50 protein-coding genes and 1 other RNA gene (2 of these 51 running past the window's edge) are annotated in these 56,600 nt (G+C 68.6%); 20 read left to right on the top strand and 31 right to left on the bottom strand.

What is annotated here, in order from left to right:
- The 7 genes from RSP45_RS00785 to RSP45_RS00755 all read left to right on the top strand — a co-directional run.
- Positions 1-1,638 carry the 3' portion of a nitrate/nitrite transporter gene (locus RSP45_RS00785; RefSeq protein WP_415392859.1) on the top strand. It extends 1,086 nt beyond the left edge of the window, so 1,638 of the gene's 2,724 nt are visible here — the last part of the coding sequence; its start codon lies beyond the left edge, outside the window; the stop codon is at positions 1,636-1,638.
- 15 nt (positions 1,639-1,653) lie between these two features.
- The gene (locus RSP45_RS00780; RefSeq protein ID WP_415392858.1) at positions 1,654-5,394 is read left to right on the top strand and encodes a nitrate reductase subunit alpha; all 3,741 of its coding nucleotides are present in this window, start codon (positions 1,654-1,656) and stop codon (positions 5,392-5,394) included.
- The gene (narH, locus tag RSP45_RS00775) at positions 5,391-6,914 is read left to right on the top strand and encodes a nitrate reductase subunit beta (RefSeq protein WP_415392857.1); all 1,524 of its coding nucleotides are present in this window, start codon (positions 5,391-5,393) and stop codon (positions 6,912-6,914) included. The genes RSP45_RS00780 and narH overlap by 4 nt, the downstream gene beginning before the upstream one ends.
- Positions 6,914-7,615 (top strand): nitrate reductase molybdenum cofactor assembly chaperone, encoded by a 702-nt coding sequence (gene narJ, locus RSP45_RS00770; protein WP_415392856.1) that lies wholly within the window; start codon positions 6,914-6,916, stop codon positions 7,613-7,615. Before narH ends, narJ begins: the two co-directional genes overlap by 1 nt.
- Positions 7,616-7,628: 13 nt before the next feature.
- Positions 7,629-8,414, top strand: a complete 786-nt coding sequence (gene narI / locus RSP45_RS00765) for a respiratory nitrate reductase subunit gamma (protein WP_415392855.1) — start codon at positions 7,629-7,631, stop codon at positions 8,412-8,414.
- Positions 8,415-8,419: 5 nt separating this feature from the next.
- On the top strand, positions 8,420-9,217 hold the full coding sequence (locus RSP45_RS00760; RefSeq protein WP_415392854.1) for a peptidylprolyl isomerase: 798 nt from the start codon (positions 8,420-8,422) through the stop codon (positions 9,215-9,217).
- Positions 9,218-9,336: 119 nt separating this feature from the next.
- Complete coding sequence (locus tag RSP45_RS00755) at positions 9,337-9,954, top strand: carbonic anhydrase (protein ID WP_415392853.1); 618 nt, start codon at positions 9,337-9,339, stop codon at positions 9,952-9,954.
- A gap of 18 nt (positions 9,955-9,972) precedes the next feature.
- Here the strand turns inward: RSP45_RS00755 and RSP45_RS00750 are convergent, their stop codons facing one another.
- From RSP45_RS00750 to RSP45_RS00685, 14 genes are all read right to left on the bottom strand, one after another.
- Positions 9,973-11,628, bottom strand: coding sequence for a thiamine pyrophosphate-binding protein (locus RSP45_RS00750; protein ID WP_415392852.1), 1,656 nt, complete (start codon positions 11,626-11,628; stop codon positions 9,973-9,975).
- Positions 11,629-11,723: 95 nt separating this feature from the next.
- Positions 11,724-13,133 (bottom strand): FAD-binding oxidoreductase, encoded by a 1,410-nt coding sequence (locus RSP45_RS00745; protein ID WP_415392851.1) that lies wholly within the window; start codon positions 13,131-13,133, stop codon positions 11,724-11,726.
- A gap of 12 nt (positions 13,134-13,145) precedes the next feature.
- Positions 13,146-13,904 carry an amino acid ABC transporter ATP-binding protein gene (locus tag RSP45_RS00740; protein WP_415392850.1) on the bottom strand — a complete coding sequence of 253 codons (759 nt, stop codon included), beginning with the start codon at positions 13,902-13,904 and terminating at the stop codon, positions 13,146-13,148.
- A gap of 11 nt (positions 13,905-13,915) precedes the next feature.
- The gene (locus RSP45_RS00735) at positions 13,916-15,007 is read right to left on the bottom strand and encodes an amino acid ABC transporter permease (RefSeq protein ID WP_415392849.1); all 1,092 of its coding nucleotides are present in this window, start codon (positions 15,005-15,007) and stop codon (positions 13,916-13,918) included.
- A gap of 3 nt (positions 15,008-15,010) precedes the next feature.
- Positions 15,011-16,174, bottom strand: a complete 1,164-nt coding sequence (locus RSP45_RS00730; protein WP_415392848.1) for an amino acid ABC transporter permease — start codon at positions 16,172-16,174, stop codon at positions 15,011-15,013.
- 72 nt (positions 16,175-16,246) lie between these two features.
- Positions 16,247-17,281, bottom strand: a complete 1,035-nt coding sequence (locus RSP45_RS00725) for an amino acid ABC transporter substrate-binding protein (protein ID WP_415392847.1) — start codon at positions 17,279-17,281, stop codon at positions 16,247-16,249.
- Between the two features lie 79 nt (positions 17,282-17,360).
- A complete protein-coding gene (locus RSP45_RS00720) occupies positions 17,361-18,308 on the bottom strand; it encodes a LysR substrate-binding domain-containing protein (RefSeq protein WP_073066538.1) in 948 nt (315 codons plus the stop codon).
- Between the two features lie 36 nt (positions 18,309-18,344).
- Positions 18,345-19,094, bottom strand: a complete 750-nt coding sequence (locus RSP45_RS00715) for an SDR family NAD(P)-dependent oxidoreductase (RefSeq protein ID WP_415392846.1) — start codon at positions 19,092-19,094, stop codon at positions 18,345-18,347.
- A 4-nt stretch (positions 19,095-19,098) separates the two neighbouring features.
- A complete protein-coding gene (locus tag RSP45_RS00710) occupies positions 19,099-19,800 on the bottom strand; it encodes an SDR family oxidoreductase (RefSeq protein WP_415392845.1) in 702 nt (233 codons plus the stop codon).
- Positions 19,801-19,924: 124 nt separating this feature from the next.
- The gene (locus tag RSP45_RS00705; RefSeq protein WP_415392844.1) at positions 19,925-20,713 is read right to left on the bottom strand and encodes a FadR/GntR family transcriptional regulator; all 789 of its coding nucleotides are present in this window, start codon (positions 20,711-20,713) and stop codon (positions 19,925-19,927) included.
- Between the two features lie 28 nt (positions 20,714-20,741).
- Entirely contained in the window at positions 20,742-21,089 is a 348-nt protein-coding gene (locus tag RSP45_RS00700) for a RidA family protein (RefSeq protein WP_415392843.1), read from the bottom strand.
- Entirely contained in the window at positions 21,086-21,892 is an 807-nt protein-coding gene (locus RSP45_RS00695) for an SDR family NAD(P)-dependent oxidoreductase (protein WP_415392842.1), read from the bottom strand. The genes RSP45_RS00700 and RSP45_RS00695 overlap by 4 nt, the downstream gene beginning before the upstream one ends.
- Positions 21,885-22,697 (bottom strand): shikimate dehydrogenase family protein, encoded by an 813-nt coding sequence (locus RSP45_RS00690; protein ID WP_415392841.1) that lies wholly within the window; start codon positions 22,695-22,697, stop codon positions 21,885-21,887. Before RSP45_RS00690 ends, RSP45_RS00695 begins: the two co-directional genes overlap by 8 nt.
- Entirely contained in the window at positions 22,697-23,584 is an 888-nt protein-coding gene (locus RSP45_RS00685; RefSeq protein ID WP_415392840.1) for a 2-hydroxy-3-oxopropionate reductase, read from the bottom strand. Before RSP45_RS00685 ends, RSP45_RS00690 begins: the two co-directional genes overlap by 1 nt.
- A gap of 90 nt (positions 23,585-23,674) precedes the next feature.
- On the opposite strand from RSP45_RS00685, the gene RSP45_RS00680 reads away from it, so the two are divergent.
- Positions 23,675-24,439, top strand: coding sequence for an HpcH/HpaI aldolase family protein (locus tag RSP45_RS00680; RefSeq protein WP_415392839.1), 765 nt, complete (start codon positions 23,675-23,677; stop codon positions 24,437-24,439).
- Between the two features lie 6 nt (positions 24,440-24,445).
- Positions 24,446-25,666, top strand: a complete 1,221-nt coding sequence (locus RSP45_RS00675; protein ID WP_415392838.1) for an NAD(P)/FAD-dependent oxidoreductase — start codon at positions 24,446-24,448, stop codon at positions 25,664-25,666.
- 55 nt (positions 25,667-25,721) lie between these two features.
- Here RSP45_RS00675 and RSP45_RS00670 read toward each other — a convergent pair whose 3' ends face one another.
- Genes RSP45_RS00670 through RSP45_RS00655 form a run of 4 tightly spaced genes read right to left on the bottom strand, consistent with a single transcriptional unit; the run spans position 25,722 to position 31,466 of the window.
- The gene (locus tag RSP45_RS00670) at positions 25,722-26,537 is read right to left on the bottom strand and encodes an NAD-dependent epimerase/dehydratase family protein (protein WP_415392837.1); all 816 of its coding nucleotides are present in this window, start codon (positions 26,535-26,537) and stop codon (positions 25,722-25,724) included.
- A complete protein-coding gene (locus tag RSP45_RS00665) occupies positions 26,534-27,754 on the bottom strand; it encodes a pyridoxal phosphate-dependent aminotransferase (protein ID WP_415392836.1) in 1,221 nt (406 codons plus the stop codon). Before RSP45_RS00665 ends, RSP45_RS00670 begins: the two co-directional genes overlap by 4 nt.
- Positions 27,751-29,385: a hydantoinase B/oxoprolinase family protein gene (locus RSP45_RS00660; RefSeq protein ID WP_415392835.1), complete on the bottom strand. Its 1,635-nt coding sequence runs from the start codon at positions 29,383-29,385 to the stop codon at positions 27,751-27,753. Before RSP45_RS00660 ends, RSP45_RS00665 begins: the two co-directional genes overlap by 4 nt.
- Positions 29,382-31,466 carry a hydantoinase/oxoprolinase family protein gene (locus tag RSP45_RS00655; protein WP_415392834.1) on the bottom strand — a complete coding sequence of 695 codons (2,085 nt, stop codon included), beginning with the start codon at positions 31,464-31,466 and terminating at the stop codon, positions 29,382-29,384. Before RSP45_RS00655 ends, RSP45_RS00660 begins: the two co-directional genes overlap by 4 nt.
- A gap of 261 nt (positions 31,467-31,727) precedes the next feature.
- Here RSP45_RS00655 and RSP45_RS00650 point away from each other — a divergent pair, with 261 nt between their 5' ends.
- From RSP45_RS00650 to RSP45_RS00635, 4 genes are read left to right on the top strand one after another with little or no spacing between them, the layout of a single operon-like run.
- Positions 31,728-31,925 (top strand): hypothetical protein, encoded by a 198-nt coding sequence (locus RSP45_RS00650; protein WP_073066572.1) that lies wholly within the window; start codon positions 31,728-31,730, stop codon positions 31,923-31,925.
- Between the two features lie 11 nt (positions 31,926-31,936).
- Positions 31,937-32,188 carry a hypothetical protein gene (locus RSP45_RS00645; protein WP_073066577.1) on the top strand — a complete coding sequence of 84 codons (252 nt, stop codon included), beginning with the start codon at positions 31,937-31,939 and terminating at the stop codon, positions 32,186-32,188.
- Positions 32,189-32,216: 28 nt separating this feature from the next.
- A complete protein-coding gene (locus tag RSP45_RS00640) occupies positions 32,217-32,831 on the top strand; it encodes a cyclase (RefSeq protein ID WP_415392833.1) in 615 nt (204 codons plus the stop codon).
- Positions 32,831-34,003 carry a zinc-dependent alcohol dehydrogenase gene (locus RSP45_RS00635; protein WP_415392832.1) on the top strand — a complete coding sequence of 391 codons (1,173 nt, stop codon included), beginning with the start codon at positions 32,831-32,833 and terminating at the stop codon, positions 34,001-34,003. The genes RSP45_RS00640 and RSP45_RS00635 overlap by 1 nt, the downstream gene beginning before the upstream one ends.
- 186 nt (positions 34,004-34,189) lie before the next feature.
- On the opposite strand, the gene RSP45_RS00630 is transcribed toward RSP45_RS00635, so the two are convergent.
- The gene (locus RSP45_RS00630; protein WP_415392831.1) at positions 34,190-34,444 is read right to left on the bottom strand and encodes a hypothetical protein; all 255 of its coding nucleotides are present in this window, start codon (positions 34,442-34,444) and stop codon (positions 34,190-34,192) included.
- Between RSP45_RS00630 and RSP45_RS00625 the strand changes: the two genes are divergently transcribed.
- A complete protein-coding gene (locus RSP45_RS00625) occupies positions 34,443-34,829 on the top strand; it encodes an Hsp20 family protein (protein ID WP_415392830.1) in 387 nt (128 codons plus the stop codon). The two genes, RSP45_RS00630 and RSP45_RS00625, sit on opposite strands and share 2 nt — an antisense overlap.
- A 396-nt stretch (positions 34,830-35,225) precedes the next feature.
- On the opposite strand, the gene pcaF is transcribed toward RSP45_RS00625, so the two are convergent.
- From pcaF to RSP45_RS00610, 3 genes are read right to left on the bottom strand one after another with little or no spacing between them, the layout of a single operon-like run.
- Positions 35,226-36,425: a 3-oxoadipyl-CoA thiolase gene (gene pcaF / locus RSP45_RS00620; protein ID WP_415392829.1), complete on the bottom strand. Its 1,200-nt coding sequence runs from the start codon at positions 36,423-36,425 to the stop codon at positions 35,226-35,228.
- A gap of 2 nt (positions 36,426-36,427) precedes the next feature.
- On the bottom strand, positions 36,428-37,096 hold the full coding sequence (locus RSP45_RS00615) for a 3-oxoacid CoA-transferase subunit B (protein WP_415393965.1): 669 nt from the start codon (positions 37,094-37,096) through the stop codon (positions 36,428-36,430).
- Positions 37,096-37,830 (bottom strand): 3-oxoacid CoA-transferase subunit A, encoded by a 735-nt coding sequence (locus tag RSP45_RS00610; RefSeq protein WP_415392828.1) that lies wholly within the window; start codon positions 37,828-37,830, stop codon positions 37,096-37,098. Before RSP45_RS00610 ends, RSP45_RS00615 begins: the two co-directional genes overlap by 1 nt.
- A 121-nt stretch (positions 37,831-37,951) precedes the next feature.
- Between RSP45_RS00610 and RSP45_RS00605 the strand changes: the two genes are divergently transcribed.
- On the top strand, positions 37,952-38,710 hold the full coding sequence (locus RSP45_RS00605) for an IclR family transcriptional regulator (protein WP_415392827.1): 759 nt from the start codon (positions 37,952-37,954) through the stop codon (positions 38,708-38,710).
- A gap of 9 nt (positions 38,711-38,719) precedes the next feature.
- On the opposite strand, the gene RSP45_RS00600 is transcribed toward RSP45_RS00605, so the two are convergent.
- The 3 genes from RSP45_RS00600 to RSP45_RS00590 all read right to left on the bottom strand — a co-directional run bounded on the left by RSP45_RS00600 (position 38,720) and on the right by RSP45_RS00590 (position 40,553).
- A complete protein-coding gene (locus tag RSP45_RS00600) occupies positions 38,720-39,409 on the bottom strand; it encodes an adenosylcobinamide amidohydrolase (RefSeq protein WP_415392826.1) in 690 nt (229 codons plus the stop codon).
- 65 nt (positions 39,410-39,474) lie between these two features.
- On the bottom strand, positions 39,475-39,837 hold the full coding sequence (locus RSP45_RS00595) for a cell division protein ZapA (RefSeq protein WP_073066601.1): 363 nt from the start codon (positions 39,835-39,837) through the stop codon (positions 39,475-39,477).
- Entirely contained in the window at positions 39,837-40,553 is a 717-nt protein-coding gene (locus tag RSP45_RS00590) for a hypothetical protein (RefSeq protein WP_415392825.1), read from the bottom strand. Before RSP45_RS00590 ends, RSP45_RS00595 begins: the two co-directional genes overlap by 1 nt.
- 302 nt (positions 40,554-40,855) lie before the next feature.
- On the opposite strand from RSP45_RS00590, the gene ileS reads away from it, so the two are divergent.
- Together ileS and rpmG are read left to right on the top strand one after the other, a co-directional pair.
- The gene (gene ileS, locus RSP45_RS00585) at positions 40,856-43,780 is read left to right on the top strand and encodes an isoleucine--tRNA ligase (RefSeq protein ID WP_415392824.1); all 2,925 of its coding nucleotides are present in this window, start codon (positions 40,856-40,858) and stop codon (positions 43,778-43,780) included.
- Between the two features lie 205 nt (positions 43,781-43,985).
- On the top strand, positions 43,986-44,153 hold the full coding sequence (gene rpmG / locus RSP45_RS00580; protein WP_011750518.1) for a 50S ribosomal protein L33: 168 nt from the start codon (positions 43,986-43,988) through the stop codon (positions 44,151-44,153).
- Between the two features lie 194 nt (positions 44,154-44,347).
- Here the strand turns inward: rpmG and RSP45_RS00575 are convergent, their stop codons facing one another.
- The 3 genes from RSP45_RS00575 to RSP45_RS00565 all read right to left on the bottom strand — a co-directional run bounded on the left by RSP45_RS00575 (position 44,348) and on the right by RSP45_RS00565 (position 48,611).
- Positions 44,348-44,947: an inner membrane-spanning protein YciB gene (locus RSP45_RS00575; protein ID WP_415392823.1), complete on the bottom strand. Its 600-nt coding sequence runs from the start codon at positions 44,945-44,947 to the stop codon at positions 44,348-44,350.
- A 19-nt stretch (positions 44,948-44,966) separates the two neighbouring features.
- Positions 44,967-47,606: an ATP-dependent helicase gene (locus tag RSP45_RS00570; RefSeq protein ID WP_415392822.1), complete on the bottom strand. Its 2,640-nt coding sequence runs from the start codon at positions 47,604-47,606 to the stop codon at positions 44,967-44,969.
- 75 nt (positions 47,607-47,681) lie between these two features.
- On the bottom strand, positions 47,682-48,611 hold the full coding sequence (locus RSP45_RS00565; RefSeq protein WP_415392821.1) for a TerC/Alx family metal homeostasis membrane protein: 930 nt from the start codon (positions 48,609-48,611) through the stop codon (positions 47,682-47,684).
- 189 nt (positions 48,612-48,800) lie between these two features.
- On the opposite strand from RSP45_RS00565, the gene RSP45_RS00560 reads away from it, so the two are divergent.
- Together RSP45_RS00560 and folE2 are read left to right on the top strand one after the other, a co-directional pair.
- Complete coding sequence (locus RSP45_RS00560) at positions 48,801-49,967, top strand: aminotransferase class I/II-fold pyridoxal phosphate-dependent enzyme (RefSeq protein ID WP_415392820.1); 1,167 nt, start codon at positions 48,801-48,803, stop codon at positions 49,965-49,967.
- A gap of 84 nt (positions 49,968-50,051) precedes the next feature.
- Complete coding sequence (folE2, locus tag RSP45_RS00555) at positions 50,052-51,014, top strand: GTP cyclohydrolase FolE2 (RefSeq protein WP_415392819.1); 963 nt, start codon at positions 50,052-50,054, stop codon at positions 51,012-51,014.
- A gap of 497 nt (positions 51,015-51,511) precedes the next feature.
- Here folE2 and rnpB read toward each other — a convergent pair.
- Positions 51,512-51,895: RNase P RNA component class A (rnpB, locus tag RSP45_RS00550), an RNA gene on the bottom strand.
- Between the two features lie 55 nt (positions 51,896-51,950).
- Positions 51,951-53,045 (bottom strand): DUF1223 domain-containing protein, encoded by a 1,095-nt coding sequence (locus RSP45_RS00545; RefSeq protein ID WP_415392818.1) that lies wholly within the window; start codon positions 53,043-53,045, stop codon positions 51,951-51,953.
- 231 nt (positions 53,046-53,276) lie between these two features.
- Here RSP45_RS00545 and acnA point away from each other — a divergent pair, with 231 nt between their 5' ends.
- Positions 53,277-56,051 carry an aconitate hydratase AcnA gene (gene acnA / locus RSP45_RS00540; RefSeq protein WP_415392817.1) on the top strand — a complete coding sequence of 925 codons (2,775 nt, stop codon included), beginning with the start codon at positions 53,277-53,279 and terminating at the stop codon, positions 56,049-56,051.
- A 105-nt stretch (positions 56,052-56,156) separates the two neighbouring features.
- Here acnA and ggt read toward each other — a convergent pair whose 3' ends face one another.
- Positions 56,157-56,600 carry the end of a gamma-glutamyltransferase gene (gene ggt / locus RSP45_RS00535; protein ID WP_415392816.1) on the bottom strand. 1,368 nt of this gene lie beyond the right edge of the window, so only the last 444 of its 1,812 coding nucleotides appear in the window; its start codon lies beyond the right edge, outside the window; the stop codon is at positions 56,157-56,159.

The raw sequence follows: 56,600 nt of genomic DNA, 5'->3' as shown, positions 1-56,600 counted from the left end.
GTCGGCATGATCGGCGGGCTTGGCGGCTTCGTGCTGCCGATCGCCTTCGGCGCGCTGCTCGACCTGACCGGCATCTATACCTCGTGCTTTGCGCTGCTGTTCGTGGTCGTCGCGGTGTCGCTGGCCTGGATGCACATGTCGGTGCGCGCGATGGAGCGCAAGGCCCATGGAAGGGCGCTGGACCGCCTGCCCGCCCTGCCCGAGATGCAGGAAATCCACGACCCCGAGCGCACGGTCATGCGGCGCGTGCTGGACGACTGGCGCCCCGAGGACCCGCAGTTCTGGGCCGAAAAGGGCCGCGCCATCGCCCGGCGCAACCTGTGGATCTCGATCCCGGCGCTGCTGCTGGCGTTCGCGGTCTGGATGGTCTGGTCGATGGTGGTGGCGCGGCTGCCCGCGATCGGCTTTGCCTTCACCCCCGACCAGCTGTTCTGGCTGGCGGCGCTGCCGGCGCTGTCGGGCGCCACGCTGCGGATCTTCTACAGCTTCGTGGTGCCGATCTTCGGCGGGCGGCTGTGGACGACGCTGTCCACCGCCTCGCTGCTGCTGCCGGCCATCGGCATCGGCTATGCCGTGCAGAACCCCGACACCCCCTATTTCATCTTCCTGACCCTGGCGCTGCTGTGCGGCCTGGGCGGGGCCAACTTCGCCTCGTCGATGGCCAATATCGGCTATTTCTTCCCGCGGGCGGAAAAGGGCCATGCGCTGGCGCTGAACGCCGGCCTCGGCAACCTCGGCGTCAGCGTCATGCAGTTCCTGGTTCCGGTGGTCATCACCATGGGCGTGTTCGGCGCCATGGGCGGCGCCCCGCAGACGCTGAGCGACGGCGGCCAGCTGTGGATCCAGAACGCCGGCTTCATCTGGGTGCCCTTCATCCTGGCCGCGACGGTCGCCGCCTGGCTGGGGATGAACGACGTGGCCGACGCCAAGGCCAGCTTTGCGCAGCAGTCGGTGATCTTCAGCCGCGCGCATAACTGGGTGATGTGCGTGCTCTACATCGGCACCTTCGGCAGCTTCATCGGCTATTCGGCGGGCTTCCCGCTGCTGTCCAGGATCGCCTTCCCCGAGGTGAACGCGCTGCAATACGTGTTCCTGGGGCCGCTGGTGGGGGCGCTGTCGCGCGCCGGCACCGGCTGGGTCAGCGACCGCTTCGGCGGCGGGCGGGTCACCTTCTGGGTGTTCGTCGGCATGATCGTGTCGGTGCTGGCGGTGATCCTGGCGCTGCAGGCGGGCAGCTTTGCGGCCTTTTTCATGGGCTTCATGGCGCTGTTCTTCTTTACCGGGGTCGGCAACGCCTCGACCTTCCAGATGATCCCGGTGATCATGGGCCGCGAGATCCCCCGCCTGATGCCGCAGCTGACCGCCCCCGAGCGCGCCCGGCAGATCGCCATGGAATCGGCGGGGATCACCGCCTTTTCCAGCGCCATCGGCGCTTACGGCGGCTTTTTCATCCCCAAGGCCTATGGCTCGTCCATCGCCATGACCGGCAGCCCGATCGGCGCGCTGTGGCTGTTCCTGGGCTTCTACGTGATCTGCCTGGGCATCACCTGGCTCGCCTATACGCGGCGGGGCGGGCTTCTTCATGACATCGAGCGTGGCCGCGCGATCCCCGGCGCCCTCGCCCAGCCTGCACAATAAGGAAAGGACAGCCAGATGAGCCATCTGCTGGACAGACTGAACTTCCTCCAGTCCAAGAAGGTCGAGACCTTCTCGAACGGCCACGGCCAGGTGACGCGCGAAAGCCGCGACTGGGAGGATACCTATCGCAACCGCTGGCGGCACGACAAGATCGTGCGGTCCACCCACGGGGTGAACTGCACCGGGTCATGCAGCTGGAAGATCTACGTCAAGTCGGGGATCGTGACCTGGGAAACCCAGCAGACCGATTACCCGCGCACCCGCCCCGACCTGCCCAACCACGAACCGCGCGGCTGCGCGCGCGGCGCCTCCTACAGCTGGTATCTCTACAGCGCGAACCGGGTAAAGAACCCGCTGGTGCGCGGGCGGCTGATGAAGGTCTGGCGCGAGATGCGCCAGACCATGACCCCGATCCAGGCCTGGACCCGGATCCAGTCCGACCCGATCCTGCGGCAATCCTATGTCGAGACCCGCGGCAAGGGCGGCTTCGTGCGCGCCAGCTGGGACGAGGCGACCGAGATCGTGGCGGCGGCGAACGCCTATACCGCCCGCACCTACGGCCCCGACCGGGTGTTCGGGTTTTCGCCGATCCCGGCGATGTCGATGATCAGCTATGCCGCCGGCTCGCGCTATCTGTCGCTGATGGGCGGGGTCTGCATGTCGTTCTATGACTGGTATTGCGACCTGCCGCCGGCCTCGCCGATGACCTGGGGCGAACAGACCGACGTGCCGGAAAGCGCCGACTGGTACAATGCAGGCTACCTGCTGCTCTGGGGCTCGAACGTGCCGCAGACGCGCACGCCGGACGCGCATTTCTATACCGAGGTCCGCTACAAGGGCACCAAATCGGCGGTGATCTGCCCCGACTATTCCGAGGCGGCCAAGTTCGGCGACGTGTGGCTGAACGCCAAGCAGGGCACCGATGCGGCGTTGGCGATGGCCTTCGGCCACGTCATCCTGCGCGAGTTCCACCTGGACCGGCAGGCCGAGTATTTCGAGGAATACTGCCGCAAGTATTCCGACTTCCCGATGCTGGTCAGGCTGGACGAACAGGACGGCCGGCTGGTGCCCGGCCGGTTCCTGCGCACCGACGACCTGGACGGCAAGCTGGGGGAAAGCAACAACCCCGAATGGAAGACCGTCGCCATCGACGAACGCTCGGGCGGGCTGGTGGCGCCGAACGGCTCGATCGGCTACCGCTGGGGCGAGGCGGGGGAATGGAACCTCGAGGAAAAGGCGGCGGGCGCCGAGACCTCGCTGCGGATGTCGCTGGTCCTCGACGGCGACCATGACGAGATCGCAGGCGTCGATTTCCCCTATTTCGGCGGCGACGCGGTGGGCCAGTTCGCCACCGACGCCGACCACCCCGACGTGCTGACCCGCAACATCCCGGTCAGGACGATCCGCACCGCCTCGGGCGAGGTCAAGGTGGCGACGGTGTTCGACCTGTTCTGCGCCAACTACGGGCTCGACCGGGGCTTGGGCGGACGCTGGGTCGCCTCGAGCTATGACGACGACATCCCCGGCACCCCCGCCTGGGCCGAGCGCATCACCGGGGTGCCGCGCGACAAGATCATCCATGTCGCGCGCGAATTCGCCTCGAACGCCGAAAAGACCCGGGGCAAGTCCATGGTCATCATCGGCGCGGCGATGAACCACTGGTTCCACATGGACATGAACTACCGCGGCGTCATCAACATGCTGGTGATGTGCGGCTGCGTCGGCCAGTCGGGCGGTGGCTGGGCGCATTACGTGGGGCAGGAAAAGCTGCGCCCGCAGACCGGCTGGCAGCCGCTGGCCTTTGCGCTGGACTGGAACCGCCCGCCGCGGCACATGAACTCGACCAGTGCCTGGTATGCCCATACCGACCAGTGGCGCTACGAGACACTGACCGCGGACGACATCCTGTCGCCCACCGCGCCCAAGGGCGACTGGGACGTCAGCCTGATCGACTACAACATCCGGGCCGAGCGGATGGGCTGGCTGCCCTCGGCTCCGCAGCTCAAGACCAACCCGCTCGAGGTGGCCCGCGCCGCCAAGGAATCCGGCAAGGAGATCGCGGCCTATGTCGCCGAAGAGCTGAAGTCCGGGCGGCTGGAAATGTCCTGCGAGGACCCCGACGATCCCGCCAACTGGCCGCGCAACCTGTTCGTCTGGCGCTCCAACCTGCTGGGCTCGTCCGGCAAGGGGCATGAATATTTCCTCAAGCACCTGCTGGGCACCGACCACGGCGTGCTGGGCCGCGACCTGGGCGAGGAAGGCCGCCAGCTGCCGAAAGAGGCCCGCTGGCACCAGGAGGGCCCGCGCGGCAAGCTGGACCTGCTGGTGACCATCGACTTCCGCATGTCCACGACCTGCGTCTATTCCGACATCGTGCTGCCCACGGCCAGCTGGTACGAAAAGGACGACCTCAACACCTCGGACATGCATCCGTTCATCCACCCGCTGCAGGCGGCGGTGGACCCGGCCTATGAATCGAAGTCCGACTGGGAGATCTTCAAGGCGATCGCCAAGAAGTTCTCCGAGGTCGCCCCCGAGATCCTGGGGGTCGAGACCGACATCGTGGCGCTGCCCACGCTGCACGACACGCCGGCCGAGCTGGCGCAGGACCAGGTGCGGGACTGGAAGAAGGGCGAATGCGACCTGATCCCCGGCAAGACCGCGCCGGCCTTCATCGCCGTCGAACGCGACTTCCCGGCGCTTTACGACCGCTTCACCGCGCTGGGGCCGCTGCTCGACAAGCTGGGGAACGGCGGCAAGGGCATCTCGTGGAACACCCAGATCGAGATCGACAACCTCAAGGACCTGAACGGGGTGCGACTTGACGGCCCCGCCAAGGGGCGGCCGGTCATCGACACCGCCATCGACGCGGCCGAGGTGATCCTGATGCTGGCCCCGGAGACCAACGGCGAGGTCGCCGTCAAGGCTTGGGAGGCGCTGGAGAAGGCCACCGGCCGCCACCACGCCCACCTGGCCGAGGGCGAGCATCACAACAAGATCCGCTTCCGCGACATCGCCGCGCAGCCGCGCAAGATCATCTCGTCACCCACCTGGTCGGGGATCGAAAGCGAGAAGGTCAGCTATAACGCCGGCTACACCAACGTCCACGAGCTGATCCCGTGGCGCACGCTGACGGGACGCCAGCAGCTCTATCAGGACCACCTGTGGATGCGGGCCTTTGGCGAGGGCTTCATGTCCTACCGCCCGCCGGTGGACCTGAAGACCGTCACCGCCGAGATCAACCACGAGGCGCGCGACGGCGAACCGCATGTGGTGTTGAACTTCATCACCCCCCACCAGAAATGGGGTATCCACTCGACCTATTCCGACAACCTGCTGATGCTGACGCTGAACCGCGGCGGCCCGGTGATCTGGATCTCGGAAAACGACGCCAGGACCGCGGGCATCGTCGATAACGACTGGGTGGAGCTTTACAACGTCAACGGCGCCCTGACCGCGCGGGCAGTGGTCAGCCAGCGGATGAAGGACGGCACCACCTTCATGTATCACGCGCAGGAAAAGATCGTGAACACGCCCGGTTCCGAAAAGACCGGCAAGCGCGGCGGCATCCACAACTCGGTCACCCGCACGGTGCTGAAACCCACCCACATGATCGGCGGCTACGCCCAGCAGTCCTACGGCTTCAACTACTACGGAACCGTGGGCGCGAACCGGGACGAGTTCGTGATCGTCAGGAAGATGAAGAAGGTCGACTGGCTCGACCGGCCAGCTACCCGGAAGGAGGCAGCGGAATGAGAATTCGTGCGCAAATCGGCATGGTGCTGAACCTCGACAAATGCATCGGGTGCCACACCTGCTCGGTCACCTGCAAGAACGTCTGGACCTCGCGCGAGGGGGTCGAATACGCTTGGTTCAACAACGTCGAGACCAAGCCCGGCACCGGCTATCCGACCGACTGGGAAAACCAGAACCGCTGGAACGGCGGCTGGGAACGGACCGGATCGGGCAAGCTGCGGCCGAAGCAGGGCAGCAAGTGGCGGATCCTGGCGAACATGTTCGCCAACCCCGACCTGCCCGAGATCGACGACTATTACGAGCCCTTCGACTTCGACCACGACCACCTGAAATCCGCCCCCGAGATGCAGGCGTTCCCCACCGCGCGCCCCTATTCCAAGATCACCGGCGAGCGGATCGAGAAGATCGAGAAGGGCCCGAACTGGGAAGAGATCCTGGGCGGCGAGTTCGCGAAACGCAGCGAGGACTATAACTTCGAAGGGGTGCAGAAGCAGATCTACGGGGAATACGAGAACACCTTCATGATGTATCTCCCCCGGCTGTGCGAGCACTGCCTCAACCCGGCCTGCGCGGCGTCCTGCCCCAGTGGCGCGATCTACAAGCGCGAAGAGGACGGCATCGTCCTGATCGACCAGGAAAAATGCCGCGGTTGGCGGATGTGCGTCTCGGGCTGTCCCTACAAGAAGGTCTATTACAACTGGTCGACCGGCAAATCCGAGAAATGCACGCTCTGCTATCCGCGGATCGAAAGCGGCAACCCGACGGTCTGTTCGGAAACCTGCGTCGGGCGCATCCGCTATCTGGGGGTGATGCTCTATGACGCCGACAAGATCGAACAGGCCGCCAGCGTCGAACGGACCACCGACCTTTACGACGCCCAGCTGGACGTGTTCCTGGACCCCCACGACCCGGTGGTGATCGAGACCGCGCGCGCCGACGGCATCCCCGACGACTGGATCAAGGCCGCGCAGGAAAGCCCGATCTGGAAGATGGCGATGGAGTGGAAGGTCGCCTTCCCGCTGCACCCCGAATACCGGACGCTGCCGATGGTGTGGTATATCCCGCCGCTGTCGCCGATCCAGAACGCGGCCGCAGCCGGCAAGATCGGGGTCGACGGCGAAATGCCCGACGTGCGCAGCCTGCGCATCCCGCTGAAATACCTGGCCAACATGCTGACCGCGGGCGACGAGGCGCCGGTGGCCCATGCGCTGGAACGGATGCTGGCGATGCGCGCCTATATGCGCGCCAAGACCGTGGACGGCGTCAACGACGAGGGCATCGCCGCCCGCGTCGGCCTGTCGGGACGGGTGATCGAGGACATGTACAAGATCATGGCGCTGGCCGATTACGAGGACCGTTTCGTCATCCCGACCACGCATCGCGAACAGGTCGAGGTCGCCTATGACCTCAAGGGCGGCTGCGGCTTCACCGACAGCAACGGCTGTTCCACCGGCACCTCGAAAGCCTCGCTTTTCGGCGGCGCCAAACGCCCGCTCAACATGCCGGAGGCGATGTCGTGATGGACCGCACCCTCAAGGCCCTGTCGCTGATCCTCAGCTATCCCACCCGCGAGCTGCAGTCGGCCATGCCGGAAATCGCGGGCGTCCTGGCCGCCGATTCGCGGCTGACCGCCGCGGCCCGGCGCGCGCTGCGCCCGCTGCTGGACGGGCTGCGCGACGGCGACATCTACGATCTGGAAGAGCGTTACGTCGCGCTGTTCGACCGCTCGCGCACGCTCTCGCTCAACCTGTTCGAGCATGTCCACGGCGAAAGCCGCGACCGGGGCGGCGCGATGGTCAGCCTGGTCGAGATGTACCGCGATGCCGGGTTCGACCCGGTGACCACGGAACTGCCCGACCACCTGCCGGTGCTGCTGGAGTTTCTGGCCACCCGCCCGGCGCCCGAGGCGCGCGAGACGCTGGCGGATGCGGCGCATATCTTCGCCGCCCTGCAGGAACGGCTGAACCGGCGCGAATCGGATTACGCCGCCGCCTTTGCCGCATTGGCGCAGCTGGCGGGCGCGGTCGATCAGGCGGCGCTGTCCGAGATGCTGGCCGCGCCCGACGACGATCCGACCGATCTTCAGGCGCTGGATGCGGTCTGGCAGGAAAGCGAGGTGCTTTTCGGCCCTGACCCGAATGCCGGCTGCCCGGTAACGCGCGACCTGCTGGCGCGCATGGACAATCCCATCAGGCCCGGCCCCGCCGCGGCGGCCGAATGACGGAGGCTCTCAGATGAACAACTTCCTCTTCGGGATCTATCCCTATATCGCGCTGGGGGTCGGCATCATGGGCTCGATCGCCCGCTACGACCGCGACCCCTTCACCTGGAAAAGCTCGTCCTCGCAGCTTCTGCGGCGCCGGCAGCTGATCCTCGGCTCGATCCTGTTCCATGTGGGCGTGCTGGTGATCTTCGTGGGTCACTTCGTGGGGCTGCTGACCCCGATCTGGGTGTTCGACGCGCTTGGCATCAGCCACTCGGCCAAGCAGGTCCTGGCGGTCGCGGTCGGCGGCATCGCCGGGGTGATGGCGCTGGCGGGCGCGCTGATGCTGTTCCATCGCCGCTGGACCGACCCGCGCATCCGCGGCACCTCGAGCTTCTGGGACACGGCGATCCTGGCGATGCTGATCGCGCAGCTGATGCTGGGGCTGCTGACGGTGCTGGTCTCGCTGCGCCATCTGGACGGGCACGAGATGACCACCTTCATGGCCTGGGCGCAGAGCATCTTCACCTTCGACTCGGGTGCGGCCGGCTACATCGCCAATGCGCATTGGCTGTTCAAGGCGCATATCGTGCTGGGGCTGACCATCATCCTGGTGTTCCCCTTTACCCGGCTGGTGCACCTGATCTCGGGGATCGCGGCACCGTTCCGCTATCTTCTGGGGCGCAGCGGCTACCAGATCGTGCGCTCGCGCCGGCGGCAGCCGCTGGCGCCCGCGCCGCAGGTCGTGGCGGCGGCGCGCGAACGGGTCACCGCCCGGGCAAAGCCGGCGGCGGCCCGGCAAAGCCCGGCGGAGTAGCGCCGATGAATGCCGCGCTGTTCCCCGATCTGATCGTCAACGGCGAGCTGGTGCCCCATGCGCTGATCGCCGCCGAGGCCCAGAACCACCACGCCCCCCGCGGCAAGCCCGGCATCGCCTGGCGCAAGGCGGCGAACGCCATCGCCATCCGCACGCTGCTTCTGCAAGAGGCGCGGCGGCGCGGGGTGGAAGCCCGGCCGGCCGAGCTTGGCCCGGGGCGCTTCGAGACCGAGGAGGAAGCCCTGATCCGGGGCCTTCTCGACACCGCCGTCGCGGTCGAGCCCCCCACCGAGGCCGAGATCCACGCCGAATGGGCGCGCGACCCGTCCCGGTTCCGCAGCCCGCCGCTGTGGGAGGTGTCGCATATCCTGATCGCCTGCGATCCGCGCGAGGCCGAGACCGCCCGGGCGGCACGCGAGAGGGCCGCCGACCTGGCCGCCCGCGCCGCCGCCGATCCGCACAGCTTTGCCCGGCTTGCCGCCGCGCACAGCGATTGCGGCTCGAAATCGTCGGGGGGCGCGCTTGGCCAGATCCGGCCCGGCGATACCGTGCCCGAGTTCGAGGCCGCGCTGCGCGGGCTGGGCGAAGGCATGGTGACGCCCGAACCGGTGCCGACCCGGCACGGCTGGCATGTCATCCGCATGGATGCGGTGGCGGAAGGCACCCCGCTTCCCTATGCCGCGGCCCGCCGGAGGATCGCCGAGGCGCTGGAAAAGGCGGCGTGGTCGCGCGCCGCAAAGGCGCTGGTGCGGCAGCTGGCGGCAGTGGCAGAGATCTCGGGCGCCGACCTCGAACCCGTCTAGGGCGCGGCGGACGGCTGCCGCCCGATGCCTCCCCCTGGCGCGCGGCAGACGGCTGCCGCCCGATGCCACCTCCTGGCGCGCGGCACCCCTCCCCGCGCGGCCATCCCGAAGGATACGAGATGCTGAACGATCTTCTGGCCCGGAACCGCGCCTGGTCGCAGGCGCGGCAATCCGAAGACCCCGATCACTTCGCCCGGCTCGCGGCCCTGCAGGCGCCGGATTACTTCTGGATCGGCTGCTCGGACAGCCGGGTGCCGGCGAATGTGATCTCGGGCCTGCATCCGGGCGAGGTCTTCGTCCACCGCAACGTCGCCAATGTCGTGCATTCGTCGGACATGAACCTGCTCGCCTCGCTCGAGTTCGCGGTCGAGGCGCTGAAGGTGCGCGAGATCATCGTCTGCGGCCATCACGGCTGCGGCGGGGTCAAGGCCGCGACCGAGGAGATTCCGCACGGCCTGACCAAGCACTGGATCGAGCCGATCCGCCGCCTTGCCCGCAGTTACGCCGTCGACCTGGCGCGCGAGCCGGGACCCGAGGCGCGGCTGGACCGCTTGGCCGAACTGAACGTCGCCGAAGGCGTCCGCCGGGTCTGCGAGACGCCGATCCTGCAGCGCGCCTGGCGCCGCGGCGCCCCGATCCGCGTGCACGGGCTGATCTACGGCCTGAAGGACGGCCGCCTGCGCAACCTCGATTGCAGCATGGGTCCGGGGCATTTCCAGTGCGACGAGGCGAGCTGACCCGCCTGCGCAGCCCCGCTACCGCTTCGCCTCTGCCGCCGCGCGCATCTGGCTGAGGGTCTGGCGCGGGGTCAGCGCCTCGGGCGAGATGTCCAGATCCAGCACCGCCCCGCTGTCCGAGGCGAGCGCGCGGGCAAAGGCGGCAGGAAAATCCTCGGTCCGCGCCACCCGTTCGGCGTGATAGCCATAGGCTTGGGCAAGCTGCACGAAATCGGGGTTCTCCATCGTCGTGCCCGAAACGCGGCCCGGATAGTTGCGCTCCTGATGCGCGCGGATGGTGCCGTAGATGCCGTTGTTCAGCAGCAGCACGATCGGCTGCGCCCCGGCCTGCATGGCGGTGCCAAGCTCCTGGCAGTTCATCTGGAAATCGCCGTCGCCGGCAAAGCAGACCACGGTGCGGCCGGGGAACGCCACCCTGGCGGCGATGGCGGCGGGCAGGCCGTAGCCCATCGCCCCCGACTGCGGCGCCAGCAGCCGCGCCTGCGGGCCGAACTGGTAGAACTTGTTCGGCCAGACGGTAAAATTGCCCGCGCCATTGGTCAGGATCGCGTCCTCGGGCAGCAGCTCGCGCAGATGCGCCATGACCTGCGCCATGTCGACGGGCGAGGGTTGCGGCGGCGCACTCAGGCTGTCCTCGAACCCCTGCCGGGCGCAGGCGCGCCATTCGGCCCAGTTGCCGCGGACCGGGGCCAGCGCGGCGGCGAACTCGTTCGGTCCGGCGTGGATTCCGAGGGTCGGCTGATAGACCTTGCCGATTTCACGGTCCGAGCCGTGGACATGGATCAGCCGTTGCGCCGGCACCGGCACGTCAAGCAGCGTATAGCCGTCGGTGGTCATCTCGCCGAAGCGCAGGTTCACCGCCAGGATCACGTCGGCCTCGGTCACCAGCGCGCGGACATGGACGGGCATCCCCACCCCGGCCTCGCCCGCGTAGCAGGGCGAGAAATTGTCGAAACTGTCCTGATAGCGGAAGGCCGCCACCACGGGGATGTCGCTGGCCTCGGCGAAATCCTGCAGCGCGCGGCGGCCGGCGTCGGTCCAGTTGCAGCCGCCGACCATCAAGAGCGGCCGCGCGGCGCTTTCCAGCAGCGCCTGCGCCTCGGCCATCGCCGCGGCCGCGGCCGCGGGTTCGACGATGCGCGGGGGGGCAGTCAGCGGCGGGGTGGCGGTCGTCTCGGCCAGCATGTCCTCGGGCAGGGCGATCACCACCGGGCCGGGGCGGCCGGTGGTGGCGGTGACCCAGGCGCGGGCGAGGATTTCCGGGATGCGCTCGACCGAGTCGATTTCCACCGCCCATTTCGCCATGGTGCCGTAGACGGCGCGATAGTCGAGTTCCTGGAACGCCTCGCGCCCCTTCATGTCGGTGCCGACCTGCCCGACGAACAGCAGCATCGGCGCGGAATCCTGCATCGCCGTATGCACCCCGATCGAGGCATTGGTGGCGCCCGGGCCGCGGGTGACGAAGCACAGCCCCGCCTGCCCGGTCAGCTTGCCCCAGGCCGCGGCCATGAAGGCGGCGCCGCCCTCGTTCCGGCACAGCACGAAATCCAGCCGCCCGCGTGTATCGTGCAGCGCGTCGAGCACCGCCAGATAGCTTTCGCCCGGCACCCCGAACCCTACCCGCGCGCCCAGCGCCATCAGGCTTTCGACCAGAATCCGCCCACCGTTCATCATTCCCGCGCCCCCCATACAGATGGAAACGATCCTGACCCCGATACGATCCCGGGGAAACCAACTTCAACGGGCGACCGGCAAGTTTTCCTTGGCGGTCAGCCCTGCACCAGCACCCCGGGGTTCAGGCCACCGTCCGGGTCCAGCGCCTGTTTCAGCGCCCACATCAGCCGCCGTTCCTCGGACGGGCGCAGCGCGTCGGCCAGCGCGATCTTGGTGCGGCCCAGCCCGTGCTCGGCGGCGAAGCTGCCGCCCATCGCGGTCGCCAGCCGCGCCAGTTCTAGCCCCAGCGCGGCATCGGCGCCGGCGAAACCGCCCGCGCCCTCGGGCGGGCTGAGGTTATAGTGGATGTTGCCGTCGCCCAGATGGCCGAAGGGGTTGATCCGCACCCCCGGCAGAAGCCCCTGACAGAGCGGCGCCGCCCGGGCCACGAACTCGGCGATCCGTCCCGGCGGCACCGCGATGTCGTGCTTGAGCTGCGGGCCGTCCAGCCGCTGGCCCTCGGGCTGTTCCTCGCGCAGCCGCCAGAACCCCGCGCGCTGCGCCTCGGACGCGGCCAGCGCGCCGTCCCGCACCAGCCCCTGCCCCATCCCCCATTCCAGCACGCCCGCCAGAATGTCGTCGAGCGGCACCAGACCCGAGCCGCTGGCGACCTCGACCAGTACATAGGCGCCGCCCCGCGTGGCCAGCGGATAGGAAAGGCCCGGCAGATGTTTCAGCGCCAGTCCCAGCCCGAGGTCCGAGAAGAACTCGAGCCCCGTCAGGAACTCGCCCGCCTCGGCCCGCAGCCTGGTGCCCAGCGCGACTGCCGCCGCCAGGTCGGGCAGCGCCAGAAAGGCCGTCGCCCGCTGCCGGGGCGCGGGAAACAGCCGCAGCACCGCGCGGGTGACGATGCCCAGCGTACCCTCGGCCCCCGCGAACAGCCGGCGCAGCTGATAGCCGGCATTGTCCTTTTGCACCGCGCGCAGCCCGTTCCAGATGCTGCCGTCGGGCAGCACCACCTCAACCCCCAGCAGCAGGTCGCCCATCATCCCGAAGCGAAAGGCGTGGCTGCCGCCGGCGTTGGTGCCGATCAGCCCGCCGATCTGGGCCGAGCCCTCGGCGCCCAGATGCAGCGGGAACATCAGCCCGGTGCCGTCCAGCGCCTGATGCAGCGCCGCCAGCACCACCCCGGCCCCGACCTCGATCGCGGCGCTGGAGGGGTCGGGCGGGCCGATCCCGGCCATGCGCGCCAGCGACAGGATCACCGCGCCCGGCCGCGCCGCGACCGCCGCGGCGCAAAGCCCGGTGTTGCCGCCCTGCGGCACCAGCGCCACCCCGGCGGCGCGGCAGGCCCGCACCACCGCCGCCACCTCGGCCGTGGAACCGGGGCGTGCCACGCCCAGCGGCGGCGCGCCGTGGCGGTCCAGCCAGTCGCGCTGCCAGGGCGCGGCCTCGACCCCCGCAATCCAGCCGCGCGGGCCAAGCAGGTCGGCAAGCTGCCGCGCCAGATCGGCGGGATCGGGCATCCGCGTCATCGCCTAGTGACCCAGCACCTGCGACAGGAACTGCCTGGTGCGGTCGCTCGACGGCGACTGGAAGAAGGTCTCGGGGTCGGCCTCCTCGACGATCTCGCCCGCGTCCATGAAGATCACCCGGTCGGCGACGCGGCGGGCAAAGCCCATCTCGTGGGTGACGCAGATCATCGTCCGCCCCTCGGAGGCGAGATGCACCATCACGTCCAGCACCTCGGAAATCATCTCGGGGTCCAGCGCCGAGGTGGGCTCGTCGAACAGCAGGATTTCCGGCTCCATGCACAGCGAGCGGGCGATGGCCACGCGCTGCTGCTGGCCGCCCGACAGCTGACCGGGGTATTTCAGCGCCTGTTCCGGGATGCGGACCTTTTCCAGATAGCGCATCGCCGCCGCCTCGGCCTGCGCGCGCGGGGTCTTGCGCACCAGCATCGGCGCCAGCACGCAGTTTTCCAGCACGGTCATGTGCGGGAACAGGTTGAAATGCTGGAACACCATCCCGACCTCGCGCCGGATCCCGTCGATGCTGGCCACGTCGTCGTTCAGTTCGGTGCCCAGCACGGTGATCTGGCCCGAGTTGTGTTCCTCCAGCCGGTTGATGCAGCGGATCATCGTGGATTTCCCCGACCCGGACGGGCCGCAGACCACCACCTTTTCGCCGCGATGCACGGTCAGGTTGATGTTCTTCAGCGCGTGGAAATGCCCGTAGAACTTGTTCATGCCGTTAATCTGGACCGCGGGAACATGCGCCGGATGCGTGTCTGCCATAGCTGTGTTCCTTATCGAGAGCCGATCGCCATGCGCCGTTCCAGATAGGCGCCATAGCGGGACAGGCTGTAGGTGAAGACGAAATAGATCAGGGCGATGAAGGCGTAGACCTCGCGATAGGCAAAGGTCCATTCGCCGGTGCCATAGGCGGCGTTCCCCGAGGCGAGGATTTCAAAGAACCCGACCACGATCACCAGCGAGGTCTCCTTGAACCCGATCACGAACTGGTTGATCGTCGCGGGCAGCGCGTTGCGCATCGCCTGCGGCAGCAGGATCTTGCCCACCCGGTGCCAGTAGCCGATGCCCAGCGCCATCGCGGCCTCTTCCTGGCCGCGGGGGACGCCTTGCAGGCCGCCGCGGATGATCTCGGCCTGATAGGCGGCAAAGAACAGCGCCGCCCCGAAGATCACCCGGTAAAGCTTGCCCGCCTGCAGCCAGCCCGGCAGCATGAACGGCACCACCACCGCAAAGGCGAACAGGATCGACAGCAGCGGCAGCGAGCGGACCGCGTCGATGAACAGCCCGGTGCCGCGGGCGATCACCGGCAGGTTCGACCGGCGCAGCAACGCCAGCACGATCGACAGCGGAAACCCGATCAGGCAGGTGGCGACGAAGATGAACAGGGTCAGCGCCAGCCCGCCCCATTGTTCCTCGCCCACGTAGCGCAGGCCCAGGATGCCGCCCTTCATCAGCAGGTAATAGACCGCGGTGCCGATGATCCAGACCGCCGCCAGCCGCCGCGCCCGCCAGAACGAGGGGACGCAGCTGAGCACGATCATCGCCACCACCGTCACGCAGGCCAGCGCCGAGCGCCACTGCTCGGCATAAGGGTAAAGCCCGAAGAAGATGATCCGCCAGCGGTTGGCGATCACCGACCAGCAGGCCCCGCCTGCCGCCCGGCATTCGGCCGGGCCGTGCTCGGCGCCGAACACCGCCGACAGGAACGCCCAGTCCAGCAGCTTCCACAGGATCAGCAGCAGCAGCGCCAGCGATGCGGCCGAGACCAGCCCTTGCAGCGGCGTCGGGAAATAGCGCTTGCGCAGCATCTGCGACCAGTTGGGCCGCGCAGCGGCGGCAGCGGAATGGGCAAGGAACATGTTCATCCATCAGCTCCGCAGTTGATTGCCCTTGAGCGCGATGGCCCGGTTGATCCGGTTGAAGACCGCCGCGATGCTGAGATTGATCACCAGGAACCCGCCCATCAGGATCGCGATCGCTTCCAGCGTCTGGCCGGACTGGTTGATGGTGACGGCGACGATCATGAAGAAATCGGTGAAGCCGACGGCGATCCCCAGGGTGGTGGCCTTGATCAGCCAGACATACTGGTTCGCCAGGATCGGCAGCATCGCGCGCAGCGCCAGCGGCAGGCGGATGCGGCTGAAGGTCTGCCACGGCGACAGGCCCAGCGAATGCGCGGCCTCGGTCTGGCCCTTGCCCACCGCCTTGAAGCCGCCGCGCACGATCTCGCCGATATAAGCGCCGCCGTAGATGCCGATGGCGACCAGCAGCGCCGAGAACTCGGGCGAGACCCGCAGCCCGCCGCGCAGGTTCAGCCCCTGCAACAGCGGCGCGTCGATCAGCGGGCTGTCCGGCGTGCGCCCCAGCAGCAGGATCGCCGCCGCCAGCAGCAGCCCGCCCGCCAGCACCCCCCAGACCAGCGCGCCGCGCTGCTCGGGCGGGGTCGCCAGCCGGCGGGTGGTGCGCAGCCACAGGGGCACCGCCAGCGCCGCAAGGGCCGCCACGGCGGCGGCGAACACATGCCAGCCGCCGACATTCAGCGCCGGCATGTAGACGCCGCGGTTCGACAGCACCAGCGGGCCAAAGTCGATGGCGTTGCGCGGCGAGGGCAGGTTGGTCACCAGCGCATACCAGAAGAACACCTGCAGGATCAGCGGGATGTTACGGAAGAAATCGACATAGAGCCGCCCCAGCAGCTGCAGCAGCTCGTTCGACGAGGTGCGCGCGATCCCGACCAGCCCGCCGATCAGGGTCGCCAGCACCAGCCCCAGCGTGCCCAGAAACAGCGTGTTCACGATGCCGATCACGAAGAACCACCAGTAGGGATCGTGCGGCGAGGCCGGCAGCAGCGAGAAATTGACGTCCCAGCCGGTGGATTTCTGCAGGAAGCCGAAACCCGACACGACATTCTGCGACGACAGCGCCTGCTGGGCGTTGCGCCAGCCGCCGATGACGACGACCAGCACCACCGCCACGAACAGCGCCTGCAACAGGATGTTGCGGACCTTCTGGTGTCGCAGGATTCGGATCATGGGCCCGACCTTTCCCCGGAAAACATGGGCGCCCCGCCACGACCGGCGGGCGGGGCGCAGCCGATCAGTCGATCAGTCGATCAGATAGGGGTAGAGCACGCCCCCGTCCTTCCACAGCGCGGTCATTTCCCGGTCCATCTTGTAGGGCGAGCCCTGGCCCAGGTTGCGGTCAAAGATCTCCGCGTAATTGCCCATCTGCTTGATGACGTCATAGGCCCAGTCGTCGGTCAGCCCCAGCGGCGTGCCCATGCCGGGGTTCACGCCCAGGAACTTGGCGACCTCGGGGCTGGGCGGGTCGGCCTTGATCTCGTCGACGTTCTGCGAGGTGATCCCCTCTTGTTCCGCGAACCACAGCGCCGACAGGGTCCAGTTGGCGATGTCGACCCAGTTGTCGTCGCCCGGGCGCATCACGATCACCTCGGGCTCAAGCGCCAGCACGTCGGGCAGGATGTCGTGTTCGTCGACATTGCCCTTGGCGGCGCGGGCGATGGCCAGCACCGGGCCCCATTGCGTGTAGAGATCGCAGCGCCCCGAGAAATAGGCCTGTTCCAGTTCCTCGGTCTTTTCGATCAGCACCGGCTCGAGCTTCACCCCCAGCTTTTCCGAGTAGGAGGCGATCTGCTGCTGCTGCGTGGTGCCCGCGGGGATGCAGATGGTGCCGCCGTCGGCGTCGGCCAGCGAGGTCAGCCCCAGCGACTTGTGCGCCATGATCTTGGTGGTGCCCAGGTAATAGGACAGCGAGAATTGCAGCCCCAGCTCGGCATCGCGGCTGAGCGTCGCGCCCGAGGCCTTGACCACCAGGTCGACCTCGCCCGATTGCAGGGCGGGCCAGCGCTGCGCCCAGCTGATCGGGATGATCGTGGCCTTGGCCGGATCGCCCAGCACCGCGGTGGCGACCGCCCGGCACAGGTCGATGTCGAGCCCCGTCCAGGCGCCCTTGTCGTCCACCTCGGCAAAGCCGAGATACGAGCCGTCATGGCCGGTGCACAGCAGCGTGCCGCGGTCCTTGACCGTTTTAAGCGTCGGCCCGCCCTGCTGCGCATTGGCCGCACCGGCGGCGATCAGCGCGATGGCTGCCGCACCAAGACCATATCTGACGTGTTTCATCTGGTTCTCCTCCCATTGTTTTTCGGTGTTCAGATGTTGTGGCGGGGCCGCCTCCACCCTGCGGCCCGCGTGCTGGGGGTCAGCGCCCCGAGACCACCCGCAGGTGGGATTTCGGGGCAGGCCCGCTTTTCCAGTCCTGGCCGACCAGCCAGCGATGCAGCGCCGCCACCGGCCGCAGCCGCAGATGCCCGCGCGGCACCACCAGGTAGAAGCCGGGCACATCCTCGGGGGGCATTCCTTCCAGCGCGTCCATGCCCAGCGGCGCGACCAGGGCGCCGCTTTGCAGGTCGGCTTCGGCATCGGGGACCGAAACCAGCCCGACGCCGATCCCCTGCAGGGTCGCGCGGCGCATCGAGGCGGCGTCGTCAAAGCCGATGCTGCCGTCGCGCCCGGCATTGTCCACGCCCAGATGGCGCAGGATGTCGTTCCAGAACCGCTTGGATTTCACCGTGTCCAGCAACGTGAAGCGGATCAGGTCCTGCGGGCTGCGGATCTGCGCGCCCAGCTCGGGGGTGCAGCAGATGATCTTGGGGTCGGTGACCAGCAGCTCGGACTGGTAGTCGCCCCAGCTGCCGTAGCCCCACTGGATCGCCATGTCGATGTCGTCGCGGGCGAAATCGGGCATATCGACCATGGTGGTCAGCCGCAGGTCGGCGCCGGCCAGCACCTCGCGCACATTGGCCAGGCGCTGCACCAGATAGTTGGTGGCGAACCACGGGCTGGTGTTCAGCTTGACCACCTCGCGATAGGGCCCGCCGGTCACCCGCATCACCCCCTCGGCCAGCTCGCGGAACCCGGCCTCGACATGCTCGGCCAGCACCAGCGCGGATTCGGTCGGCTCGATGGCGCGGCCCTTGCGCTCGAACAGGGTGATCTGCAGGCATTCCTCCAGCAGCTTGATCTGCTGGCCTACCGCCTGCGGCGACACCAGCAGCTCCTCGGCGGCGCGGCGCAGGCTTTTGTGGCGCGCGACCGCGTGGAACGCCTTGAGCGCATTCAGCGGGGGAAGTCGCAGTTTTCCGTTCATCTTCGCGGCCTCCTTTCGCGGTCGGCCCTGGTTGGGTCAGGCGTAGATATAGCCGCCGGACACGATCACGTTTTCGCCGGTCATGTAGCTGTTGCGCGGACCGCCGGTCATCAGCACCCATTCCGCGATCTCGGCCGGCTGCGCGCCGCGGCCCAGCGGGCTGGCCTTGGCGAGTTCGTCAAGGAAGCCCAGCTGCCTTGCGCGTTCGGTCGCCATCCCGGCGGGCGCGACCGAGTTCACCAGGATCCCGTCCGGCGCGACGTGATGCGCGAAGGACCGGGTCAGGCTGACCACCGCCGCCTTGGTGGCGGCATAATGGGCGTTCTGCGGATGCGCCTTGAACGCATCGACCGAGGTCAGGTTGACGATCCGGCCCCGCACCTCGCCCTTGGGCTCCTGCTCGCGCATGTGGCGCACGGCGGCGACCATCATGTGATAGGTACCCTTGACGTTCACCGCGTTCGAAGCGTCCCATTCCTCGTCGGTAATCTCGAGGATCGGGCGGCGCGGATAGATCGCGGCGCAGTTGATCAGCGTGTCGACGCGGCCGAGCTGCCCCGCGATCTCGTCAAAGGCGGCATGGCATTGGGGCCCGTGGCGGATGTCGGCCGCCGCCGCCGCCACCGGCAGCCCGCGATCGCGGGCCGGTTGCAGCGCCGCGTCGGCCGCATCGCGGTCCAGGTCGATGATGCCCAGGGCAGAGGCGCCAGCGTCCACCGCCATCCGGGCCAGCAGCGCGCCAAGCCCGGCGGCGCCACCGACGATCACCACGGAAAGGTCCTTCATGTTCTCACCTGCTGACTGGAGTTGCGGGCCGCGTCGGCATGATGTCGAAGCGGGTGACGTCGGCCCATTCGGGCAGTTCCACGACCGCGCGCACCATCCGGGCCACGTCCTCGGGCTGCACCGCCTTGGACGCATACATCGCGGCCCGGGCCTCGGGGTCGAGGATATGCTGGTAAAGCGCAGTCTCGACCCGGCCGGGAACGATCTCGGTCACCCTTATGCTGTGCGGCGCCAGATCGGCGCGCAGCGCCGCGGCAAAGCCGGAAATCCCGGCCTTGGTGGCGGAATAGACCGCCATGTTCGGGAAGGCGGCGTGGCCGGCGGCCGAGCCGGTGAAGATCACATGCCCGCTCCCGCATTCGCGCATCTGCGGAACCACCAGCCGGGTCAGCGCCACCACCGCCGACAGGTTGACCGCGATGGCGGCGTCGATGTCGGCCAGCTCGGCGTCGGCGAAGTTCGCCAGCGGCGGCATGATCCCGGCGTTGTTCACCAGCAGGTCGATACGCAACCCCGACAGCGCCTGCCGCACCGCGTTACGGTCGGTCACGTCCAGCACCAGCGGGGTGATGCCGTCCGCGGCCAGCGTCTGCAGCGCCGCGGCCGAGCGCCCGGCGGCGACCACCTCGTAGCCCGCCCGGGAAAGTTCCAGCGCGATGGCGCGGCCGATGCCGCTTGTTGCACCCGTAACGAAGGCTGTCTTCATGCCCCGGCGCCTCCTTGACGCCCTCGGTCAGTTTCCGGCCATCGGGCCTGCCGCAAAACCAATTAGTCCTTGCGACAGGAAAGATTCCCTTTGCGAAACCGCCCCGCAGCCGGCCGGAAAGGGATCACTGCCGCCGCCCCGGCGGAAATCCCGCGATCAGGTCGCGCGCCGCCTGCGGCGCCACCGGCTGCGGCCCCTTGGCCCCCTTTGCCGCCGCGGCGGCAAAGGCACGCACCCGTTCCAGGCTGTTGGCCAGATGGGTGCGCATCGCCTCGCGCGCCGCGAGCGGATCGCCCGCCTCGATGGCGGCGACGATCCGGTCGTGTTCGCTGTGGATGCGGGTGTAATAGGCGTCCTTGAGTTCCGGCAGCACGATATGGCCCAGCTGGAACCGCATCACGATCAGCGGCCGCAGATAGTCCAGAAACCCCAGCATCAGCTCGTTGCGGGACCCCTTGGCGATCTGCAGGTGAAAGTCGTAGTCGTAGTGGATCGGCACCGCCGCGGGATCGGCCCGCTGCGCATCGACCTGTTCCATCAGGGCGCGGATCGCGGCGGCCTCGGCATCTGTGCGGCGCTCGGCGCACAGCCCGGCGGCCTCGACCTCGACGCTCAGCCGCAGTTCCAGCAGGGCGATGGTCTCGGGAAGGGTCTGCAGCACCTCTTCCGAGATGGAAAAGCTTTGCGGCTGCGGCGCCTCGCTGACGAACACCCCCCGCCCCTGCTGCGGCACCACCAGCCCGGCCGAGCGCAGCCGCGCGATCGCCTCGCGCACCACGGTGCGGCTGACCTGGAACTCTTCGCCCAGCTCGGCCTCGGTCGGCAGCTGCGCGCCGGGCGCCCATTCGCCCGAGGTGATCCGCTCGGTCAGGCTTTCCGACACGATGGTGGAAAGCGGCTTGCGTCTGCTCATGGTGCCCCCTTTTCGGCTGCGCCCCGCCTTATAGCGCGGCGGTGACGATCAGTTCGACCAGCATCCCCGGCTTTGCCATCCGCCCCTGCCCCGAGGACCGCGCCGGCGCGTGTTCCATCGGCATCCACGCGTCCCAGACCGCGTTCACCTCGTCAAAGTCGCGCACGTCGTCCAGCCACATCTGCACATGCAGGATGCGGGTCCGGTCGGTGCCGGCCTTGGCCAGCAACTCGTCGATCTTGGCCAGCACCTCGCGCATCTGGTCGGCGGCGGACTGGCCCGGTTCGGCCACCTGCCCGGTCAGATAGACGGTGCCATTGTGGACCACCCCGTGGTGGATGCGGGTGTCGAAGTCGAAGCGGGTGATCTGGGTCATGGTGCTGCCTGTCTGATGGGGTTGCCGCGCAGGTAATGCGCGTAGGGGGCCTGGACGAGCCAGCCGGCATCGACCGGCAGCGTCACCCCGGTGATCGAGGCGGCGCGATCCGAGCACAGGAACAGCGCCGCCTCGGCCACGTCCTCGGGGGCTACGAACTTGCGCAGCGCGGTGGTGTCCTTGATCGCCTGCGGGTCGCGCTCGCCCGCGGCAATGCGGGCCTTGAGCCCGTCCGACAGCGTATAGCCGGGGGCGACCGCGTTGACGCGGATGCCATGGGGACCAAGCTCGGCGGCAAGGATCCCGGTCAGCGCCTGCACCGCCTGCTTGCCGGGCGTATAGGACGGCAGCGACAGCGGCGCGAAGGAGGCCAGCGAGCCGACGTTCAGGATCGCGCCGCCGCGCCCCGCCTGCTGCATCAGCCGCCCGAACACCTGACAGCCGACCAGCGTGCCGCGATAGTTGATGCGCCACATGCGTTCGTCTTCGTCCAGGTCCTGGTCCAGCACATGCTTGCCGCTTTGCAGGATGCCGGCGCAGTTGACGACCACCTGCGGGGTGCCGATGGCGGCACCCGCCTGCGCGGCCAGCGATTCCAGCGACTGCGGGTCGGCGACATCGACGGCGATGAAGCGCGCCAGCGGCGCCCCGGTTGCGGCGCATTCCGCGGCCACCGCATCCCCCCGCGCGGCGTCGCGCCCGGCCACGACCACCTGCGCCCCCGCCTGCGCAAAGCGCAGCGCGATGGCGCGGCCGATGCCCGAGGTGCCGCCGATCACCACGGCTCTTGCGATCTCAGCCATCGGCGCCGTCCTTGCGCTCGATGTCGAAGAACCGCGCCATCGCCTCGGTCTGGAAATCCATCATCGGGCGGCCGGGCTGGATGCGGCAGCCGATGCGCGCGGCCTCGCGCAAAAGCGGGGTTTCCGCCGGCTCCATGATGATGTCCACCACGGTCATGTCCGGGGTCAGCGCCGCGGTGTCCATCGGCAGCGGGTCGGTGGGCTTCAGCCCCATGGGGGTGGCGTTGATCGCCATGTCCATCCCCGAGGGATCGGCCGCGCCCACTGCGATCCGGCACGCCGGATAGGCGGCGGCGACCAGGTCGGCCAGCGCCTGCGCCCGATCGCGGTCCACGTCCGCCAGCCTGATTTCCGCGGCCCCCGCCTCGGCCAGGCAATAGGCGAGCGAGGCGCCCGCGCCCCCCGCCCCCACCTGCAGGATGCGCTTGCCCCGCACCTGATGCCCGCCGGCCGCCAGCCCGTCCATGAAGCCGACACCGTCGAAATTATCGGCGTACCATGTCCCGTCGGCCTGCCGGCGCACCGAATTGGCGCTGCGCACGCGGGCGGCGCGGTCATGGGCGGCGGCGCATTTCTCGAACACCCGGGTCTTGTAGGGGACCGAGATGATGACCCCGCGGATGTTTTCCGCCGCCGTCAGCCCGTCCCAGAACAGGTCGAAATCCTCGGGGCGGCAGCTCAGCGGGACCATGAGGCTGTCGAGCCCCTTTTCCTCGAAGATCTGGTTGAAGATGCCGGGGCTTTTCGCGTGGCCGACCGGATGGGCCAGCATCACGAACACGTCTGCCTTGCCAGTTCCACGCATCAGGCGCCGCCTTTCGCAACCGGGTGATGAGCCAGTGTTTCCAGCGCCGTCACCAGCGCCGAGTGATCCTGATCGGCCGCGCCCTGCGCCGCGCAGGCGCTGAACAGCTGCTGCGCGGTGGCGGTGTTGGGCAGCGCCACCCCCAGCGCCCGCGCGCTGTCCAGCGCCAGCCCCAGGTCCTTCTGGTGCAGCCGGATGCGGAAGCCGGGGTCGAAGCTGCGCGAGATCATCCGTTCGCCATGCACCTCGAGCACGCGCGAGGATGCAAACCCGCCCAGCAGCGCCTGCCGCACCCGCGAGGGCTCGCAACCGGCCTTGGAGGCAAACACCAGCGCCTCGGCCACGGCCTCGATGTTCAGGGCGACGACGATCTGGTTGGCGATCTTGCAGGTCTGGCCGGCACCGTTCTGTTCGCCCACCAGGGTGATGTTCTTGCCCAGCGCCTCGAAGATCGGGCGGGCGCGGTCGAACTCTTCCTGCGGGCCGCCGACCATGATGGTCAGGCTGGCGGCCTTGGCCCCGACCTCGCCGCCCGAGACCGGCGCGTCCAGATAGCCCGCGCCGTTTTCGCGCAGCACGGCGGCGAAATGCGCGGTGGCGATGGGGCTGATCGAGCTCATGTCGATGACCAGCGCGCCGGACGCGATGCCCTCGGCCACACCGCCCGCCCCCAGCAGCACCCGCTCCACGTCCGGGGTGTCGGGCAGCATGGTGATGACCACCTCGGATGCGCGCGCAACCTCGGCCGGGGTGGCGACCACCTGCGCCTCCAGCCCCTCGGGCAGGCCGGAACGGTTCAGCGACACCGTCAGCTCATGCCCCGCCGCGGCCAGATTGCGGGCCATCGGCGCGCCCATCACCCCCAGCCCGATAAAACCGATTCTCACTGTCCGTCCCTTTCGCCACTTCCCGGTTGCAACGTATGATATATGTCATCATACAAATTACAACCCCATCGCACGGAGAGTTCCAGAATCATGCAAGAGCGTCCGAACCCGTTGAAAGCCTCGCTCGCCGCGGGGCGGCCCAGCCTGGGGCTGTGGTGCTCGCTGGCCAGCGCGCTCAGCACCGAGATCATAGCCGGCGCCGGGGCCGGCTGGCTGCTGATCGACGGCGAACACAGCCCCAACGACCTGCGCAGCACCATGGCGCAGCTGCAGGCCGCGGCGGCATTTCCGTGCGAGGCGGCGGTGCGGCTGCCCTCGGACAGCGCGGTGCTGATCAAGCAGTTCATGGACGCGGGCGCGCGCAGCCTGATGGTCCCGAACGTGCGCACGGCGGAACAGGCGCGGGCGATCGTGGCGGCGATGTCCTATGCGCCCGCCGGCATCCGCGGGTTTTCGACCGGCCACCGCGCCAACCAGTTCGGCCGCATCAAGGATTACCACCGCAGCGCACGGGCGAATCAGCTGCTGGCGGTGCAGATCGAATGCGCCACCGGCGTCGCCAATGCCGCCGAGATCGCCGCGGTCGAGGGCGTGGACGTGCTGTTCGTCGGCCCGGGCGATCTGTCCACCAACATGGACGCGATGGGCAATCCCGGCGCTGAGCATGTGCAGGACGCCATCGCCCGCGTGCTGCGGGCCGCCCGCGGCGCCGGCAAGGCCGCGGGCATCCTCGCGCCCCTCAAGGCCGACGCCGACCGCTATCTGCGCGACGGCTTCACCATGGTCGCCGTCGGCGCGGACCTTGGGCTGCTGGCGCGCGGCTCGGACAATCTGATTGCATCCTTTTCGCTCTAGAGGCCCATGATGCCCATTCCGAAATACACCCCCCCTGCCCGGCGCGCCTATGACATCGTCATCGTGGGCGGTGCGGTGGTGGGGTCGTCCACCGCCTACTGGCTGTCCCAGAAGCTGGGCGACCGCGCCTCGGTGCTGGTGGTCGAGCGCGACAGCAGCTACGAGTTTTCCTCGACCGCGCTGTCGACCAGCGCGATCCGGCAGCAGTATTCCAACCCGATCAACGTCAGGATCAGCCAGTTCGGCATCCAGTTCATCAACGGCTTTGCCGAGCGGATGGCGCCCTTCTATCCGAACGAACCCGCGCCCGACCTGGGGTTCCGCGAACACGGCTATCTGTATTGCGTGTCGCCCGAAGGGGTCGCCGCCGCGCGCGAGCGGGTCGAGCTGCAGCGCAGCCTGGGCGCCCATACGGTGTTCCTGGAACCCGGGCCGCTGAAGGACCGCTTTCCCTGGCTGAACGTCGAGGATCTGGGCGGCGGCGCCTGGGGCGCGCGCGAAGAGGGCTGGTTCGATTCCATGGGCCTGCTGAACGGGTTGCGCCGGGCGGCGCGGGCCAGCGGTATCGAATATATCGACAACGCCGTGGTCGGCATGGACATGGAGGGCAGTCGCGTCACCGCCGTGCGTCTGTCCACGGGCGAGGTGGTGGACTGCGGCATCGTGGTGAACGCGGCCGGCCCCCGGGCTCAGCAGGTCGCGGCCATGGCGGGGCTGTCGATCCCGGTCGCGCCCTTCAAGCGCTACAGCTTCGTGTTCGCCAGCGAGACCCCGATCCCGGGCCGGATGCCGAACGTGATCGACCTGTCGGGCACCTTCGTGCGCCCGGAAGGCGAGCTGTTCCTGACCGGCAACACGCCGCTGGACGATGGTCCGGCCGATTACGACGATTTCTCGGCCCGGCATGAAGAGTTCGAGGACCGGATCTGGCCCGCGCTGTGGCACCGCATCCCGGCGTTCGACGCGCTGCGGGTCCGGCAAAGCTGGACCGGGCATTACGAATACAACATGCTGGACCACAACGGCATCGTGGGTTTCCACCCCGAGGTCAGCAACTTCATGTTCGCCAACGGGTTTTCCGGCCACGGGCTGCAGCAATCCCCCGCCGTGGGCCGCGGCGTGGCGGAACTGATCGTGGACGGCAGTTTCCAGACGCTGGACCTGACCCCGTTCCGCTACGAACGCATCCCCGCGAACGAGCCGTTCATGGAAGAGGCGGTGATCTGAAACGAAAGAACCCGCGCCGGGCACAGCGCGGGTTTTCGCTTGCAGCGTGGGATGCTTATTCCTCGTCCTCGGGGTGGCCAAGGTCCACGAACCAGCCGCCCAGTGTCCGCACCGCCGGCGCGTCCGGGTCGGGCGTCGGGGTGCGTGCCTCCATCGCCTCGCGGAAACGTTCGGTGTTGTCCTGCGGGCGATAGCCCAGATGTCCGGCCAGCCGGTTGTCCACCGGCTTCACCGCGTTGTCGGACATCCCGAACGAGACCGTGAACCCGACGCGGGGCGCGGTCAGCGCCGCCGTCACCAGCCGTACGCAATCGTCGAACGACAGCCACGACCACAGCATCCGCCGGTCGGCCGGCTCGGGAAAGGACGAAAAGATCCGCAGCATCGCGCTTTCGATGCCGAACTTGTCCCAGTAGAGCCGGCCCAGATCCTCGACGAAACATTTCGACAGCCCGTACAGGCTGTCGGGGCGGTGCGGGTCGTTGGCGTCGATGTGGTCCTCGAGCCGGTGATAGCCGATGGCGTGGACCGACGAGGCATAGACCACCCGCCGCACCCCCGCCTGCCGCGCGCCCTCGTAGATGTGATAGCTGCCGCGGATGTTGGAATCGAGGATCTCGGCCCAAGGCTGCTCGTTCGGGGCGCCGCCGAAATGCACGATGGCGTCCACGCCCTGACACAGTTTCCGCATCGCGTCGAAATCGGCCAGATCGGCGACGGTGGCCTCCTCGTTCGGTTGCAGATCGGCGATGCCGGTGCGGTCGGTCAGGCGCAGCCTGCGCGCCAGCGGCGCCAGCCCGCGGCGCAGTTCCGTCCCCAGCCGCCCGGCGGCGCCGGTGATCAGGATCGTGTCGAATCTGGGCTTGGTCATGCCAACTCCTCGGCGGGTGCAAGTGCGGCCACGGCGCGGCCGATCCGCGCGATGGCTTCGGTCAGGATCTCGTCCGAGGTGGCGGTCGAGATGCGGAAGAACGGCGACAGCCCGTAGGCCGAGCCGGGCACGGAACTGACATGCGCCTGCGCCAGCAGATAATCCGACACCGCCGCGTCATCGGCCAGCACCTCTCCGCCCGGGGTGCGGCGGCCGATCAGCGCGGCGCAGCCGATATAGGCGTAGAACGCGCCCTCGGGCGGGGGCAGGGTCAGCCCCTCGATCCCGGCGATGCCGCGCACCACCAGGTCGCGGCGGCGCTGGAACGCCTCGCGGAATGCGGCCACGCCGTCCTGCGGGCCGGTCAGCGCGGCCAGCGCCGCCGCCTGCATCGGCGCCGCGACCGAGGTCACGCTTTGGCTCTGCACCGTGGTCATGGCCTTGATCAGCGGCGCCGGACCCGCGGCATAGCCGACCCGCCAGCCGGTCATCGCGTAAGCCTTGGCCACCCCGTTCACGATCAGCGTGCGGTCCCGAAGCTCCGGGCAGGCTTGCCCGAAGCTGACGAATTCGCGTCCGTCGAAGATGATGTGTTCGTAGATCTCGTCCGACAGCACCAGAACCTGCGGGTAGCGCGCCAGGACCTCGCCCAGCGCCTGCAGCTGTTCACGGCTGTAGACCGCGCCCGAGGGGTTGCCGGGCATGTTCAGGAACAGCCATTTGGTGCGCGGGGTGATCGCGGCTTCCAGCACCGCCGGGGTCAGGCGGAACCCGTCGACGGCGGCGCATTGCGGCATCACCGGCACGCCCCCCAGCAGCTTCACCATTTCCGGGTAGCTGACGAAATAGGGCGCAGGCAGGATCGCCTCGTCGCCCTGATCCAGCGTGGCCAGCAGCGCGTTGAAGATGATCTGCTTGGCGCCGTTGGCCACCGCGATGTCGGCCTCGGTATAATCCAGCCCGTTCTCGCGGCGGAACTTGTCGGCGACCGCGCGGCGCAGCGCCACTGTGCCGGCGGCGGGGGTATAGAGCGTGTCGCCCGCCAGTGCGGCCTTGTGCGCGGCCTCGATCACATGGGCGGGGGTGGGGAAATCCGGCTCGCCCAGGCCGAGGTCGATCACATCGACCCCGGTGGCGGCCAGCGCCTTGGCGGCCTGCGACGCGGCCATCGAGGCCGACGGCTTCACCACCGCCAGCCGGCTTGCGACATAGCTCATTTCCCGTCCTCCGTGACATAGCCCCTGGTCCTGTCGTTGGCGCGCGCGGCCGCACTGCGGGCAGCGGGGTCGCCATAACCGCCGCCGCCGGGCAGGTTCAGCACCAGCCGCCGCCCCGCGGGCACCTGCTGCCAGCCCTTGGGCCGCATCACCGTGCCGTCGTCCAGCATGGCGCTGCCCGGCTTGCCGTCGGCGCCGCCGTTGCGGCCGCGCGGCGGGTGGCCGATGCGGTCGAACATCGCCGAGAACTCGAACTGGTGGCCATCGGCGGCCTCGATCTCGATCACCTGCCCCAGCCCGCCGCGATATTCGCCGTCGCCGGCGGAATCGGGGCGCAGCTCCTTGCGCCAGACCACGATCGGGCCGGTCTGCTCGGTCGCCTCGATCGGCATGGTCATCACGCCTGACGGAAAGGCCGTCGCCGACAGCCCGTCCAGCCCCGGCCGCGCGCCCATGCCGCCCGAGTTGAACATCAGGATCTCGGCCCGGCGCCCGTCCTGCCCGGTCTGCGGGCGGGCCGAGATGTGGATGTTCCACAGCGCGCCCGAGCCTTCGGCCAGCACCTTGCCCGGCAGCGCTTTCGCCAGCGCCCCCAGCACCAGATCCGGCACCAGATGCCCGATGACATGGCGCACGCTGACCGGCGCCGGGCGTTCCGCGTTCAGGATGTTCACCGGCGAGGAAATGGTGAACAGGTCCAGCGAGGCCCAGTTGTTCGGGATGTCCGGCGCCACCACGCATTTCAGCGCATAGCAGGCGTAAGCCTTGGTATAGATGATCGGGACGTTGATCCCCCAGCGGCTGACCGGATCGCTGCCGGTGAAATCGACGTTCACCGCGCCATCGGCGATCTCGACGGTCGCCGCCAGCTTGACGGGCTGGTCATAGCCATCGGTCAGCAGCTCGTTCGACCACGCCCCCTTGGGCAGCGCCGCGATGCGGTCCAGCGTGGCGGCGCGGGTGCGGGTGAAAATGAACTCGCCCAGATCGTCCAGCGAGGTCAGGCCGATTTCCTGCATCATCTCGATCAGCCGGCGGTGGCCCACGTCGTTGCAGGCGGCCAGCGAATAGAAATCTCCCACCACCTGGTTCGGCTCGCGCACATTGGCGCGGATGATCTGCACCAGATCGTGGTTCACCCGCCCGGATTCGGCGAATTTCATGATCGGGATCTGGATGCCTTCCTCATAGACCGACTTGCCGTCGGCGCCGAAGCCGCGCCCGCCCACGTCGACCACATGCGCGGTGCAGGCGAAGAACCCGACCAGCCGGTCGCCCAGGAACGAGGGCGAGACCATGGTGATGTCGTGCAGATGCCCGGTGCCCTTCCACGGGTCGTTGGTCACATAGGTGTCGCCGGGCAGCATCCGCTCGCGCCCGATCTCGGCGATGAAATGCAGCACGGCCTCGGCCATGGTGTTGACGTGGCCGGGGGTGCCGGTCACCGCCTGCGCCAGCATCCGCCCCTGCGGGTCGAAGACGCCGGCAGACAGATCGCCGGCCTCGCGCACGCTGGTGGAAAACGCGGTGCGCAGCAGGGTCAGCGCCTGTTCCTCGACCACCGAGATCAGGCGGTTCCACATCACCTGCATGCGGATTTCGCGGGTCGCGTCCTGGGGGGTGGGGGTCATGCCACGGTCTCCTTGCGGATCATCAGAAGGGTGCCGTCCGCCTGCATCACCACGTCAAAGGGCGAGGTGACGACGGTCGCGGTCTCGCGCTCGACGATCACGGCGGGGCCGCTGACGCGGGTGCCATGGGCCATGTCGGCGCGGTCCACGATCGCGGTGGGCAGGGTCTCGCCGCGGGCGGGGTCGAAGACCGGTCGGCTTGCGGGCGCATCCGCCAGGGTGGTGCCGGTGGTGATCGCCAGACGCTCGGGCGCGGTGCGTTCGTCCTGCGCCTTGACCGACAGGGTGACGATCTCGATTTCCAGCCCGTCCAGCCCGTCGATGGCGCGGCCAAAGAACCTTGCGTAGTTGTCGCGGAAACTGCCCTGCAGCATCGCCACATCACCGGCGGTGAACGGCCGGTCCGGCAGCGTCACCGGAATTTCCCAGCCCTGCCCGACATAGCGCATAAACGCCGTGATCTCGCGCAGGATCGCGCCCTGGGTGCCGGCGCGGACGAAACCTTCGGCGGTGGTCTTCAGCCCGTCCACCAGCGCGTTGAACGCGCCCGCGTCGAATTCCGACAGCCGCACCACCTTGGACGCCAGCGCCTCATACCCGAAGGGCGCGCGCAGAAAACCGATGGCGGACCCCACCCCGGCCCCCGGCGGGATCAGGCAGCGGTCGATGCCCAGCTTTTCGCACAGCCGCGCCGCGTGCAGGGGGGCGGCGCCGCCAAAGGCGATCATGATGTTGTCCGAGATGTTCTTGCCGTTTTCCACCGCATGGACGCGGGCGGCGTTGGCCATGTTCTCGTCCACCACCTCGACGATGCCAAAGGCGGCGGGTTCGGCGGACAGGCTCAGCTTGTCGCCGACATCGCGCAGGATCGCGCCGCGGGCGTTGTCCACCGACAGGCGGATCGCGCCGCCGGCAAAGTTCTCGGGGTCGAGCTTGCCCAGCACCAGATCGGCATCGGTGATCGCCGGGCGCTCGCCGCCGCGCTGATAGCAGGCGGGGCCGGGTTCCGAACCGGCGCTTTCCGGCCCGGTCTGGATGCGGCCCATGGCGTCGACCCAGGCGATGGAGCCGCCCCCTGCCCCGATCTCGATCATCTCGATCACCGGGATCGAGATCGGCATCCCCGAGCCCTTGCAGAAGCGATAGGTACGCGCCACCTCGAAGGTGCGGGCGGTGCGGGGCTGGAAATCCTCGATCAGGCAGATCTTGGCGGTGGTGCCGCCCATGTCATAGCTGACCACGCGGTCCAGCCCGAAACGCTGCGCCACGTCGGCGGCGAAGATCGCACCCCCCGCCGGGCCGCTTTCGACCAGCCGCACCGGGAACTCGGCCGCGGTTTCGACCGAGATCAGCCCGCCGCCGGAATGGATCATGAAGACCGGGCAGGTCGCGCCCATCTCTTTCAGCCGCACCTGTAGCCGGGCGAGGTAGTCGGCCATCTGCGGGCGCACATAGGCGTTGGCGCAGACGGTGTTGAAACGCTCGAACTCGCGCATCTGGGGCGAGACCTCGGACGAGATCGAGATCGGCACCCCGACCTTGGCGGCGATGATTTCGCGCGCGCGCCGTTCATGCGCGGGGTTCATGTAGGAATGGATGAAGCCGATGGCGACCGCGCCGAAACCCTCGGCGGCGATATGGTCGGCGATGCGTTCCAGCGCCGCCTCGTCCAGCGGCTGCAATTCCTGCCCCTGCGCGCCGATCCGGCCCCTGACGGTGAAGCGATCCTCGCGCGGGACCAGCGGGGTCGGCAGTTGCAGGTTCAGGTCGTATTGCTCGAACCGGCTTTCGGTCCGCATCTCGATCACGTCGCGGAACCCCTCGGTCGTGACCAGCGCGGTGCGGGCGCCGCGCCGCTCGATCAGCGCGTTGGTGGCCAGGGTGGTACCGTGGATGACGATCTCCAGCTCGGCCGGGGTGATCCCGGCATCGCGCAGCACCACGGCGATGCCGTCCAGGATCGCCTGTTCCGGCGCCGCGTAATTGGTCAGCACCTTGGTGGAATGCAACGTCCCGCGGCAATCCAGCGCGATATCGGTGAAGGTGCCGCCGATATCGGCACCAAGACGGATCCCGGTCATGCGTTTTCCTTTGCTGTGGAGCCGCCGCGACAGCTTCGGCATCAGGCGCGGCTCGACCGACTTGCCCAAGGTTGCCCTGCGCCCGGCAGCGGGAAAACAAAGATCACCCGGAAAAGTGAAACATTTTCTTGCCCTCGCCCCCCGCCCGGGCCGGCGGCCGCACCGATGCCGGAACATTCGGCGCGCTCTGCGGTTGTCGTCCCCTCGCAAGGCCGGGCTTTCCCCGGCCGTCGAACGGAAAGGACGTGCAAAGGAAAGGACATGGCCAACAAGCATCCCAAGACCAGCCACCCCTCGGACGCGGACCTGCGCAACGATCCCGGCATCGGCCGCTCGAAAGGCGCGGACCGCAACGATCCGGGCATCGGCGGCGACAACACCTTTGAAGGCGACGTGCTGAACGACACCACCCCCGAGGGCGGCATCGATCCCAACCAGCGCGGACGCACGAACAAGTAAAGGACAGCGCCATGAGCGGCACCAAGACCCATCAGCAGCAGCGGCAGATCATCGAAAAGCGCGTGGACACCAGCAATGCCGACAAGGATTTCGATCCGCGCCCGTATCTGGACGCCGCCGAGCATCCTCACCAGCAGATCGCCGAGGGCCACACCCCACGGCGGGCGGAGGACGACGACAGCGACATGATCCTGCGCGGCGAAAACCAGGAAAGCCAGCACCACAAGAACACCGGCAAGCCCGCCGACGCGGACGAGGAATAGGCAAGTGCCGAGCCGGAGAGAACCCGGAATGTCGCGCCAGCGGGAGCTGGCGCTGATCGCCGGCGCCGCCGGGCTGTCGCTGGTGGCCGCGATGCTGCTGCGGCGGCGGGCCGAGGACCTGCGCCGCTCGGACGACGCGCCCGGGCGCACGGCGCGGCGGCTGGATTTCGGCGGCTATCGGGTGGACGGGCGCACGGTGACGATCTCTGCCTCGCGGGCGGATATCCATGCGCAGTGGCGCGATCCCGCCCGGCTCAACCGCATCTTCGGCGGCACGCTCAGCCTGCGGCAGCACCCCGGGGACCGCTTCGTCTGGACCATCGACGCCACCCCGGCCCCGATCGAGGTCGAGACGCGGCTGGTCGAGGATCGCCCGGGCGAACTGCTGGCCTGGCGATCCGTCGAAGACGCCGAGATCGACGTCGAGATCAAGCTGCAGCTGCGCGACGCCCCCGCCGCCCGCGGCACCGAGGCCGAGGCCCATGTCGCCTGGCGCCCGCGCTGGGGGCTGGCCGGGCATTACGCCGCCTGGATGCAGGGCACCGACCCCGGGCGGCTGTGCCGGCAGGCGCTCAAGCGCCTGAAGATGCTGGTGGAAACCGGCGAGATCGCCACCGCGGACAACGAACGGAGGGAAGGCTGATGCGCGCCTTGACCTGGCAGGGAAAGCATGACGTGCGGGTCGAGACCGTCCCCGACCCCCGCATCGTCAACCCGCGCGACGCGATCATCCAGGTGACGGCGACGGCGATCTGCGGCTCGGACCTGCATCTTTACGACGCGGTGATCCCCGGGGTGCAGCCGGGCGACATCCTGGGGCATGAATTCATGGGCCGGGTGGTGGAAACCGGCCCCGGCTCGACCCTGAAAAAGGGCCAGCGGGTGGTGGTCCCGTTCACCATTTCCTGCGGCGCCTGTTTCTTTTGCGCACAGGGGCAGTTCTCGGCCTGCGACAACTCGAACCCGGTCGAGACGCAGGAAGCCTCCGAGCTGCTTTACGGGCACGCGATGAGCGGGCTGTTCGGCTATTCGCATCTGACCGGCGGCTATCCGGGCGGGCAGGCGGAATATGTGCGGGTGCCGTTTTCCGACGTCGGCCCCGTCGTCATCCCCGACGGCATCCCCGACGAACAGGTGCTGTTCCTGTCCGACATCCTGCCCACCGGCTGGATGGCGGCGGAAAACGCGCAGATCCACCCGGGCGACAGCGTCGCGGTCTGGGGCTGCGGCCCGGTCGGGCTGTTCGCGATCCAGTCGGCGCTGCTGATGGGCGCGGGCCAGGTGATTGGCATCGACCACCACCCCAACCGGCTGCGGCTGGCCCGCGACCTGGGCGCCCGCACCATCGACTATCGCCACAGCCACGTGCTCGAAGCGCTGATGGAGATGACCGGCGGCATCGGCCCCGACGCGGTGATCGACGCGGTGGGGATGGAAAGCCACGGGTTTTCCCCCGACAACCTGCTGGACGCGGCCAAGCAGAAGATCGGCATCGGCGCCGACCGCGCGCATGTGCTGCGCATGGCGCTGATGGCGGTGCGCAAGGGCGGGCGGGTGTCGGTCCCCGGCGTCTATGGCGGGTTCGCGGACAAGTTCCCGCTGGGGGCGCTGATGCAGAAGGGGCTGCAGATCCGCACCGGCCAGACCCATGTGCAGAAATACACAAGCGAGCTGCTGCAACGCATCATGGAGGGGCAGATCGACACCACCTTCCTGATCTCGCACCGGCTGTCCCTGGAAGAGGCGGCCGAGGGCTACCGGAACTTTCACGAAAACCAGAACGAATGGACCAAGGTGGTGCTGACGCCCGGATAGGGCGTCCCGCCGCCGCGGCGGTGCGGCCAGGCGGCGCGCCGCGGCGGCATCTTTCGAAACCTTCCCCGAGCGGGGCCTGGCCGCCATGCTGCCGCAACCGAAAATCAAGGTTTCTCGATGTCCCCGCGCGCGGCGGCAGCATCTTGAAGCGGGCCGTTCGGAGAGCCGGGGCCCGGCCGCTACCTGTCAGCGCCGCGGCTCGTCGGGCAGGTCGCCCTCATCCGCCTGCTCGCGGTTGCCGGCGTGGTCGTGGTACTGCTGGTTCTGCACATGGCGGCTGTCGAGACCGCGCTGGCTGGAATGGCGCGAGGTGTCGCGATTGGACAGCACCTCGTTCTCGGGCAGGTTCTCGGCAGTGTCGGGGCTCATGCCGCCGGTGCCGTCACCCTTGCCCTGATCCTGCTGCCCTGCCCCGAATTTCTTGCTGCTTGCGTTGGCCATGGCGCTTTCCTTTGCATTCGGAATGGTGAGGGGTGGCAACCCGGAATCCCCGGCAATGTTCCCGGAAATCACACGGCCGGGCGCGGTTCCGCCAAGGGCGAAACCGGCCGCGCCGCAGGCCCGGCCCCCCCCCTGGAACCACCAATCCGCTGCTGCTGGACGACGGCGTGCTGACCCTGCGGGACGAGGAACTCTCGGAAACCGAGGACAAGGACCGGCAGTTCCCGGAACATTTCTACGGCCGCTTCGACCGCCGCATCCCGCGGGCTACGAGGTCGACGGGAACGCAGTCGAGGCCGGGTTCCGCAACGGGGTGCTGACCGTGACCCTGCCCAAGACCGAAAAGGCGCAGTCGCAGGTCAAGCGCATCCCGAACAAGGGCTGACGCCTGTTCGCCGGCGGCGGGACATCCGGCCGCCGGCAGCCCTCTGGGGCGGCATCGGAACGGGCCCGGGTGTCAGGCGTGTCGTCGGGGCGCGCCTCGCCTGCACTGCGCTGGTCGCGGCCGATCTGACCGGCGGGCTCGCCGCCCGGCGTGTCGCGGTCGAGGTGATCGCGGGGGCCGAGGACAGCCGTCGCCCCCGGATCTGGTGGCGGCATTGGCGGCGGCGATCCCCGGGGTGGGGCTCCACCACCCTGCCCGGCGTCGGGCACATTCCGCCGGTCGAGCGCCGCGGGCGATGGCCGCGGTGATCGCGAGACTGGCCGGAACCGCCCCGGCGTCCTGACCGGCCGAAGGCGGGGCGGCGGTTTTCGACAGGACCGCGCGCCGGTCCGCGGGTCAGACCCGCTCCAGCGCGATGGCGATGCCCTGGCCCACGCCGATGCACATGGTCGCAAGCGCCCGGCGGCCGCCGGTTTCGTGCAGTTGCAGCGCGGCGGTGCCGGTGATGCGGGCGCCCGACATGCCCAGCGGGTGGCCCAGTGCGATGGCGCCGCCATTCGGGTTCACCCGCGGATCGTCGTCGGCGATTCCCAGCTGGCGCAGCGTGGCGATGCCTTGGGCGGCGAAGGCTTCGTTCAGCTCGATCACGTCGAAATCGCCGGGGGCGAGGCCCAGCCGGTCCAGCAGCTTCTGCGACGCCGGCGCCGGGCCGATCCCCATGATCCGCGGCGGCACCCCGGCAGTGGCCCCGCCCAGCACCCGGGCGAGGGGGGTCAGCCCATGTCGCGCCGCCGTCGCCGCATCGGCGAGGATCAGCGCCGCTGCCCCGTCGTTCACCCCGCTGGCATTGCCCGCGGTGACCGAGCCGTTGGGGAACAGCGGCTTCAGCCCGGCCAGCGCCTCGGCGGTGGTGGCGCGGGGGTGTTCGTCGCGCGCGACCTCCAGCGGCTCGCCCTTGCGCTGGGGGACGCTGACCGGGGTGATCTCGCGCGCCAGCCGCCCGCTGGCCTGCGCCGCCGCGGCCTTTTGTTGCGAGGCGAGCGCCATGGCGTCCTGCGCCTCGCGCGAGACGCCGAAATCATCGGCGACGTTCTGGCCGGTCTGCGGCATGGAATCGACGCCATGGGCCGCCCGCATCGCCGGGTTGACGAAGCGCCAGCCGATGGTGGTGTCGTGGATCTCGGCCGCGCGGGAAAACGCGGTCTCGGCCTTGGGCATCACGAAGGGGGCGCGGGACATGCTTTCCACCCCGCCCGCGATCACCAGCCCGGCCTCGCCCGCCGCGATCTGGCGGGCGGCGGTCAGCACCGCGTCCATGCCGGAGCCGCAGAGCCGGTTGATGGTGGTCCCGCTCACCGCCACCGGCAGCCCGGCCAGCAGCGCCGACATGCGGGCGACGTTGCGGTTGTCCTCGCCCGCCTGATTGGCGCAGCCATAGATCACGTCGTCCACCGCCGCCCAGTCCACGCCCGGGTTGCGCGTCATCAGCGCGCGCAGCGGCACCGCGCCCAGGTCGTCGGCGCGCACCGCGGACAGTGCCCCGCCGTAGCGGCCGATGGGGGTACGGATATAGTCGCAGATGAAGACTTCGGTCATGCTCACAGCTCCGGGCAGATCAGGTCGGCGACCGGGCCGGGGGTCAGCAGCCTGGCGCCGGTCACGGCCTGCAAGGCGTCCATGGACAGCGCGGGCAGTTTCTCGCGCAGCACGAAGCGCCCGTCGGCGACGTCGATCACGGCAAGGCTGGTGTAGACCCGGGTCACGCAGCCCACCCCGGTCAGCGGCAGGGTGCAGCGTTCCAGCAGCTTGGGCCGGCCGTCGCGGGTGACGTGGCCGGTGATCACCGCCACCCGCTTGGCGCCATGGACCAGATCCATCGCGCCGCCCACGGCGGGAACCCCCTTGGGCCCGGTGGACCAGTTCGCCAGATCGCCGTTCTGGGCGACCTCGTAGGCGCCCAGGATCGCCACGTCCAGATGCCCGCCCCGCACCATGGCGAAACTGTCGGCGTGGTGGAAGAACGAGGCCCCCGGCTTTAGCGTCACCGCCTTTTTCCCGGCGTTGATCAGGTCCCAGTCCTCGGCGCCGCTGGCCGGGCTTTCGCCGAAATTGAGGATGCCGTTCTCGGTGTGGAACACCGCCTCGCGCCCCGGCGGCTGGTATTGCGCCACCTTTTCGGGCAGGCCGATGCCCAGGTTGACATAGGCGCCATCGGCGATGTCCTGCGCGGCGCGCCAGGCGATCTGGTTGTCGGTCAGCTTGTCCATCATTCGGCCTCCAGCGGATAGGTGGCGCGGGCGCGGTTCAGGTCTTCCTCCTGCACGGGGGCCGTGACCTCGACCACGCGCTGCACGAAGATGCCGGGAGTGACCACCTGTTCGGGGTCGATCCCGCCCGCGGGCAGGACGCGGCGCGCCTGCACGACGGCGATGGCGGCGGCCATGCACATCAGCGGCCCGAAATTGCGCGAGGCGGCGCGATAGGTCAGGTTGCCGTGGGGGTCGGCGGTCTCGGCCTTGACCAGCGCGAAATCGGCCTTGAGCCAGCGCTCGCGCACGTAGGACCGGCCCTCGAACAGCTCGACCGGCTTACCCGCCGCCAGATCGGTGCCGAAGCTGGTGGGGGTGTAGAAGGCCGGGATCCCTGCCCCGCCGGCGCGGATGCGTTCGGCAAGCGTCCCCTGCGGCACCAGCTCCAGCTCGATCCGGCCCTCCTGATACGCCTGGGTGAACACCACCGGATCGGCCGAGCGCGGGAAGGAACAGATCAGCTTGCGCACCATCCCCGCCTCGATCAGCGCGGCCAGGCCCACGTGGCCGTTGCCGGCGTTGTTGTTGATCACCGTCAGCCCGGCCGGGTGGCCGGTGGCGCGGAAGCGGTCGATCAGCGCGTGGATCAGCTCGATCGGAGAGCCCGCGCCGCCGAAGCCGCCGATCATCACGCTGGCGCCGTCGGGAATATCCGCGACGGCGGCGGCGACATTCGTGACTGTCTTGTCCAATGCGTTGCCCCTTTCCATGCCCGTTCACGCCCGGCCAGCCATAGGCGCGTCCCGGGGGTTCCGTAAACCCGATTTGTGCGATATACTGCATTTGTTTCCATATCGCACAAACGGAGGCAGGATGATCGCAGAGCGGGACATGATGGGCGGGCTGGCCAAGGGGCTGGCGGTGATCGAGACCTTCACCGCGGCAAGCCCGCGCCAGTCCATCGCCGAGGTGGCGGCGGCATCTAGCCTCGACCGCGCCACCGCCCGGCGCTGCCTGCTGACGCTGGCCCATCACGGCTATGCCGACTGGGACGGCAAGTTCTTCACCCTCACCCCCCGGGTGCTGCGGCTGGGCACCGCCTGCCTGGCCACCATGCCACTGCCGCAGATCGTGCAGCCGCTGCTGGACCGGCTGTCCGAAGAGATCGGCGAAAGCTCGTCGGTGTCGATCCTCGACGGGGCCGAGATCGTCTATGTCGCCCGCGCCGCGCAGCAGAAGGTGATGTCCATCGCACTGATGCCGGGGTCGCGGCTGCCGGCGCATTGCACCAGCATGGGCCGGGTGCTGCTGGCCGCCCTGCCCGAGGCCGAGGCCCGCGCCCTTCTGGGCCCCGGCCCGCTGCCGGCCCGCACCAAGCAGACCCTGACCGACCCCGAGGCGGTGCTGGCCGAATTGGCGCGGGTGCGGGCGCAGGGCCATGCGGTCAACGACCAGGAAATCGAGATCGGCCTGCGCTCGATCGCGGTGCCGGTGCTGAATGCGCGCGGTCAGGTGGTGGCGGCGCTGAACGTCGGGCTGTCGGCCGCCCGGGCCGAGGCCGCCGAACTGTCGGCGCGGTTCCTGCCACAGTTGCTCCGGGCGCAGGCAGAGCTGCGCGCCATGCTGCGCTAGGGTCCGGCCCTAGGCGGCGCCGGGGGTCGGCGGCGGGATGCGCCCATGGGCCGCCACCCAGTCGCGGGCGCCCGCCAGCACCGCATCGTGGACGGCGCGGCCCAGCGCTTCGCCCAGCGGGGTGTGCAGCCCGGCGAACCCGGTCGCTCCGCCGTCGCAGGCCAGCGCGATGCAATCGGTGCCGGTGCCGGTCGCCAGCCCCGAGGGCAGCATGATCCCGGCCTCGAGCACCGCCAGGGTGCGCGCCTGCGCGGCGATGGTCAGCGCCTCGATCATCGCGGTCTCGGTCAGCCCTTCGGCCACCAGAATCGCCAGGTTGATGGTGCCGTAGCCCGGTTGCGGCTGCGGCTGGGGTTGGGTTTCGACCGCCGCAGGCACCTGGCGGCGATGGCCCACCCGCTCGGCATTGCCCAGGCCCACGGTCGCCACACAGCAGACCGGGCCCGCGCGGCTGACCCGGTAATGCCGCAGCGGGCGCGAGGTCATCATGCAGACCGACTGTGCCTGCCCGATCCCCCGCAACTGCCCGTCCAGCCAGCGATGCGCGTCCAGCCCCTCGGGCAGGTCGGCGTTGCGCACCTCGCGCAGCAGGATGTGGCGGGCGCGGCGAAACCCGGGGTTATGCGGCGCAAAGGACAGCACCCGACGCGGGCGGCCAAGATCGGCGATCAGCCACGGCGGGGTCAAGGTCAGGCGCAAGAGGTCCCCGAGAATAACGGGTACAATTCAGGGTCCTGCAAAGAATACTTCGTGAAGATTCAAGGTCAGCTTTCCAGCGCCTCTTCGGCGCGGTCGGCCAGCGCCTCGGCGCGGGCGGCGATCTCGGCCATGGCCTCGGCAATGCCTGACGGGATCACCGGCACCTCGATCCGCGGCGGGTTGGCCTTGAGCCGGTTGAGCTCGCGTTCGGCGGCGGCGGCACGGTCCTCGGTCGCGGACATGCGGTCGGCCAGCATCAGCCCGGCCAGCAGCAGCAGCCGCGGCTCGGGCATCCGCCCGGCCTGTTCGAGGATGGCGCGGGCCTCGGTGTCCAGCATGGCAGCGGCGCGGCGCAGCAGCCGCTCCTCGCCCTCCTGGCAGGCGAGCTCGTAGGATTTATGGCCGATGTTGAATTCGACGGTGGGCATCAGCGCGGGTCCTCGGCAGGGGCGTGGTCGGTGTCGGGCTGGTGGCTGTCGTCGTCGGAGCCTGCCAGATCCTCGGGTAGCGGGTCCTCATCATGGGCGATGCCGGGCGGCAGGATCGTGTCGGGGGCGCTGTCCTCGGGCAGCGCATCCTCGGCCCCCAGCGGCAGCGCCTCGGGATCGGGGGTCGAGGCCGTGAAATCAGCCGCCGGATGCGCCGGCGGCACCGCGGGCGAGGCGGCGGGCGGCACCCCCAGCATCCGGTCCAGCGCGTCGAGGATCTCGCCCATATGGGCGATCTCGGCGGCGCGGGCGGCGCGCAGGGCGGCCAGCTCGGCCTCGAGCGCGGCGAGGATCGCGGCGCCGCCATCGCGGGCCCAGTCGGCCGGGGCACCGCCCGCGGCCGCGGCCAGCTGACGGTTGGCCTGCGCCAGCGCATCATTGGCGGCAGCCAGCTGGGCGGCACGGGCGCCCGTCTCGGCCAGACGCTCATGCGCGCGGCCCAGCTGCTGCTGCATCGCCTCGACCGTGGCAGCCTGGCGGTCGTGCAGCGCCGCGACCTCGGCCGAGACATCGGTGCCGGGCGCGGGCAGCGCCGAAGCCGGGGCCACGGCAGCCGCGCCCAGCTCGGCCATACGCCGCGCCGCACGCTCGACGGCGTGATCCATGCGGTCCAGAGCGGCGATCAGGCGCCGCTCGGCGGCGGAAAGGTCCTTCATCACGAAACGATCCCCCTGCGTCCGTCCGTTCATCGCAAACGCGGCGTCCCGATACAACCCGCCAGCTGCCCCTGCGGCAACGGATCGCCGTATGGCTGCACGCCCGACCCGCTTGTCGGGGCGCCGGGCGCTACCTATAACGCGGCTCATGTGTCCAGCGGCCGGAATATTCCGAATTAGCCGCCCGGTGGCGTGACCCTGCGCCACCGGGTTCCTTTTGCGGCTGCCCGGCGTCAAGTCGGCGGCCCGCCCGATCTGCACGACATTTGCGCCCGCCGCTTCCGACCAAGGAAAACCGCCCGATGACCGCCGAGACCACCGATTCCACCGCCCCCGACTATCGCGACAGCGTGTTCCTGCCGCAGACCGATTTCCCGATGCGCGCCGGGCTGCCGCAGCGCGAACCGGAATGGCTGGCCCGCTGGGAACGGATCGGCATCTACGACCGGCTGCGCGAGCGCGCCGGCGACCGGCCGCTGTTCGTGCTGCACGACGGCCCCCCCTATGCGAACGGGCATCTGCATATCGGCCACGCGCTGAACAAGGTGCTCAAGGATTTCATCGTCCGCAGCCGGCAGATGATGGGCTGCGAATCGCGCTATGTGCCGGGCTGGGACTGCCACGGCCTGCCGATCGAGTGGAAGATCGAGGAACAGTACCGCGCCCAGGGCCGCGACAAGGATGCCGTGGACGTGGTCGAGTTCCGGCAGGAATGCCGCCGCTTTGCCGAGGGCTGGGTGGACATCCAGCGCGAGGAGTTCAAGCGCCTGGGCGTCACCGGCAAATGGGACGACCCCTATCTGACCATGGACTATCACGCCGAGGCGGTGATCGCGGCCGAGTTCATGAAGCTGCTGATGAACGGCAGCCTCTATCAGGGATCCAAGCCCGTGATGTGGTCGCCGGTCGAACAGACCGCGCTGGCCGAGGCCGAGGTCGAATATCACGACATCACCAGCCATCAGATCTGGGTGGCGTTCCCGGTGGTGGCGCAGCACGAGTTTGCGCCGCTGGACGGCTGCATGAGGACCGACCTGCTGGGCGCGTCGGTGGTGATCTGGACCACCACGCCGTGGACCATCCCGCAGAACCGCGCCGTGGCCTACGGGCCGGGCATCGCCTATGGGTTGTACGATGTGACCGGCAAGGGCAGCGTGCTGCTGGCCGACGCGCTGGCCGAGCAGGTGTTCACCGCGGCGAAACTGGAACCCGGCGACTGGCGGCGGCTGCGCGAGGTGGGGGCGGAGGAACTCGCCTCGCTGGTGCTGGCGCATCCCTATCGCGGGATCGAGGGCGGCGCGGGCGAATGGGACTATGACGTGCCCCTGCTGCCCGGCGAGCATGTGACCGAGGACGCCGGCACCGGCTTTGTCCACACCGCCCCCAGCCACGGCGACGACGACTATCAGCTGGCGCTGAAGTTCGGCTTGGCCATGACCCACAACGTGCTGCCCGATGGCAGCTATCGCGCCGACCTGCCGCTGTTCGGAGGGCAGGCGATCCTGACCGCCGAGGGCAAGGAGGGCCCCGCGAACGTCAGCAACATCAAGGCGCTGGCCGCGCAGGGGGCGCTGTTCGCCAAGGGCAAGATCAAGCACTCCTACCCGCACAGCTGGCGGTCGAAGGCGCCGGTGATCTATCGCAACACGCCCCAGTGGTTCGCCGCCATCGACCGCGACCTGAACGACGGCATGGACGACTATGGCCAGACCATCCGGGCCCGCGCACTGACCTCGATCGACGCGCTGGTGGAATGGACCCCGCAGACGGGACGCAACCGCATCCACTCGATGGTGGAAAACCGCCCCGACTGGGTGCTGTCGCGCCAGCGCGCCTGGGGGGTGCCGCTGACCTGCTTCACCAGGCGCGGCGCAAGGCCGGACGATGCCGATTTCCTGCTGCGCAGCCACGAGGTCAACGCCCGCATCCTCGAATCCTTCCAGGAACATGGCGCAGATGCCTGGTATCGCGACGGTTTCAAGGAACAGGTGCTGGACGGCATCGTCGATCCGGCCGATTACGAGCAGGTGACCGACGTGCTGGACGTGTGGTTCGATTCCGGCTCGACCCACGCCTTCGTGCTGCGCGACCGCGCCGACGGCACCCCGGACGGGCTGGCCGACCTGTATCTGGAAGGCACCGACCAGCATCGCGGCTGGTTCCAGTCCTCGCTGCTGCAGGCCTGCGCGACGCGCGGCCGCGCACCCTATCGCGGGGTGCTGACCCATGGCTTCACCCTCGACGAAAAGGGCATGAAGATGTCCAAGTCGCTGGGCAACACCGTCGCCCCGCAAGAGGTCATCGACCAGTATGGCGCCGATATCCTGCGGCTGTGGGTGGCGCAGTCGGACTATACCGCCGACCTGCGCATCGGGAAGGAGATCCTCAAGGGCACCGCCGATTCCTATCGCCGGCTGCGCAACACCATGCGCTTCATGCTGGGGGCGCTGGACGGGTTCTCGGACGCCGAGCGGATCGACCCCGCCGAGATGCCGGAACTGGAACGCTGGGTGCTGCACCGGCTGGCCGAGCTGGATGGCCGCGTGCGCGAGGGCTATGCCGCCTATGATTTCCAGGGGGTGTTCCGGTCGCTGTTCGATTTTGCCACCGGCGACCTGTCGGCGCTGTGGTTCGATATCCGCAAGGACGCGCTTTACTGCGACGCGCCGGGCAGCAAGCGGCGGCGCGCGGTGCGCACGGTCATGGACCTGCTGTTTCACCGGCTGACGCTGTGGCTGGCGCCGATGCTGCCCTTTACCACCGAGGATGTGTGGCTGTCGCGCTTCCCCTCGGACGAGGACAGCGTGCATCTGCATGACTTCCCGGCGACGCCCGCGGAATGGCTGGACCCGGCGCTGGCGGCGAAATGGGACGCCCTGCGCCGCGCCCGCCGGGCGGTGACCGCGGCGCTGGAGCTCAAGCGCGCCGACAAGACCATCGGCGCCAGCCTCGAGGCCGCGCCGATCGTGCATGTCGAGGACGCGGGGCTGCTGGCGGCGCTGCGCTCGGTCGATTTCGCGGATGTCTGCATCACCAGCGCCATCCAGCTGAGCGCCGACCCCGCCCCGCCCGAGGCCTTCCGCCTGCCCGAGGTGCCGGGCATCGGCGTGGTGTTCGAGGAAGCCCCGGGGCAGAAATGCCAGCGCTGCTGGAAGATCCTGCCCGACGTCGGCCACCACCCGCACGAGGCCACCTGCGCCCGCTGCGACGCGGTGCTGGCGGGCTGAGGGGCGCGCCCGGAACGGGGCGCGGGGCCTGCCCGCGCCCTGCCCCGGCCCGGCCGCGGGAAACCCGCGAAACCCGCGGGGATTTCGGCGAAATGCGGCAGAATCCGGTTGACTCGGGCAGGCATCTGCTTAAAAGGCAGGCTTCACAGGATTTCACGGGGTTCTCGGACGGCCAACGGCCCGCCCCGAAGCAGGAGCAGGACCAATGGCGAAGCCGACGACGATCAAGATCCGTCTGAACTCGACGGCGGGCACCGGGCATTTCTATGTCACCAAGAAAAACGCCCGGACCATGACCGAAAAGATGACGGTCAACAAATACGACCCCGTCGTGCGCAAGCACGTCGAATACAAGGAAGGCAAGATCAAGTAAGATCGCGCCGTTCCGCAAGGATCTGGACCGCGCCCGGCACATCGCCGCGGCGCGGTTTTCTTTTCTGGAGAAAGGGGGGCTTTGCCCCCCGGCGCGTGGCGCCACTGCCGTGGCCTTGCTCGCTGAAAACAGTCCACCGGACTGTTTTCCGGGCGCTTGCAAGCCCCCAGGATATTTCTGGACAGAAGATGCCCTCAGCCGGCGTCGGGGCGGGAATCCTCGGCCGTGGAGTGGCGGGCGAACAGGGGCGCGTTGGCGGCGAAGAAGCCCAGCGTCAGCAGGATCAGGCCCACGGTCTTGAACACCACCCAGGTGGTGTCGGACTGGGTGCGCCAGATCGCCTCGTTCAGAACGGCGAGGCCAAGGCAGAACCAGATCAGCCGCGTGGTGAGGATGCGCCAGCCCTCGGGCGACAGCGGCAGCGCCTCGCCCATGGCGGCGGCCAGCCAGTTGCGGCGCAGCGCCACCCCGGTCGCCAGCAGCGCCGCGAAGATCAGGTAGATCAGCGTCGGCTTCATCTTGATGAAGCGGGGATCGTTCAGCCAGATGGTCAGCCCGCCGAACACCACCACCACCGCCAGCGTCACCAGCTGCATCACCGACAGCGTGCCGGTGCGCGCCCAGAGGATCCAGTTCGCCGCCACCGTCAGCGGCACGAACACCAGCGTGGCGAGGATCAGCCCCGGGTAGCCCTGCCCCCAGAGGGTGACGGTTTCGTTGCGGTAAAGCAGGAACACGGCGAGGAAGACCACCAGCGGCCCATAGTCGAGCAGCGTCTTGAGTTTGGGGGACATGGGGGCTTTCCTTGCTGGTTCAGAACGGCACGTCGTCGGGTGTCACGTCCGGGGCGGCGGTGGCGGCGGGCTGGACATAGGCCGCCTTGATGGTCTTGAAACCGGCCGGGAACTCGACCGTCAAGGTGTCCTCGGCGATACCCATGATGCTGCCGGTGCCGAATTTCTGGTGGAACACCCGGTCGCCGACCGCGAAACGCGCCGCAGGCTCGGCGTCGATGGTGATGGGGGTGCGGTGGACCGGCGCCGGGCGGGCGCTGGCGCGGTCCTGCATCCGCTTCCACCCCGGCGAGTTGTAGACATCGGCGCGCGAGGCGCGGTCGTGCATCGACGATTGCGCAAAGGGCTGGGCCCCAAAAGACTGGGCAGCCGCGCCATAGCCACCGTTGTAGAGCCCGGGCGGGGTCAGCACCTCGATGTGATCCTCGGGCAGCTCGTCGATGAAGCGCGAGGGCAGCGAGGACTGCCATTGTCCGTAGAGGCGGCGGTTGCCGGCGAAGCTGATGGTCGCCAGCTCCTCGGCCCTTGTCAGGCCGACATAGGCCAGCCGGCGTTCCTCCTCGAGCCCCTTCAGCCCCGATTCGTCCATGCTGCGCTGGCTGGGAAACAGACCGTCCTCCCACCCCGGCAGGAACACGATGGGATATTCCAGCCCCTTGGCGGCGTGCAGCGTCATGATCGAGACTTCCTCGGCCTGCTCGCCCTCGGCCGCGTCCATCACCAGCGCCACATGTTCAAGGAAGCCCTGCAGGTTGTCGAACTCTTCCAGCGCCTTGACCAGCTCCTTGAGGTTGTCGAGCCTGCCCGGCGCGTCGGGCGACTTGTCGTTCTGCCACATCGCGGTGTAGCCGGTCTCGTCCAGGATCCGCTCGGCCAGCGCCACGTGGCTGGCGCGGCTGTCCAGCGCCTCGGCGTGGAAGGCGCCCATCTGCTCGACCAGCCGCCGCAGCGCCGCCGCGGCCTTGCCCGACAGCCCGCCCCCCGCCACCACCGCCGCCGCGCCCTCCAGCAGCGACAGCCCGCGCTCGCGCGCCTCGCGCTGGATGGTCTGCAGCGCCTTGGGGCCGAGCCCGCGCCTGGGGGTGTTCACGATCCGCTCGAAGGCGAGGTCGTCGGTGGGGCTGACCGCCAGCCGGAAATACCCCATGGCGTCGCGGATTTCCTGGCGTTCGTAGAAGCGCGGGCCGCCGATCACCCGGTAGGGCAGGCCGATGGTCAGGAAACGATCCTCGAACGCCCGCATCTGGTGGCTGGCGCGCACGAGGATGGCGATCTCGTTAAGTGAGTATTTTTGGACTACATATGACTGCACCGCTCCAAGCATGTTGCCAGCGGCTCTGGTGTCTTTCTCTGCTTGCAGCAGATTCAGCACCAAGTTGTAGGTTTTCAAGTTCCTATAAACTTCGCCGCTTTCAAATGCCTGACGAATGTAGCCGTGCTTTTCAATTGGTCCGAGACCAGCCTTGGAACGCCGATCTAGCTCCTGCTCGAAACTCTCTAGACGCGGATTGTATCGGCTTTTCGCCTCCGCTGATCGACCACTGTGATGATCCTCGATCTTCTCGCCGATCCAGCGGGCCTCGGCCTCGCTGTCCCAATGGCCGATCAACCGGACTTTTTCGCCGTCCTGTGCGTCGGTCCATAGCTCTTTTCCAAGTCGCCCCTTGTTATGTTCGATCAGCCCCGAGGCGGCGGCGAGGATATGCGGGGTGGAACGGTAGTTCTGTTCCAGCCGGATCACCTGCGCGCCGGGGAAATCCGCCTCGAACCGCAGGATGTTGCCGACCTCGGCCCCGCGCCAGCCATAGATCGACTGGTCGTCGTCGCCGACGCAGCAGATGTTGCGGTGCCCCTGCGCCAGCAGCCGCAGCCACAGATATTGCGCGACGTTGGTGTCCTGGTATTCGTCGACCAGGATATAGCGGAAACGGTCCTGCCATTGCGCCAGCACGTCCGGGTGCGCCTGGAAGATCATCACGCAATGCAGCAGCAGGTCGCCGAAATCGACGGCGTTCAACTCCAGCAGCCGGCGCTGATAGGCGGCGTACAGCGCGACGCCGCGGCCGTCATAGGCGTGGCCTTCGCCAGAGGGCACGCGCGAGGGGGTCAGAGCGCGGTTCTTCCAGTCGTCGATCAGCCCGGCCAGCTGCCGCGCGGGCCAGCGTTTCTCGTCGATGTTTTCGGCCGCGATCAGCTGTTTCAGCAGCCGGATCTGGTCGTCAGTGTCCAGGATGGTGAAGCCGGGTTTCAGGTGCAGTTCGCCATCGCCCACCAGCTCGGCATGGCGGCGCAGGATCTTGACGCTGATCGAGTGGAAAGTGCCCAGCCACGGCATCCCCTCGACCGTCTCGCCCAGCAGCCGGGCCACGCGTTCCTTCATTTCCCGCGCGGCCTTGTTGGTGAAGGTGACGGCGAGGATGCGGCCCGGCGTGGCGCGGCCCTGCATCAGCAGATGCGCGATGCGGGTGGTCAGCGCCCTTGTCTTGCCGGTGCCGGCGCCTGCCAGCAGCAGCACCGGCCCGTCCAGCGTCTCCACCGCCAGCCGCTGCGCCGGGTTCAGCCCGTCCAGATAGGGGGCGGGCCGCGGCGCCATGGCCCGCTGCGACAGCGAGGGGCGGGCCGCAGCCTCGAAGGCGTCGTGATCGTCAAACTGGCTCATGGCCTGCAACATAGAGAAGCCGCGGGCCGCTGCAAAGCCCGCGTTCCCATTCCGTTCGCATTTTGCACGGTTCGGTTACCGCCGGGCCGGGGCGCTGCGGACCAGCGACACCGCCACGCCCGCGGCAAGGATGGCGAAGGTCACCCCCAGCGACAGCGCGGCCGGGACTTTCTCGATCCCCAGCGCCTCGGCCACCACCACCTTGCCGCCGATGAAGATCAGCAGCACCGCCAGCGCCGGCTTCAGCCCCGAGAAGCGGTGCAGCACCGCAGCCAGCGCGAAATACAGCGCCCGCAGGCCAAGGATGGCAAAGATGTTCGAGGTATAGACCAGATAGGGATCGGTGGTGATCGCAAAGATCGCCGGCACCGAATCGACCGCGAACACCACGTCGGCGAACTCGATCGCCACCAGCGCCAGGAACAGCGGCGTCACGAACAGCCGCATCCGGCCCGAGGCGTCGGGCTGGCGGACGACAAAGCTGTTGCCCGCGAAATCCTGCGTCACCCGCAGGTTGCGGCGCATCCAGCGCAGCAGCCGGTTGTCGGTCATGCCCGATTCGTGGTCGTCCCGGCTGAGCAGCATCCGCGCCCCGGTCACGATCAGGAAGGCCGCAAAGACCAGCAGCACCCATTCATAGCGCTGCACCAGCGCCGTACCGAAACCGATCATCAGTGCGCGCAGCACGATCACGCCCAGGATGCCCCAGAACAGCACCCGGTGCTGCAGATGCCGCGGTACTGCAAAGGCACCGAAGATCGTGGCGATGACAAAGATATTATCCATCGCCAGCGATTTTTCGACCACGAAGCCGGTCCAGTATTCGATCGCCGGTTCCGACCCCAGCTGCGCCCAGACGAACCCGCCGAAGCTCAGCCCGATGGCGATGTAGAATGCCGACATCAGCAGCGACTTGCGCACGCCGATTTCCTGCTGGCCGCGGTTCAGCACGCCCAGGTCCAGCGCCAGCAGCCCCAGCACCAGCGCCAGGAAAACCGCCCACATCCACAGGGGCTGGCCAAGAAACAACGAAGAAAGTTCCACAGGTGATCTCCAACGGATGTTGCGTGATGTGACCGACATCACGATCCGCACAGATCGCCAGAGGGGCCCGGTCGGCTGTCCATCTAGGGCCTTGGCCGCAGCCGTCAAGGGAAGATTGCGCTTTATTTGCGACAGGCGTATGCGACGAACATGCCAGATCGCCCGCTTCACCCCCGCACCCGCGCCGTCCACCACGGCATCCGCCGCAGCCAGTATGGCGAAATGGCCGAGGCGCTGTTCCTGACCCAGGGCTTTGCCTATGACAGCGCCGAACAGGCCGAGGCGAGGTTCCAGCACAGCGGCCCGGACGAGTTCATCTATGCCCGCTACGGCAACCCCACCAGCCGCATGTTCGAGGACCGGATGGCCAGCCTCGAAGGGACCGAGGACGCATTCGCGACCGCCTCGGGGATGGCAGCGGTCAACGGGGCGCTGATGGCGGTGGCGGCGCCCGGCAGCCGCATCGTCGCGGCGCGGCAGCTGTTCGGGTCCTGCCTTTACGTGCTGGAGCTGCTGCGCAAGTTCGGGGTCGAGGTGGTGCTGATCGACGGCACCGACCTGGACCAGTGGCGGGATGCGGTGACGCCGGGGACCGCGGCCTGTTTCCTGGAAACCGTGTCCAACCCCACGCTCGAGGTAATGGACCTGGCGGGGATCGCCGAGATCGCCCATGCGGCCGGCGCGCTGGTCATCGCCGACAACGTGTTCGCGACGCCGGTGTTCAGCCGCGCGGTCGAGCTGGGCGCCGATGTGGTGGTCTACTCCACCACCAAGCATGTCGATGGCGGCGGGCGGGCGCTGGGCGGGGTGATCTGCGGCAGCCGCGATTTCGTGCGGACCAGGGCGGAACCCTATCTCAAGCACACCGGGGGCGCGATCTCGCCCTTCAACGCCTGGATCATGCTGAACGGGCTGACCACCATGGACCTGCGGGTCCGCGCCATGGCCGACAGCGCGCAGGCGGTGGCGCAGGCGCTGCAGGGCGCCGGGGTGCGGGTGGTCTATCCGGGGCTGCCCGAGCATCCCCAGCACGCGCTGGCGATGCGGCAGATCGGCTCGGGCGGGACCATGATCGCGCTGGACCTGGGCTCGAAACAGGCGGCCTTCGCGATGCTGGACCGGCTGCGGCTGGTGTCGATCTCGAACAACTTGGGCGACGCCAAGTCGATCGTCACCCACCCCGCCACCACCACCCACCAGCGCCTGCCCGAGGCCGAGCGCGAAGGGCTGGGCATCGGCCCGGGGCTGCTGCGGCTGTCGGTAGGGCTGGAACACCCCGACGACCTGATCGCCGACCTGGTGGGCGCGCTGGCCTAGGCAAGATCGCCTATGGCCGCACGGGGTGCTGGCCTTTTGCCGGCGGGTGACCATATTCAGCCCAGCCAAGCTGAAAGACCTGCCATGACCGAACACCGGCCGCCTCCTGTCGTCCCGCCCGCGCTCAGCCGCGAGTACCCGGGTGATTTCCGGGTGGACGAGGCCTACCGCGCCACCCTGCCCGACCTGCAGAACGGCCCGGCCAGCCTGATCGTCGGCGCCCGCAAGGCGATCCAGCATGTGGGGATTTCCAATTTCCGCCTGCCGATCCGCTATCGCCGCAAGGAAGGCGGCGAGATCCTGCTGGAAACCAGCGTGACCGGCACCGTCAGCCTGGATGCCGACCGCAAGGGCATCAACATGAGCCGGATCATGCGCTCTTTCTACACCCACGCGGAGCAGCAGTTCTCGCTGGGGGTGCTGGCGGCGGCGGTCAGCGACTACAAGGACCACCTCGACAGTTTCGACGCGCGGCTGCAGATGCGGCTGTCCTATCCGATGAAGGTCGGCTCGCTGCGTTCGGGGCTGGAGGGCTGGCAATATTACGACATCGCGATGGAGCTGATCGATCAGGGCGGGCAGCGGCTGCGGGTGATGCATTTCGACTATGTGTATTCCTCGACCTGCCCCTGCTCGCTGGAGCTGGCCGAACATGCCCGCACGGCAAGGGCGCAGCTGGCGACCCCGCATTCGCAACGCTCGGTCGCGCGGATTTCCGCGGCGATGGCGGGCGACGAGAAGCTGTGGTTCGAGGACATGGTGGCGCTGTGCCGCCGCGCCGTCGCCACCGAGACGCAGGTGATGGTCAAGCGCGAGGACGAGCAGGCCTTTGCCGAGCTGAACGCCGCCAACCCGATCTTTGTCGAGGACGCGGTGCGCGCCTTCGCCCACGAGCTCGAGCTCGATCCCCGAATCGGCGATTTCCGCGTGATCGCCAGCCACCAGGAATCGCTGCACTCCCACGACGCCGTCAGCCTGCTGACGGAAGGGCCCACCTTCGCGCAGGCGAGCCTGGATCCGAATATTTTTGCGGGGCTGAGGGTGTAGGGGCTGGTTGCCTTAGCTGTCGGCGGTAGTCGACTGTAATACCGCGAAAATGAGCGAGCGCCGGGGAAGTCGGTTCTGAGGCGTTGCCGTCCCTGATAAGGGCGACCTGCCAACTGGAGCCGACCTCCGTGCGAGCAAGGCTCGACCCTGTAGCTTTTCCGGGTGGATTCGGAACGAGCTAACGTTCGTATGAGATATCGTCGGCAATTTATTATAATATAAAGAAAAATACGCAGGTACGTTGCATCCCCCGAATGCTGCGGTCCCTGTCGCGCACTCCCGCCGAACAAGCACCAGCCGCTTCCAAGAGTCGGCTCCGATGGGTTTATGGCCGCCGGGCCGATTCATGCATCAGCTATATGACGCAACCGATTGTAAATATAACAAGATACATGGGCCTGCAGGCAAGCTCTGCGAAACTGCGCACCCTCCTGCTGGCCGCAGCTCGCCACCCAGCCGCACGACCGCCCCGCAACCCCTCCACAGACAAGAAAAACACGCGCGGATGGCCTGTAAGCCGGGTTCTGTCCGGGGGCTTTCGCCCCGTGGATGACCATTCCTCTGGCCCCGCCGTTGCCGGCGGGATCTAGCTGCCAACCCGGATCTGCTGGGGCGCAGGCGGCCCTGCGGGGTTGCCCCCGCGCGCGATCCCTATTCGGCATTGCTCCTGGTGGGGCTTGCCGTGCCGGTCCGGTTGCCCGTCCCGCGGTGGGCCTTTACCCCACCGTTTCACCCTTGCCGCGCCTAAGCGGGGCGGTCTGTTCTCTGTGGCGCTTTCCCTGGGGTTGCCCCCGCCGGGCGTTACCCGGCACCATGCCTGCATGGAGCCCGGACTTTCCTCGACCGGCGCAAGCGCCGCCCGCGGTCATCCGGCCATCCGCGCGTGACAGGGATATGCGCAGGCCCGGGCGCCGGGTCAAGATGCTGCGCGAAGGCTCAGTCCAGCCGCACCGCCGCCAGGATCGGCCCCGGCCGCCCCGGCCCCAGCGCCTGCTGCACCAGCAGCGCGTGGCTGGTGTCGTCGGGAAAGCGGTCGTCGGCGTCGACCCCGGCCCGGATAGTCAGGCGCAGCGGCGCGCGGGCGGTCCAGTGGGTCAGCAGCTCGGCCCCCACCACCACGTTGCGGTAGTCCAGCGTCATGCCGCGGTTCTCGCCGGCCTCGACCTGCACGCTGCGCCGGGGCAGGAAGCGGATCAGCAGCACGTCCACCCCGCCCGGGATCGCGGCGCGGGGGGTCAGCTGGATCACATGCGCCTCGCCCTCCTCGGTGGCGGTGACCATCACCGCCGAGGGGCGGGCGGCGTGGGCCTCGATCACCGACAGCAGCGCGGCGCGGCCGGTCCCCAGCAGCGTGTCCTGGCCGTCGACGATGATCTGCGGGGTGTAGACGCCGCGCTCGCCGGCGACGGCGGCGTAACCCTCTTGCCGGGCGGTGTGGGCGGGGCTGGCGAAGCCATCCGCCCAGCCCAGGTAGTCCCAGTAATCGACATGCCAGGTCAGCGCCAGCACGCCGGGCGCATCGGCCAGCCCCGCGACCAGCCGGTCGGCGGGCGGGCACGAGGAACAGCCCTGCGCGGTGAACAGCTCGACCACCACCGGCGGCGCGCCCAGGATCGGCTTGCGCGCTGCGGTTGCGGCGGTCCCGGCTGCGGCCATCGGGGCCATGCCGGGCGCGGCGCCGGGCGCCATGCCTTGCGGGGCCAGCGAGAACGCGCCCTCCGGGGCGGCCTTGGCGGCGCCCATTGGCGCCTCGATCACGCCGATGCCGGGTGCGGGGTCGAACTCGGCGCCCAGGGGATCGGTGGCGCCATTTGCCGCAGCCCCCGCCGGCCCCCCAGCCGGCTCGCTCGCCGGAGCCGCAGCCTCTGCCGGTCCGGCCACCTGCGCGCCGCCGCCGGGATCTGCCATCTGCGCCATGGCCGCGGGGGCGGCAATCAGGGCCAGCGCCAGCCCCAGCGCCTGCCCCGCCCCCAAGATCCGCCGCGAAATCCCGCGCGGGCGTCCCTGCGGAACCCGATGAAGAACTGCCATTGTCATTGCCTTGGAATTAGGTCAGCCAGGCCCCGTCCGCCAAATCAACGCTTCGTTAGCAGCGGCCAGCGCACCCCGCCGCGAGTTGAGACTTGCAACCCGCCACGCATTTGTATACCGTCGCATACAACTCGCCGCCACCCCGTTTTCACCCCGCGCTTGCACCCGGGGGTGAGTCGGGGCAATCGGGGCGTTGCCAGCCACCTTGTTCATACTGAGGACGCACAGCCCATGCCGATCGTCACCGGAACCGACACCGCCAAGACCCGCCGCGACCTGACGGTCGACGGGCAGAAAGTGTCCTATTACTCGATCCCCGCCGCGACCGAGGCCGGTCTGGGCGATTTTTCCCGCCTGCCCGCCGCGCTGAAGGTCGTGCTGGAAAACATGCTGCGGTTCGAGGACGGCGGCTTCACGGTCAGCGTGGATGACATCAAGGCCTTCGCCGACTGGGCGCAGAACGGCGGCAAGTCGGATCGCGAGATCGCCTATCGCCCCGCGCGGGTGCTGATGCAGGACTTCACCGGCGTGCCGGCGGTGGTGGACCTGGCCGCGATGCGCGACGGCATCAAGGCACTGGGCGGCAACGCGCAAAAGATCAACCCGCTGAACCCGGTCGATCTGGTCATCGACCACTCGGTGATGGTCGATGAGTTCGGCAACCCCCGCGCCTTCCAGCGCAACGTCGATCTGGAATACGCCCGCAACATGGAACGCTACCAGTTCCTGAAATGGGGCCAGGGCGCGTTCAACAACTTCCGCGTGGTCCCGCCCGGGACCGGCATCTGCCATCAGGTGAACCTGGAATATCTGGCGCAGACCGTCTGGACCGACACCGACCAGACCGGCGCCACCGTCGCCTATCCCGACACGCTGGTCGGCACCGACAGCCACACCACCATGGTGAACGGGCTGGCCGTGCTGGGCTGGGGCGTCGGCGGGATCGAGGCCGAGGCCGCGATGCTGGGCCAGCCGGTGTCGATGCTGATCCCCGAGGTCGTCGGCTTCAAGGTCACCGGCGCCCTGCGCGAGGGGGTGACCGCCACCGACCTGGTGCTCAAGGTCGTCAAGATGCTGCGCGACCACAAGGTGGTCGGCAAGTTCGTCGAGTTCTACGGGCCCGGCCTTGACAACATGCCGCTGGCCGACCGCGCCACCATCGCCAACATGGCCCCCGAATACGGCGCCACCTGCGGGTTCTTCCCGGTCGATGCGGAAACCCTGCGTTACCTGCGCCAGACCGGCCGCGACGAATCCCGCATCGCGCTGGTCGAGGCTTACGCCAAGGAAAACGGCTTCTGGCGCAGCGAAGACTACGATCCGGTCTATACCTCGACCCTGCATCTGGACCTGGGCGACGTGGTGCCGGCGATCTCGGGCCCCAAGCGGCCGCAGGATCACGTGGCGCTGGACGCCGCCGCACAGACCTTTGCCGAATACATCCACGGCATCCGGGTGGCGCCGTCGGCCCCCGCCGTGCAGAAATCCGAGATGACCGAGGAAGGCGGCGCCCCTGCCCCTGATCGCATCCCCGGCGACAACCGCAAGCGCGGCCAGACCTGCACGCTGAACGGCGAAACGTTCCAGCTGTGCGACGGCTCGGTGGTGATCGCGGCGATCACCTCGTGCACCAACACCTCGAACCCCTATGTGCTGATGGCCGCCGGGCTGGTGGCGAAAAAGGCGCATGAGCTGGGGCTGACCCGCAAGCCCTGGGTCAAGACTTCGCTGGCGCCGGGCTCGCAGGTGGTGGCCGAGTATCTCGAGGCCGCCGGCCTGCAGCAGCATCTGGACGCGCTGGGGTTCAACCTGGTCGGTTTCGGCTGCACCACCTGCATCGGCAACTCGGGGCCGCTGGACCCGGCGATCTCCAAGTCGATCAACGACCACGATCTGGTGGCGGTGTCGGTGCTGTCGGGCAACCGCAACTTCGAGGGCCGGATCAGCCCCGACGTGCGCGCCAACTATCTGGCCAGCCCGCCGCTGGTCGTGGCCTATGCCATCGCCGGCGACATGAACATCGACCTGACGCGCGAGCCGCTGGGCAAGTCGAAAGACGGGCAGGACGTCTATCTGAAGGACATCTGGCCCAGCTCGCAGGAGGTGTCGGACCTGGTGGACCGCATCGTCACCCGCGAGATGTTCATCGAGAAATACGCCGACGTGTTCAAGGGCGACGAGCGCTGGCAGGGGGTCGAGGTCACCGACAGCGAGACCTATGACTGGCCGCCGGAATCGACCTATATCCAGAACCCGCCCTATTTCCAGGGCATGGGCCGCGAGCCGGGGGTGATCTCGGACATCTCGGGCGCGCGCGTGCTGGCGGTGCTGGGCGACATGATCACCACCGACCACATCTCGCCCGCCGGCTCGTTCAAGCCGACCACCCCGGCCGGCCGGTATCTGACCGAGCGCGGCGTCGATCCCAAGGACTTCAACAGCTACGGCTCGCGCCGCGGCAACCACGAAGTGATGATGCGCGGCACCTTCGCCAACATCCGCATCAAGAACGAGATGCTGGACGGGGTCGAGGGCGGCTACACCAAGGGCCCCGACGGGCAGGAGACCTCGATCTACGACGCCGCCATGGCGTATCAGGCGCAGGGCGTGCCGCTGATCGTGGTGGGCGGCGTGGAATACGGCGCCGGCTCGTCGCGCGACTGGGCGGCCAAGGGCACCAACCTGCTGGGCGTCAAGGCGGTGATCGCCGAAAGCTTCGAGCGTATCCACCGCTCGAACCTGGTCGGCATGGGCGTGGTTCCGTTCGAGTTCACCGGCGGCGACAACCGCAAGACCCTGGGGCTGACCGGGGACGAGGTGATCTCGATCACCGGGCTGGCCGGCGACTTCAAGCCGCTGTCGCTGGTGCCGGCGGTGATCCGCTATGCCGACAGCTCGGAAAAAACCGTGCAGCTGAAGGCCCGCGTCGATACCGAGGTCGAGATCGAATATCTCAAGAACGGCGGCGTGCTGCACTACGTGCTGCGCAACCTCGCCAAGGGCTGAGCCCCTCGCGTTCAGGAAAAAAGCAAACCCCGGCCGCAGCGGCCGGGGTTTTTCGTTGCGAGTTTGTTGTGTGGCCGGGCGGCTCAGCCGCCGATGGAGCGGGTCTCAGCCGCCGATGGCGATCCCTTCGCGCCGCGGGTCGGCGCCGCCCTGCAACCCGTCGGGCGTGATCACGATGGATTGCAGCCCCGAGGTCTGGGCGCTCTCCTCGTCGATCTCGAACCCCAGCGTCGCCAGCTCGGCGGCCAGTTCAGGGGCACGGCCCGGCTCGACCTCCATCTTGCCGAAGCGGTTGAGGATATTGGGCGCCGCCACCGCCTGCTGCGGGTCCATGCCCCAGTCGAGCTGCGCGATGATGGCACGGGCGACATAGCCGATAATGCGGCTGCCGCCGGGGGAGCCCACCACCATCGCGGGCTTGCCGTCCTTCATCACGATGGTCGGCGCCATCGAGGACCGCGGCCGCTTGCCCGGCGCCAGCGCATTGGCGATCACCGCGCCCGCGTCGTCATGGGTGCGGAAGGAAAAATCCGTCAGCTCGTTGTTCAG

Origin of the sequence: Paracoccus sp. SJTW-4 (assembly GCF_047716885.1) — a bacterium.
GTDB classification, from domain to species: Bacteria; Pseudomonadota; Alphaproteobacteria; order Rhodobacterales; family Rhodobacteraceae; genus Paracoccus; species Paracoccus solventivorans.
Note: the sequence above shows the minus strand (reverse complement) of the source record. Positions and strands in the feature narration are given on the sequence as shown.

Excerpts from the sequence above, each read along its gene's own strand:
- RSP45_RS00575 (WP_415392823.1), bottom strand. The coding sequence starts at position 44,947 with ATGTCCCCCAAACTCAAGACGCTGCTCGACTATGGGCCGCTGGTGGTC.
- rpmG (WP_011750518.1), top strand. The coding sequence starts at position 43,986 with ATGGCGAAGCCGACGACGATCAAGATCCGTCTGAACTCGACGGCGGGC.
- RSP45_RS00700 (WP_415392843.1), bottom strand. The coding sequence starts at position 21,089 with ATGACCCAGATCACCCGCTTCGACTTCGACACCCGCATCCACCACGGG.
- acnA (WP_415392817.1), top strand. The coding sequence starts at position 53,277 with ATGCCGATCGTCACCGGAACCGACACCGCCAAGACCCGCCGCGACCTG.
- RSP45_RS00720 (WP_073066538.1), bottom strand. The coding sequence starts at position 18,308 with ATGAACGGAAAACTGCGACTTCCCCCGCTGAATGCGCTCAAGGCGTTC.
- RSP45_RS00595 (WP_073066601.1), bottom strand. The coding sequence starts at position 39,837 with ATGCCCACCGTCGAATTCAACATCGGCCATAAATCCTACGAGCTCGCC.
- narI (WP_415392855.1), top strand. The coding sequence starts at position 7,629 with ATGAACAACTTCCTCTTCGGGATCTATCCCTATATCGCGCTGGGGGTC.
- RSP45_RS00670 (WP_415392837.1), bottom strand. The coding sequence starts at position 26,537 with ATGACCAAGCCCAGATTCGACACGATCCTGATCACCGGCGCCGCCGGG.
- RSP45_RS00635 (WP_415392832.1), top strand. The coding sequence starts at position 32,831 with ATGCGCGCCTTGACCTGGCAGGGAAAGCATGACGTGCGGGTCGAGACC.
- RSP45_RS00655 (WP_415392834.1), bottom strand. The coding sequence starts at position 31,466 with ATGACCGGGATCCGTCTTGGTGCCGATATCGGCGGCACCTTCACCGAT.
- RSP45_RS00710 (WP_415392845.1), bottom strand. The coding sequence starts at position 19,800 with ATGAAGACAGCCTTCGTTACGGGTGCAACAAGCGGCATCGGCCGCGCC.
- pcaF (WP_415392829.1), bottom strand. The coding sequence starts at position 36,425 with ATGACCGAAGTCTTCATCTGCGACTATATCCGTACCCCCATCGGCCGC.
- folE2 (WP_415392819.1), top strand. The coding sequence starts at position 50,052 with ATGACCGAACACCGGCCGCCTCCTGTCGTCCCGCCCGCGCTCAGCCGC.
- RSP45_RS00560 (WP_415392820.1), top strand. The coding sequence starts at position 48,801 with ATGCCAGATCGCCCGCTTCACCCCCGCACCCGCGCCGTCCACCACGGC.
- RSP45_RS00705 (WP_415392844.1), bottom strand. The coding sequence starts at position 20,713 with ATGAGCAGACGCAAGCCGCTTTCCACCATCGTGTCGGAAAGCCTGACC.
- RSP45_RS00565 (WP_415392821.1), bottom strand. The coding sequence starts at position 48,611 with ATGTGGGCGGTTTTCCTGGCGCTGGTGCTGGGGCTGCTGGCGCTGGAC.
- RSP45_RS00605 (WP_415392827.1), top strand. The coding sequence starts at position 37,952 with ATGATCGCAGAGCGGGACATGATGGGCGGGCTGGCCAAGGGGCTGGCG.
- RSP45_RS00640 (WP_415392833.1), top strand. The coding sequence starts at position 32,217 with ATGTCGCGCCAGCGGGAGCTGGCGCTGATCGCCGGCGCCGCCGGGCTG.
- narJ (WP_415392856.1), top strand. The coding sequence starts at position 6,914 with ATGGACCGCACCCTCAAGGCCCTGTCGCTGATCCTCAGCTATCCCACC.
- RSP45_RS00645 (WP_073066577.1), top strand. The coding sequence starts at position 31,937 with ATGAGCGGCACCAAGACCCATCAGCAGCAGCGGCAGATCATCGAAAAG.
- RSP45_RS00650 (WP_073066572.1), top strand. The coding sequence starts at position 31,728 with ATGGCCAACAAGCATCCCAAGACCAGCCACCCCTCGGACGCGGACCTG.
- ileS (WP_415392824.1), top strand. The coding sequence starts at position 40,856 with ATGACCGCCGAGACCACCGATTCCACCGCCCCCGACTATCGCGACAGC.
- RSP45_RS00755 (WP_415392853.1), top strand. The coding sequence starts at position 9,337 with ATGCTGAACGATCTTCTGGCCCGGAACCGCGCCTGGTCGCAGGCGCGG.
- RSP45_RS00570 (WP_415392822.1), bottom strand. The coding sequence starts at position 47,606 with ATGAGCCAGTTTGACGATCACGACGCCTTCGAGGCTGCGGCCCGCCCC.
- RSP45_RS00735 (WP_415392849.1), bottom strand. The coding sequence starts at position 15,007 with ATGAACATGTTCCTTGCCCATTCCGCTGCCGCCGCTGCGCGGCCCAAC.
- RSP45_RS00630 (WP_415392831.1), bottom strand. The coding sequence starts at position 34,444 with ATGGCCAACGCAAGCAGCAAGAAATTCGGGGCAGGGCAGCAGGATCAG.
- RSP45_RS00750 (WP_415392852.1), bottom strand. The coding sequence starts at position 11,628 with ATGATGAACGGTGGGCGGATTCTGGTCGAAAGCCTGATGGCGCTGGGC.
- RSP45_RS00715 (WP_415392846.1), bottom strand. The coding sequence starts at position 19,094 with ATGAAGGACCTTTCCGTGGTGATCGTCGGTGGCGCCGCCGGGCTTGGC.
- RSP45_RS00660 (WP_415392835.1), bottom strand. The coding sequence starts at position 29,385 with ATGACCCCCACCCCCCAGGACGCGACCCGCGAAATCCGCATGCAGGTG.
- narH (WP_415392857.1), top strand. The coding sequence starts at position 5,391 with ATGAGAATTCGTGCGCAAATCGGCATGGTGCTGAACCTCGACAAATGC.
- RSP45_RS00730 (WP_415392848.1), bottom strand. The coding sequence starts at position 16,174 with ATGATCCGAATCCTGCGACACCAGAAGGTCCGCAACATCCTGTTGCAG.
- RSP45_RS00760 (WP_415392854.1), top strand. The coding sequence starts at position 8,420 with ATGAATGCCGCGCTGTTCCCCGATCTGATCGTCAACGGCGAGCTGGTG.
- RSP45_RS00780 (WP_415392858.1), top strand. The coding sequence starts at position 1,654 with ATGAGCCATCTGCTGGACAGACTGAACTTCCTCCAGTCCAAGAAGGTC.
- RSP45_RS00740 (WP_415392850.1), bottom strand. The coding sequence starts at position 13,904 with ATGGCAGACACGCATCCGGCGCATGTTCCCGCGGTCCAGATTAACGGC.
- RSP45_RS00665 (WP_415392836.1), bottom strand. The coding sequence starts at position 27,754 with ATGAGCTATGTCGCAAGCCGGCTGGCGGTGGTGAAGCCGTCGGCCTCG.
- RSP45_RS00675 (WP_415392838.1), top strand. The coding sequence starts at position 24,446 with ATGATGCCCATTCCGAAATACACCCCCCCTGCCCGGCGCGCCTATGAC.
- RSP45_RS00615 (WP_415393965.1), bottom strand. The coding sequence starts at position 37,096 with ATGGACAAGCTGACCGACAACCAGATCGCCTGGCGCGCCGCGCAGGAC.
- RSP45_RS00680 (WP_415392839.1), top strand. The coding sequence starts at position 23,675 with ATGCAAGAGCGTCCGAACCCGTTGAAAGCCTCGCTCGCCGCGGGGCGG.
- RSP45_RS00625 (WP_415392830.1), top strand. The coding sequence starts at position 34,443 with ATGGCGCTTTCCTTTGCATTCGGAATGGTGAGGGGTGGCAACCCGGAA.
- RSP45_RS00590 (WP_415392825.1), bottom strand. The coding sequence starts at position 40,553 with ATGAAGGACCTTTCCGCCGCCGAGCGGCGCCTGATCGCCGCTCTGGAC.
- RSP45_RS00690 (WP_415392841.1), bottom strand. The coding sequence starts at position 22,697 with ATGCGTGGAACTGGCAAGGCAGACGTGTTCGTGATGCTGGCCCATCCG.
- RSP45_RS00745 (WP_415392851.1), bottom strand. The coding sequence starts at position 13,133 with ATGCCCGATCCCGCCGATCTGGCGCGGCAGCTTGCCGACCTGCTTGGC.
- RSP45_RS00725 (WP_415392847.1), bottom strand. The coding sequence starts at position 17,281 with ATGAAACACGTCAGATATGGTCTTGGTGCGGCAGCCATCGCGCTGATC.
- RSP45_RS00695 (WP_415392842.1), bottom strand. The coding sequence starts at position 21,892 with ATGGCTGAGATCGCAAGAGCCGTGGTGATCGGCGGCACCTCGGGCATC.
- RSP45_RS00545 (WP_415392818.1), bottom strand. The coding sequence starts at position 53,045 with ATGGCAGTTCTTCATCGGGTTCCGCAGGGACGCCCGCGCGGGATTTCG.